The sequence below is a fragment of the Pseudomonas sp. LBUM1664 genome (assembly GCF_059695895.1).
Genome location: NZ_CP166791.1, coordinates 5,079,063 through 5,135,711, shown reverse-complemented (window position 1 = coordinate 5,135,711; position 56,649 = coordinate 5,079,063). Strand labels below are relative to the sequence as shown.

The window sequence follows — 56,649 nt, the reverse complement described above, 5'->3', positions numbered from 1 at the left end:
CACCGTCGCCCGCCCCATGTTCAGCACATTGGCCACGTAGTTGGAGGCGCTTTTACCCTTGAAGGCGCCTTCGGCGTGCAGCGCCAGCACCAGTTCGCGTTTGTGGTCACGGGTCAGCAGGTTCAGGCTCAGCTGACGTTCGCGCATCCAGGCGTGGAGAAACGTGTTGATCCGTTCCTGCCAGTCATCGCGAAACAGTGAGTCGGGCTGCGGGATCAACTTGCTCGGCGACAGGAACAGGTCCAGCGCGGCCTTGGCATTTTCAAACAGCGAAATATTCAGGTTGATGCACAGTACCGCCAGCGGGTGACCCTTGGCGTCTCGCAGTACGCTGCTGAGACTGCGAATCTTCTGCCCGTCCCAATTCAGTTTTTCATACGGCCCGATGTTACGTTCACTGACGTCTTCGCTGAGCATGTCCTCCAGCGACGAATCATCGCCAATCTCGCGCTTGGACAGGTTATTGGCGATGTAATCGACTTTCTGCGTGCGCAGGTCGTGCAGCACCACTTCGGCGTGGGGGTAGAACAGCGTGGCGATGGCGTCGGCGATGGTGCGGAAATTTTCCAGCGCCGGATCGGGTTGCGAGGCGTTCATGACAGGGCTCCAGGCAGCGTCAGCGCCCCGTGAAGCAGGGGCGCGGGGGAGTGTGCCGCAATCGTGGCGATGCGTCACCTGAGTCGCTTCAACCCAGGCGTGCCGGGGACAGCATTGCACTGCTCAGGCCGAAACGGGCCAGGGCCTCGGGCAGCGGTTCGCCGCGCACCAGGGCGGCGCTGGCCTGGCCCATGGCCGGTGAGGTCTGGATGCCATAGCCGCCTTGGGCCGCGACCCAGAACAGCCCCGGTACCAGCGGGTCGAAACCGGACAGCAGATCGCCGTCGTGCACGAAGCTGCGCAGCCCCGCCCAGGTGCGGGTCGGGCGGCGGATGCTTAGGGTGGTGGCCTCTTCGATTTGGTAGATACCCGTGGCGATGTCCAGTTCTTCAGGCTGTACGTCGTGAGGTTCTACCGGATCGGCGTTGGCCGGGGAGCCGAGAAACATGCCGGCGTCGGGCTTCATGTAGAAGGATTCGTCGAGGCTCACCAGCATCGGCCAGTCATGAATGTCTACCCCCTCGGGCCCGGCGAAGATGAATGCTGCACGCCGCTTGGGTTGCAGGCCCAGCTTTTTGGCGCCGGCCATCTGCCCAACCTGGTCGGCCCAGGCACCGGCCGCGTTGATCAGCACCGGCGCGCTGAAGGTCTGGCTGGCAGTCTTCACTTGCCACAGCCCTTGGTCGTCACGGCTCAGACCCAGTACTTCGCTGTCGGTGTGCACTTCGCCGCTGTTGCGGCGAATACCGCGCAGGTAGCCCTGGTGCAGCGCATCGGTGTCGATGTCGCAGGCCGTGGGGTCGTAGATCGCACCGTGAACCTTGTCCCGCCGCAGGATCGGCAGCCGCACACACGCCTCTTCGGCGCTGAGCAATTGCATCTGCGGCACCGTGGCCTTGGCGCTGAGGTATTGGTTGTTCAGCTCGGTCGGATCACCCGTGAAATCCACGGTCATTTCGCCCCGCGGGGTGAGCAGGGGGTGTTCGCAAAAAACACTTGGCGGGGCGTCGAAAAAGTCACGACTGGCCTGGGTCAATGCCCGCACCTGCGGGGTGCCATAGGCGGCGCTGTACAGCGCCGCCGAACGACCGGTGGAGTGGTAGGCCGGATGGGGTTCGCGTTCGAGCACAATGACCCGGCCGTGGGGCGCCAGCCAGTAACCGGTGGAAGCACCGGCGATACCGCCGCCGATGATGATGAAATCTGCTGAGGTCATGAAGCTCTCCTCTGGAGCGCGGTGCTGGGAGTTTCCGAGAACCCTGTGGGAGCGAGCCTGCTCGCTCCCACAAGGGAACTGGTCGTGTCAGTTCTTAAGTTGATAAAGCGCATTCGCCAGCGCCACGTCTTCGAGCCCCAGGCCGATGGAACGGAAGAACACATGGCGTTCGTAGCTCGGGCGTGGGACCTGTTCGCTGAGCAGCTCAGGTAAGTCGCCGACGATGCGCGAAGCTTCCCAGCCGTGCTGCTCACCGGCAATCAGCATTTCACCGGCCGAGCCCGGAGTGGTCTGACGATAGTCGCAGAACACGTCCATGTCGTTGAGGCTCTGGGGCGGTACTTCGTGGGCGCGGGGGGCATTGGTGCTGATGGAGGTGATCAGTGCCGGTTTGCTCAGGGTCTGCGGGTCGAGCACCGCTTTGGCAGATGAAGTGCAGAGCATCACCACGTCGGCGTCGTGCAGCGCGGCTTCAAGGCTGTCGGCGATCTGCAGGCGCGGGTCCAGGCCGGTGAATAAGGCACGCGTCTGCGCCGGTTTGTTCTTCAGGCTCGGCGAGTAGAGACTGATGTTTTGCCAGTCCCGCAAGTCCTTGACGTACTGCACGTGCGCCCGCGCCACCGCGCCGCTGCCGATGACCGCCAGGCGCCTGGCCTCGCGCGGGGCGAGGGCATCGACAGCGACGGCGGTAGTGGCGGCGGTGCGGGCGGTCGTCAGCTCGGCGGCATCACACAGCAGCAGGGGCTGGCCGGTCTGCATCGACATCAGCAAGGTCCAGGCGGTCACCAGCGGGCCTTGCTCACGCACGATATAGGGCGAGGTCTTGACCCCGTAGACCTGATCTTCAGCCAGCACACCCAGGTAGTTGATGAAGTCCCCGGCGCCCTGGGGAAACACCACCCGTTGCTGGTCCGGTTGCACCGCCTGCCCGGCGGCGAGGTCGCGAAACAGCTTGCGCAGGATTTGCGGCACATCGACTTGCCCAAGCAGTGCTCGGGCCTGGGCTTGGGTCATCACATAAGGCGTGCTGGACATCGGGACTCCGGAGCGCTTTTTTATAAACTAATTTGTCCATTATGGACTTTTAGTTTATTCGAGCAATATCCCGGACGAAAAAAAAGCGCAGCCCTTTGCGGCTGCGCTGTTCAGTATCTTAATGGACGCGGAGCGTCCCTGGCTGCATTCCCACGCGGAGCGTGGGAACGATCATCTTCCGCCGTTAAGGGCGTTTACGCTCAACCGGCCGCAGCAGATGGGTCGGCGGGGTTTCGCAACTGATCTTTTTCCCCAACAGCGCCTCGATGGACGGCAGCTGATACGAGTCATCTTCCCCAGCGAAGCTGATGGACACGCCTTCGGCCCCAGCGCGACCAGTACGCCCAATACGGTGCACATAATCATCCGGCACTTCCGGCAACGTGAAGTTGATCACATGGCTGATCCCGTCGATGTGGATGCCTCGACCGGCCACGTCGGTGGCCACCAGCACGCGGATCTTGCCTTCGCGAAAACCTTCGAGCGTCTTGATGCGCTTGTGCTGCGGCACATCGCCGGACAACTGCGCGGCGTTGACGCCATCGCGCACCAGGCGCTCTTCGATGCGTCGCACTTCGTCCTTGCGGTTGGCAAACACCATCACCCGCTCCCAACCGTTGTCGTTGATCAGGTTGTAGAGCAGCTTGTACTTGTCGGCACCGGCCACGGCGTAGATGTGCTGTTCGACGTTTTCGCTGGCGACGTTCAGCGCCTCGATCTCGACGATGGACGGGTCAGTGGTCCATTGCTTGGCCAGGTTCATCACGTCTTCGGTGAAGGTGGCGGAGAACAGCAGGGTCTGGCGTTCGTTTTTCGGCGGGGTCTGGCGAATGATCTGACGCACTTGTGGGATGAAACCCATGTCGAGCATGCGGTCGGCTTCGTCCAGGACCATCACTTCGACCATGTCCAGGTGCACGTCGCCGCGCTGGTTGAAGTCCAGCAGACGGCCCGGCGTTGCCACCAGAATGTCGCAGTGGCGGGCTTCGAGGTGCTTGAGCTGCTTGTCGAAGTCCATACCACCGACGAATGTCATGACGTTCAGGCCGGTGTACTTGGTCAGGTCGGCGGCGTCCTTGGCGATCTGCACCACCAGCTCGCGGGTCGGTGCGATGATCAGCGCCCGCGGCTCGCCCATGTAGCGCTCTTTGGGCGGTGGGGTCTGCAACAACTGGGTGATGATGGAAATCAGGAACGCGGCGGTCTTGCCGGTGCCGGTCTGGGCGCGGCCGATGGCGTCTTTGCCGGCGAGGGTGAAACCCAGCACCTGCGCCTGGATCGGCGTGCAATACGGGAAGCCCAGGTCCTGGATGGCGTGCATCAGTTCAGGGGCGAGTTTGAAATCGTGGAAGCGGGTCTTGCCTTCCTGGGGTTCTACAACGAAGTCCTCGAGCTTCCAGGCGACGACTGGCGGCTTTGGCGCGCGTTCGCGGCGTGGCTTGGGGGCTTCGTTGCGTGGTGTTTCCAGCGTTGGGGCAGCGACAGGCTGGGCGGCGGGTGGGGTCACCGGCTCTTTTTTGGCCTGTACAACAGGTGCAGCCCGGCGCGGTTGCTGCGCATCGGTACGGCTCGGGCCGTGGGCAGGCGCACTGGAGCCAGGCGCGAGCTGCTCGGCCTCGCTTTTACCGAACATCTTTTTGAGTGCTTTGAGCACGGTCATCTCATCGATTGGTTAAGGAATGTACGCCGGCCAGTGTAATGCAAGAAACGGGCGCGGCGTAGTGTGAACATCAAAGGGGCTGAGGTGGCGATATGCCCCTTAGCGCAACTGATCGGTCAGCCAGGTGCCGATGTCATGGATCTCTTCGGGTAACACTTCGTGCCCCATTGGGTATTCCTGCCATATCACGGTGACACCATGCTGCTTCAAATACTCTTTTGCGGTGCGCCCCATCGGGTTGAGCACCACTTCGTCGTATTGCCCGTGCAGCGCCAGTACCGGAATGCGTTGCTGGCTGGCTGACAAGTGCAGTTCATCACTGAAAGTCGGTGCATAAGTGGACAGCGCAATCACGCCCCCCAGCGGCCCCTGCCATTTCACGAATGCCGTGTGATAGACCACCGCGCCGCCTTGGGAAAAGCCCGCCAGGAAAATCCGCGAAGCGTCTATTCCACTGGCTCGCTGGGTTTCGATCAGGTCGATGACCCGTTGCGCCGACGCTTCCAGTTGTCGCTCATCGATGGCCCGCGCCGGGCTCAAGGCACGGATGTCGTACCAACTGGGCATGGCGTAGCCACCGTTGATCGTTACTGGCTGGGTCGGTGCCTGGGGTAGAACGAAACGTGTGGTGAGCAGGCTTTGCTGCAACATTTCGGCTACCGGCAAAAAATCATAACGATCGGCGCCCAGGCCGTGGAGCCAAATAACACAAGCATCGGCGGTGCCGCTGGGCTCGAGAATCAAGGGGTCGGTCATGGTGTGCTCCAAATTTGTGCGGGCGCGCTCAATCAGTGCGTGATTACAGTGCGTGCCCGGTGTCTCAGTTAATTAGATGTCGCATAGCTGCAAGTTTTTGTCTTGACGTGTTCTACAAGGGCTAAGCGCAGCGGTGTGGTACGGGCTTTGCTATGAGGAAGCCTGAGTGATGATTCTTACGCTGCGCGGTAACACTATCAACACTACGCGCCGCATGGGATATCAGAAATCCGGTGATGGATGTTCGCCAATGGCCGATATGGGGCTTCGCGAACGTGAAGGGCTACAGCCCGTTCGGCCGATTGGTGAGAGGTGGGTTTGACCACTGATTGTGGACGTTCTCATTAATAGACTCATAGCAAAGGTCCAAAACGTCGGTCGACCCTAAAAAAAGCCAACAAGGGTCGGCAATGCCTCAAAAGGGTGCGATAGGGCTCGAGCTCCGACACAACAAGAGCAAAACTGGAGGTTTGAATGAAGTTACTGAAATCCACCCTGGCGGTCGTGACTGCAGCTGCAGTGCTTGGCGTCAGCGGGTTCGCTCAGGCGGGTGCAACCCTGGATGCCGTACAAAAGAAAGGCTTTGTGCAGTGCGGTGTGAGTGATGGCCTGCCGGGTTTCTCGGTGCCTGATTCGACCGGCAAGATCGTTGGCATCGACGCTGACTTCTGCCGTGCCGTGGCCGCTGCGGTATTGGGCGATGCGACCAAGGTCAAATTCAGCCAGTTGAACGCCAAGGAGCGCTTCACCGCGCTGCAATCGGGCGAAATCGATCTGCTCTCGCGCAACTCCACCATGACCAGCTCCCGTGACGCGGGCATGGGCCTGAAGTTTCCAGGTTTCATCACCTACTACGACGGCATTGGCTTCCTGGCTAACAACAAGCTGGGCGTCAAGAGTGCCAAGGAACTGGACGGTGCTACCGTCTGCATCCAGGCCGGTACCACCACCGAGCTGAACGTGTCCGACTACTTCCGCGCCAACGGCCTGAAGTACACCCCGATCACTTTCGACACCTCCGATGAAAGCGCCAAGTCGCTGGAATCCGGTCGTTGCGACGTGCTGACCTCCGACAAGTCCCAGCTGTTCGCCCAGCGCAGCAAGCTGGCTTCGCCGAAGGACTACGTGGTTCTGCCGGAAACCATTTCCAAGGAACCACTGGGCCCGGTCGTGCGTAATGGCGACGACGAGTGGCTGGCTATCGTGCGCTGGACTGGCTACGCCATGCTCAACGCTGAAGAAGCCGGTGTAACTTCGAAAAACGTCGAAGCTGAAGCCAAGTCCACCAAGAACCCGGACGTCGCTCGTATGCTGGGCGCTGACGGTGAATACGGTAAGGACCTGAAACTGCCGAAAGACTGGGTCGTGCAGATCGTCAAGCAAGTCGGCAACTACGGTGAAGTGTTCGAGCGCAACCTCGGCAAAGGCACTCCACTGGAAATCGATCGCGGCTTGAACGCGCTGTGGAACGCTGGCGGCATTCAATACGCACCACCAGTGCGCTGATGGTTCTATCACCCGGTGGGCCAACCACCGGGTGATGTTCTGTTCCATTCTTTGCGGGGCACTTCATGCAAAATTCAATCGGCGCACCTAAGCAGAGGCTCAGCCTCAGCGATCCACGAGTGCGTGCGTGGGTATTTCAGATCGTCACCGTCGTGGCGGTTATCGCGCTGGGCTGGTTTCTGTTCGATAACACACAGACTAACCTTGAGCACCGGGGCATCACCTCCGGTTTCGGCTTCCTGGAGCGCAGTGCCGGGTTCGGCATCGCCCAACACCTGATCGACTACACCGAAGCGGACAGCTATGCCCGCGTCTTTGTCATCGGGTTGCTTAACACGCTGCTGGTGACCGTCATCGGCGTGATCCTGGCGACCATCCTGGGGTTCATCGTCGGCGTGGCACGGTTGTCGCCGAACTGGATCATCGCCAAGCTGGCGACCGTTTATGTGGAGGTTTTCCGTAACATTCCGCCGCTGCTGCAAATCCTGTTCTGGTACTTCGCGGTGTTCCTGAGCATGCCGGGGCCGCGTGCCGCTCACAACTTTGGCGACACCTTCTTTGTCAGCAGCCGGGGCCTGAATATGCCTGCCGCGCTGGTGGCCGACGGGTTCTGGCCGTTCGTGATCAGCGTCGTGCTGGCCATCACCGCCATCGCACTGATGACCCGCTGGGCCAACAAGCGTTTTGAAGCGACTGGCGTGCCGTTTCATAAGTTCTGGGTGGGCCTGGCGCTGCTTCTGGTGATCCCGGCCTTGTGCGCGCTGCTGTTTGGTGCACCGCTGCGTTGGGAGATGCCGGAGCTCAAGGGCTTCAACTTCGTCGGTGGCTGGGTGCTGATCCCGGAACTGCTGGCCTTGACCCTGGCCTTGACCGTGTACACCGCGGCGTTTATCGCCGAGATCGTGCGCTCGGGCATCAAGTCGGTGAGCCACGGCCAGACCGAAGCGGCCCGTTCCCTGGGGCTGCGCAACGGTCCGACCCTGCGCAAGGTGATCATCCCGCAGGCCCTGCGCGTGATCATTCCGCCGTTGACCAGCCAATACCTGAACCTGGCGAAAAACTCCTCCCTGGCGGCCGGTATCGGTTACCCGGAAATGGTTTCGCTGTTTGCCGGCACGGTGTTGAACCAGACCGGCCAGGCCATTGAGGTGATTGCTATCACCATGAGCGTGTACCTGGCGATCAGTATCAGCATTTCCTTGCTGATGAACTGGTACAACAAGCGCATTGCGCTGATCGAGCGGTGAGGAAACGCGCATGACGACTCATACTTTCAAACCTGACATGCCCCCGCCGGGGAGCAGCATCGGCGTGGTGGCGTGGATGCGCGCCAACATGTTCTCCAGCTGGCTAAACACGCTGTTGACGCTGTTCGCGTTTTATATGATCTATCTGATAGTCCCACCGCTCCTGCAGTGGGCGATTCTCGACGCCAACTGGGTCGGCACCACCCGCGCCGACTGCACCCAGTCAGGCGCCTGCTGGGTGTTCATCCAGCAGCGTTTTGGTCAGTTCATGTACGGCTACTACCCGGTGGACCTGCGCTGGCGCGTAGACCTGACGGTATGGCTGGCAGTGATCGGTGTGGCGCCGCTGTTTATCTCGCGCTTCCCACGCAAGGCGATCTACGGCCTGAGCTTCCTGGTGCTGTATCCGATCATTGCCTGGTGCCTGCTGCATGGTGGTGTGTTCGGCCTGGACGCCGTGGCGACCAGCCAATGGGGCGGCCTGATGCTGACCCTGGTGATTGCCACCGTCGGTATCGTCGGCGCACTGCCGCTGGGCATCGTCCTGGCCCTGGGCCGCCGCTCGAACATGCCGGCGATCCGCGTGGTCTGCGTGACCTTCATCGAGTTCTGGCGCGGTGTGCCGTTGATCACGGTGCTGTTCATGTCATCGGTGATGCTGCCGCTGTTCTTGCCCGAAGGCATGAACTTCGACAAGCTGCTGCGGGCGCTGATCGGGGTGATCCTGTTCCAGTCGGCCTATGTGGCCGAAGTGGTGCGCGGCGGTCTGCAAGCCATTCCCAAGGGCCAGTACGAAGCGGCTGCGGCGATGGGTCTGGGCTACTGGCGCAGCATGGGCCTGGTCATTTTGCCGCAAGCTCTGAAGCTGGTGATCCCGGGCATCGTCAACACCTTCATTGCGTTGTTCAAGGACACAAGCCTGGTGATCATCATCGGCCTGTTCGACTTGCTCAACAGCGTGAAACAAGCTGCCGCCGACCCGAAATGGCTGGGCATGGCCACCGAAGGCTATGTATTCGCCGCCCTGGTGTTCTGGATTTTCTGTTTTGGTATGTCCCGCTATTCCATGCATTTGGAACGCAAGCTGGACACTGGCCACAAGCGTTAGGAGTTGACTCATGAGTGAAGCGATCAAACAGCCTGTGAGCCCTGAAGGCATTATTCAGATGCAGGGCGTGAACAAGTGGTACGGCCAGTTCCACGTGTTGAAAGACATCAACCTGAACGTCAAGCAGGGCGAGCGTATCGTGCTGTGTGGCCCGTCGGGTTCCGGCAAGTCCACCACTATCCGCTGCCTCAACCGCCTGGAAGAACACCAGCAGGGCCGCATTGTGGTCGATGGTGTGGAACTGACCAACGACCTCAAGCAGATCGAAGCGATCCGCCGTGAAGTCGGCATGGTGTTCCAGCACTTCAACCTGTTTCCGCACCTGACCATCCTGCAGAACTGCACCCTGGCGCCGATGTGGGTACGCAAGTTGCCCAAGCGCAAGGCCGAAGAAATCGCCATGCATTACCTGGAGCGCGTTCGCATTCCAGAGCAGGCGCACAAGTATCCGGGCCAGCTCTCCGGCGGTCAGCAGCAGCGTGTGGCCATCGCCCGCGCCCTGTGCATGAAGCCGAAAATCATGCTGTTCGACGAGCCGACCTCGGCCCTCGACCCAGAAATGGTGAAAGAAGTACTGGACACCATGATCGGCCTGGCCGAAGACGGCATGACCATGCTGTGCGTGACCCACGAGATGGGCTTCGCCCGCACCGTGGCCAACCGCGTGATCTTCATGGACAAGGGTGAAATCGTCGAACAGGCTGCGCCGAACGACTTCTTCGACAACCCGCAGAACGACCGCACCAAACTGTTCCTGAGCCAGATCCTGCATTGATCCGGCGTTAGGCAGTGAAATAAACCCGGACTGTGTTCCGGGTTTATTTTTTGTGCGTCGAGTGCTTAGGAAGCCGTGAGGGTTTCATGCTCTTTGTGCACCGTCGTCTTGAATTGCCTCAGGTCCGTGTCTTCAGCCAGGACCTGTGCATCGGCAAGCAAATGCGGGTAGCGGTCAAGCAGGCGCATCAGCAGCATCAATGCCTTCGGTGGCAATATCTCGCCGCGCTCATAGCGGGAAAACGCGTTGTGTCCACCCCCTGACAAAAACAGCACCGCTTCTTTTTGTGATAAATGCAGTTTGCGACGGATGCGCTTCATTTCCTCGCCGACCAGCCGCCTGGCGGCGATGACCAGCTCATCACCAGCGTCTGTATAGCGATCCGAGCAACCGGGATCAAGCTCGACCTCCCCGCACATCTGGCATTCCCGGCCAGACAAATTATCAACCCGGCGCTCCATGCCTTTGATGCTCAAGGTTTCGCCGCGACCTTCGAAATGCAACATGCCCTCCGGGGCGCCGCAGCTGAAACACTGCTGGTTTTTCATGGTTTTTTCTCCTTGAAGGAAATCACCGGTGGGCCGCCGCTTGGGCGGTATGTCACCTTGATGTAGATCTCCAAACCGTGTGAATGGGTGTGATAGACGTCATGCCAGAGTCGGTGATCGTCATAGGTGGTCATCGATTTGTAGAACTGCTTGCGCTGAAGTTCGCCAATGACCTCCTGCATGTCCGAAACGCTTAAGCCAAGAGTCCAGGCTGTTCTCCTGGCACTGGTGGTGAGCGCGTTCCCGTTAAGCCGTCTGACATCCGCCTGTATCGCCACCAAGTCGTAATGGGGTGTGCTCTTTTCCATAAGAACTGTGTGCCCTGTTCGTAAAATTACCCTTAAAGGGTAATTTTGACTAATCGAAAATCTCGTTTCTTTTGCCTCCCTTTGACCGTAGGCGGTTGCCGTCCTACGCGAAGCTGACTAACCTGTCAGAAAATTCAACCCGTGATGACAACCCCGCGCTCAGCGAACGCTATCGCTACTTTTCCAGTGTTATCGGCGTGTAATTACGCCAGAGCCTCAACATCGTCTCCCGTCATCAACCTGTTTTCGACCTGCACATCGAAATCCTCGAAGCCGTCGAACAACAGGACTCGCAACGGGCCAAGGCCCTTTGTCGACAGTTGATCAATGAACCCTGAACCAGAGCTTTCCATGTCCCTTCACCCGCTTGACCGTACCGCCTCGACGCCGCCCAAACGCTCCGCACAACTTGAAGAACTGTTGATCGACGCTGAAGCCGATGACGAGCAGGCCCAGCTGAGCCATCTTCTGGTGCGCCGGCCCTGGTTGTTGCTGCTCGGGTTGATCCTGGTGGCGCTGAACCTGCGTCCGGCGCTGTCGAGCTTGGCCCCGCTGCTCAGCGAAGTGTCGAAAAGCCTGGGCCTGTCGGCTGCCCAGGCCGGTTTGCTGACCACGTTGCCAATACTTTGCCTGGGCCTGTTCGCGCCGCTGGCGCCGGTGCTGGCGCGGCGCTTCGGTGCCGAGCGCGTGGTGCTGGGGATCTTGTTGATGCTGGCCGGTGGGATCATTTTGCGCAGCTCGTTCGGCCAGGTCGGCCTGTTCGCCGGCAGCATCCTGGCCGGTGCGAGTATCGGGGTGATCGGCGTGCTGTTGCCGGGCATCGTCAAGCGCGACTTTGCCAAACAGGCCGGCACCATGACCGGCGTCTACACCATGGCGTTGTGCCTGGGCGCGGCGATGGCGGCCGGGGCGACGGTGCCGTTGAGCGAGCACCTGGACCACAGCTGGTCCCTGGGCCTGGGTTTCTGGGTGGTCCCGGCGCTGCTGGCCGCGATATTCTGGCTGCCGCAAGTGGGCCCCAGACACGGTGCCCATCAGGTGGCGTATCGGGTCCGTGGGTTGCTGCGCGATCCCCTGGCCTGGCAAGTGACGTTGTACATGGGGCTGCAATCGTCCCTGGCCTACATCGTGTTTGGTTGGCTGCCCTCGATCCTCATCGGCCGTGGCCTGACCCCGACCCAGGCCGGGCTGGTGTTGTCTGGCTCGGTCATCGTCCAACTGATCAGTTCCCTGGCGGCACCCTGGCTGGCGACCCGTGGCAAGGATCAGCGCCTGGCCATCGTGATCGTCATGATCATGGCCCTCGGCGGGTTGTTCGGCTGCCTCTACGCGCCGATCAGCGGCTTGTGGGGCTGGGCGATCCTGCTGGGCCTGGGGCAAGGCGCGACGTTCAGTCTGGCGCTCACGCTGATCGTGCTGCGCTCGCGGGACGCTCATGTGGCCGCGAACCTCTCCAGCATGGCTCAGGGCTTTGGCTATACGCTGGCGTCGCTGGGACCGTTCGCCGTGGGCGTGGTTCACGACGTGACCGGCGGCTGGGATGCCCTGGGCTGGATCTTCGGCCTGATTGGCCTGGGCGCAATCATCGCTGGCATCGGCGCAGGTCGGGCGTTGTACGTCGGGGTCAGCAGCGAAAAAGTTACAAACCTTAGCTGATGTCATTTTCATGGCGAATGACGATAGTGTTCCCCGCCGTGGCAGATTATCGTGCGAGTTTACTGAAATGATTTTCGGAGTCCGTCCATGAGTGATGCCCACAACGCCCTGATCACCCGGTTTTATCAGGCCTTTCAGCGCCTGGATGCCGATGCCATGAGCGCCTGCTACACCGACGACGTGGTGTTCAGCGACCCGGCGTTCGGCGAACTGCGTGGGCGCGATGCCGGCGACATGTGGCGCATGCTCACCACCCGGGCCAAGGACTTTTCCCTGACCTTCGATAACGTGCACAGCGATGAGCGTACCGGCGGTGCTCATTGGGTGGCCACTTACTTGTTCAGCGCGACCGGCAATACCGTGGTCAATGATATTCAGGCACGCTTCGTTTTTCGCGACGGCAAGATTTGTGAGCACCATGACCGTTTTGATCTGTGGCGCTGGTCCCGTCAGGCGCTGGGAACCAAAGGGCTGTTGCTGGGTTGGACACCGCTGGTGCGCAACGCCGTCAGGGCTCAGGCGCTCAAGGGGCTGCGGGCGTTCCAGGCCGGTCGCTGATAAGATCGCGGCTTGTTTCCTTCGTGCCTGTTGAACATTTCGTGACGACCGCCAACCCATCTTCCGACCTGACCGTGCAAGCCACGGCCGAACCGGGCAAACCCTGGTTCGTCTACTTGGTGCGGGCCGCCAATGGCTCGCTGTACTGCGGTATCAGCGATGACCCGGTGCGGCGTTTCGCCAAGCACCAAAGCGGTAAAGGTGCGCGCTTCTTTCTTTCCAGCCCGGCGGTGGCGCTGGTGTATACCGAAGCCTGTCGCGACAAGGGCGAAGCCCTGCGCCAGGAGCGGCTGATCAAAAAGCTCAAGAAAAGCGCCAAGGAATGCCTGGTGGCGAGCGCATCGCTGCCTCATCAATCGCACTGATAAGTCATCATCACGTGGGTAGGCTGTCCGTCCATGGCGCGCTAAGCTGAGGGACTTCTTCCCTGCATTGGCGAATCTCATGTCAGAGCTGATCCTTCATCATTACCCGACGTCTCCCTTCGCGGAAAAAGCCCGTCTGTTGTTGGGTTTCAAGGGGCTGTCCTGGCGTTCGGTGAGCATCCCGCCGATGATGCCCAAGCCCGACCTGACGGCGCTGACGGGCGGCTACCGCAAGACTCCGGTGTTGCAGGTGGGCGCGGATGTTTATTGCGACACATCCCTGATAGCCCGTCGACTGGAGCAGGAAAAAGCCTCGCCTGCGCTGTTCCCCGAAGGCCAGGAGATGATCGCGGTGTCCTTTGCCGCGTGGGCCGATTCGGTGGTGTTCCAACATGCGGTGAGCCTGGTGTTCCAGCCTGAATCGGTGGCGGTGCGTTTCGCCAAGCTAGCGCCTGAAGCGATCAAGGCGTTCATCAGCGATCGTGCCGGGCTGTTCAGCGGCGGCACGACCACGCGCTTGTCTGCCGAGCAGGCCAAGCATCAATGGCCAACGATCATGGGCCGGCTTGAGCAACAGTTGCAGCGCGAGGAAGGGGATTTCTTGCTGGGTGATCCATCGATTGCCGACTTCGCCATGGCTCACCCACTGTGGTTCCTCAAGGGGACCCCGGTGACCTCGCCGCTGGTGGACGCTTACCCGGCGGTCTCGGCATGGTTGGCGCGGGTGTTGGGTTTTGGTCATGGTGCGCCGAGCCAGATGAGTTCCGAAGAGGCCCTGGACGTTGCTCGCAACGCTACGCCGGCAGCTTTGCCAGCAGAATCATTCGAAGAGCCGAACGGGTTCACGGTGGGGCAGCAGGTGACGATCGCCGCAACCGACTATGGCGTCGACCCGGTGGTCGGGGAGTTGCTGTTTGCCGGGCGCGAAGAACTGATCCTGCGCCGTGAAGACGAGCGGGGCGGCGTGGTGCATGTGCACTTTCCGCGGTTTGGGTTTCGTATCGAGGCGATCTGACTTTCATCAGGAGGGGTGACTGGTCCACCGCTATCGCGAGCAGGCTCGCTCCCACAGTGGAATTGTGGTGGCCACAGGATTCGTGGCCGCCGTGAATCAATGTGGGAGCGAGCCTACTCGCGATGAGGCCATCAGATCCAACATCACCGTTAGCGAACAACCCTATGTCGCGGACAACGCCTTGAGAATACTTTCCGGCTCAAATCCCCGAATCAACGTGCCGTTCACATCCAGAATCGGAATCCCCCGACCGCCCAGTACCTCATAGGCCCTGCGCGCCTCGGTATCCTTTTCTATATCGAATTCACGGTACGGCACGCCTTTTTCATCGAGAAAGCGCCGGATCTGTTTGCAGTAACCGCACCAGTCGGTTGAATACAACACAACCTGGGCATTGCTGCGAATCTGTTCCGAAACCACCTGCGACGGGTTGAATGCCCGCTCGATCTTGCCCCAGTTCTGGTACGCCACAACCACCAGCAGAATCAGCAGAAACTTCTTCAGTACCCCACCGAGCATCAGTTGCGGCGCTTGAGCTGATCAGTCAGCGAGGTCGGCAGGCCTTTGATAATCAGCGTGCCAGCTTCTTCGTCGTACTCGATCTTGGAACCCAGCAGGTGCGCTTCAAAGCTGATGGACAACCCTTCGGCACGGCCAGTGAAGCGACGGAACTGGTTGAGCGTGCGTTTATCCGCCGGGATCTCCGGCGACAGGCCGTAGTCCTTGTTGCGGATGTGATCGTAGAAGGCTTTCGGGCGTTCTTCGTCGATCAGTTCGGACAGTTCTTCCAGACCCATCGGCTCGCCGAGCTTGGCCTGACTACTGGCGTAATCGACCAAGGTCTTGGTTTTCTCCCGGGCAGCCTCTTCAGGCAAGTCTTCGCTTTCGACGAAGTCACTGAACGCCTTGAGCAGCGTGCGGGTTTCACCGGGGCCGTCGACGCCTTCCTGGCAGCCGATGAAGTCACGGAAATATTCCGAGACTTTCTTGCCGTTCTTGCCCTTGATGAAGGAAATGTACTGCTTGGATTGTTTGTTGTTCTGCCATTCCGACACGTTGATCCGCGCCGCCAGGTGCAACTGGCCCAGGTCCAGGTGACGGGACGGGGTCACGTCCAGCTCGTCGGTGACCGCCACGCCTTCGCTGTGGTGCAGCAGGGCGATTGCCAGGTAGTCGGTCATGCCTTGTTGATAATGCGCAAACAACACGTGGCCGCCCACCGACAGGTTGGACTCTTCCATCAGTTTCTGCAGGTGCTCCACCGCCACGCGACTGAACGCGGTGAAATCCTTGCCGCCGTCGAGGTACTCCTTCAGCCAGCCGCTGAATGGGTGCGCCCCGGACTCGGCATGGAAAAAGCCCCAGGCCTTGCCTTGTTTGGCGTTGTAGCTCTCATTGAGGTCGGCGAGCATGTTCTCGATGGCCGTGGACTCGCTCAATTCGGAGTCGCGGGCATGGAGCACTGCGGGTGTACCGTCGGGTTTTTTGTCGATCAGGTGGACGATGCAATGACGGATCGGCATGGGTTTCTCGGCTGATGAAAGAGAGGAGGGCACGCTCCCCCAAAAAAGGCCCAGTGTACCGCAATCACTGGTTTTGGAACCCTGCAAAGCCTCTTTCAGACCCTTGCGGCACCCCATATGCAGTTTTTTACCGTTTTAGCGCAAGAAAGCTGACCAAATGGGTAGCTAGAGGCGGATATTTCAGAGGCGTTGTGCTAGTTTTGCCCCGTCTTACGCTAAGTCACTGCGTTAAGCGTGCATTCAGCATTTGTCAGGTCGAACCAAACCCGGTTTTCGGCATCTATTATCCCGATCCGTCGTGGTGAGTGCCGAGGGTGCCTGATCCAGAGAGATCGGGCTCGATGGCTGACACTGCACTCTGCAATCCATATGAATTTGATAGGGAAGGAACACTACATGGCTCTTACTAAAGACCAACTGATCGCTGACATCGCTGAAGCTATCGACGCGCCGAAAACCACCGCTCGTAACGCTCTGGACCAACTGGGCCAAATCGTTGCCGATCAGCTGGAAAATGGCGGCGAAATCACCTTGCCAGGTATCGGCAAGCTGAAAGTCACCGAGCGTCCTGCCCGCACTGGCCGCAACCCTTCGACTGGCGCTGCCATCGAAATCGCTGCCAAGAAAGTGATCAAGCTGGTTGTGGCCAAAGGCCTGACCGACGCGGTCAACAAGTAAGATCGTTGCAAAAAAACCGTGCTGCGGAGCGATCCGGGCACGGTTTTTTGTTGCCTTGAATAAAGTGGCCTGTGGCGAGGGGATAAATCCCCTCGCCACAGCCAATTCAGTCCTTGCGGATCCAGCGCGACTGGCGCCAGGCTTGCTGCTGCGCCTCGGTCTGGAAGGTCCAGGCGACGAAGCGGCTCTGTTTCTGCCCCTGGGACATTTCCACCACCTGGCTGTGCAGCGCGCCGGCCTTTTTCAACGCGGTCTGAATCGCCGGCAGGTTCGAAGCCTTCGACACCAGCGTACTGAACCACAGCACTTGCCCAGACAATTGTGCGCTTTCGCTGATCAATTGCGTCACGAACCGGGCTTCCCCACCCTCACACCATAGCTCAGCGGCCTGGCCGCCGAAGTTCAGCACCGGCAACTTGCGTTTCGGATCGGCTTTGCCCAGCGCGCGCCATTTGCGCTGGCTGCCCTTGGTAGCTTCCTCCAGGGAGGCGTGGAACGGCGGGTTACACATTGTCAGGTCGAAGCGCTCGGTGTCCTCCAGCAAGCCCAGCAGGATCTGCTTGCGGTTGGCTTGCTGGCGCAACTGAATAGCCTTGCTCAAGCCGTTGGACTGGACAATGGCCTTGGCCGAGGCGATGGCCGTCGGGTCGATCTCCGAACCCAGGAAGTGCCAGCGGTAGTCGCTGTAGCCGATCAACGGATACACGCAGTTGGCGCCGGTGCCGATGTCCAGCACCTTGACCGCCGCCCCGCGTGGGATTTCACCCTCGTTATGACTGGCGAGCAAATCGGCGAGCAAGTGTACATAGTCCGCACGCCCGGGGACTGGAGGGCACAGGTAATCAGCCGGAATGTCCCAATGGGCGATGCCATAAAAGGATTTGAGCAGTGCCCGGTTGAACACCCGCACGGCTTCGGGGCTGGCGAAGTCGATGCTTTCCTTGCCGTACGGGTTGATGATCACGAACTTCGCCAACTCTGGCGTGGACTTGATCAGCGCCGGGAAGTCGTAGTGGCCCTGGTGGCGATTGCGTGGGTGCAGGCTGGCCTTCTCCCGCGGGGCCACGGCTTTGGCCTTGGTGGCGGGTTTGGGCTTCTGGCGTGCAGGTTTGGGGGGGCGGGGGGCGGTCATGGGCGGGTCGATTCGGGGATGGCTCAAAAAGTGGCGGGTATTGTCCCACATCCACACCTGTCCTGTGGGAGCGGGCTTGCTCGCGAAGGCGGTGTGTCAGCCAACACATACGCTATCTGATCCACCGCTTTCGCGAGCAAGCCCGCTCCCACAAGGGATCTTCATTGTTTGATAGAAAGTGCTGGGCAGAAAAAAGGAGGCCACCAGGGCCTCCTTCTTCAGTTACGAACCGCCGTTACAGGCTGGCGATCCGCGCGTGCTGCTCGGCCAGCTTGCCCAAAGCCTGTTCAGCTTCAGCCAGTTTGGCCCGTTCCTTCTCGATGACTTCGGCCGGAGCCTTGTCGACGAAGCCGGCGTTGGACAGCTTGCCACCGACCCGCTGCACTTCACCCTTGAGACGCAGGATTTCCTTGTCCAGGCGTGCCAGCTCGGCGGCCTTGTCGATCAGGCCGGCCATGGGCACCAGCACTTCCATCTCGCCGACCAGGGCGGTGGCGGACAGTGGGGCTTCTTCGCCAGCGGCCAAGATCGTCACCGATTCCAGTTTTGCCAATTTCTTGAGCAGCGCCTCGTTCTCGTGGAGACGGCGCAGATCTTCGGCGTTGGCGTTTTTCAAGAACAGGGTCAGCGGCTTGCCCGGGCCGATGTTCATTTCGGCGCGAATGTTACGCAGGCCCAGCATGAAGGTCTTGAGCCATTCGATGTCGTCTTCGGCAGCCGGATCGATGCGGGTTTCGTTGGCCACTGGCCACGGTTGCAACATGATCGTCTTGCCTTCGGCACCTGCCAGCGGTGCGACGCGCTGCCAGATTTCCTCGGTAATGAACGGCATGAATGGATGCGCCAGGCGCAGGGCCACTTCCAGTACGCGGACCAGGGTGCGGCGGGTGCCGCGCTGGCGTTCGACCGGTGCGTTTTCGTCCCACAGCACAGGCTTGGACAGTTCCAGGTACCAGTCGCAATACTGGTTCCAGATGAACTCGTACAAGGCTTGCGCCGCCAGGTCGAAACGGAACTGGTCGAGCTGGCGGGTCACTTCGGCTTCGGTGCGTTGCAACTGCGAAATGATCCAGCGATCCGCCAGGGTCAGTTCATAAGCTTCGCCGTTCTGACCGCAGTCTTCGCCTTTATCCAGCACGTAGCGCGCAGCGTTCCAGATCTTGTTGCAGAAGTTGCGATAGCCTTCGACACGGCCCATGTCGAACTTGATGTCGCGACCGGTGGAGGCCAGCGAGCAGAAGGTGAAGCGCAGGGCGTCGGTGCCATAGCTGGCGATACCCTCGGCGAATTCTTCGCGGGTGGCCTTCTCGATCTTCTTCGCCAGTTTTGGCTGCATCAGGCCGGAGGTGCGTTTTTGCACCAGGGTTTCCAGGTCGATGCCGTCGATGATGTCCAGCGGGTCCAGGACGTTGCCCTTGGACTTGGACATCTTCTGGCCCTGGCCGTCGCGCACCAGGCCATGGACATAAACGGTCTTGAACGGTACCTGCGGCGTGCCGTCCTCGTTTTTCACCAGGTGCATGGTCAGCATGATCATCCGGGCGACCCAGAAGAAAATGATGTCGAAGCCGGTGACCAGCACGTCGGTGGAGTGGAATTTCTTCAGGAACTCGGTCTGCTGCGGCCAACCCAGGGTGGAGAAGGTCCACAGGCCCGAGCTGAACCAGGTGTCGAGTACATCATTGTCCTGTTGCAGCGCCACGTCCGGGCCGAGGTTGTGCTTGGCGCGGACTTCGGCTTCGTCGCGACCGACATAGACTTTGCCCGACTCATCGTACCAGGCCGGAATGCGATGGCCCCACCACAGCTGACGGCTGATGCACCAATCCTGGATGTCGCGCATCCACGAGAAGTACATGTTTTCGTATTGCTTGGGCACGAACTGGATGCGGCCGTCTTCCACAGCGGCAATCGCCGGTTCGGCCAGCGGCTTGGTGGACACGTACCACTGGTCGGTCAGCCACGGCTCGATGATGGTGCCGGAGCGGTCGCCTTTCGGGACTTTCAGGCCGTGATCGTCGACGCTGACCAGCAGGCCGGCGGCATCGAATGCCGCAACGATCTGCTTGCGTGCTTCGAAGCGGTCGAGGCCGGCGTATTGGGCCGGGATCTGGCCGTCGATGCTTTCGTTCAGCGTGCCGTCGAGGTTGAACACCTGGGCCGCCGGCAAGACGTTGGCGTTCTTGTCGAAGATGTTCAGCAGTGGCAGGTTGTGGCGCTTGCCGACTTCGTAGTCGTTGAAATCGTGGGCCGGGGTGATTTTCACGCAACCGGTGCCGAACTCAGGGTCGCAGTAGTCATCACCGATGATCGGGATGCGACGACCGACCAGCGGCAGCTCGACGAATTGCCCGATCAGCGCTTTGTAGCGCTCATCGTTCGGGTTGACCGCCACGGCGGCGTCGCCAAGCATGGTTTCCGGGCGCGTGGTGGCGACGATCAGGTAATCCTTGCCTTCGGCCGTCTTGGCGCCGTCGGCCAGTGGGTATTTCAGGTTCCACAGGAAGCCTTTCTCGTCGTGGTTTTCCACTTCGAGGTCGGAAATGGCGGTGTGCAGCTTGGTGTCCCAGTTGACCAGGCGCTTGCCGCGGTAGATCAGGCCGTCTTCATGCAGGCGCACAAACGCTTCTTTCACCGCTTCCGAGAGGCCGTCGTCCATGGTGAAGCGCTCGCGGCTCCAGTCTACGGACGAGCCGAGGCGACGGATCTGACGGCTGATGTTGCCGCCGGACTCGTCTTTCCATTCCCAGACTTTCTCGAGGAATTTTTCGCGACCCAGGTCATGGCGACTCTGGCCTTGGGCTTCGAGGCGACGCTCCACCAGCATTTGCGTGGCGATACCGGCGTGGTCGGTGCCTGGCTGCCACAGGGTATTGCGGCCTTGCATGCGGCGGAAACGGATCAGGGCATCCATGATCGCGTTGTTGAAGCCGTGGCCCATGTGCAGGCTGCCAGTGACGTTCGGCGGCGGGATCATGATGGTGTAGGAATCGCCCGCGCCTTGCGGAGCGAAATAATTCTCGGACTCCCAGGTGTTGTACCAGGAAGTTTCAATGGCGTGCGGCTGGTAGGTCTTATCCATGCGCGGCGGGACCCTATTGGCATTTATTCAGGAAAAGCCGGGAAGTATAGCGGGAGGGGCAGATGCAAGCCACAAGCGGCAAGCGGAATACGGGCACAGTTGAACCCTGTGGGAGCGAGCCTGCTCGCGATGAGGCCATCACATTCAACAGTGATGATGACTGATAGTCCGCTATCGCGAGCAGGCTCGCTCCCACAGGATGTTCACAATGAGGCAGAGGACGTTATTCGTACTGGCTTAGCAGCCGCTCCATCCGCGCATCCAGCCGACGCTTGATCTCGGTCTCGATGTGCGGGGCGAAGTCGTCGATGACGTCTTGCAGGATCAGCTGCGCGGCAGCGCGCAGTTCGCGGTCCAGGTGCAACAGGGCATCGGAGCCTTTGGGTTCGGCCTTGGGGGCTGGCTTGGGTTCGGGCTGGCCGTTGATCGGGTCGAACAGCAGCGGGATCTGTTCGTCATGCACAGGTTCGTGCTCCACCGTATCGGTCAACAGCGGTGGTTGCAGGTTATCGTCGCCGAGCAGTTTGCGGATCGACTCGAGGTCGTCCAGCAGGTGCGGGGGCTTTTGCGGCGGTTTTGGAGTGTCCATCGTAGGCTCAGAGTCGCTGTAAACGGTGGTCTTGCAGAGGATAGCCCTGTTCGCGGTAGAAACGGAAACTCTCCCGCGCGGCTTGTCGGATGGCCGGGTCTTCGACCACCACTTCCGCCACGCGGGCGAAGCGCTGGGCAAAGGCCGGTACTTTCAGGTCGAGATTGACCAGCAGGTCCTGGTGCTGACCGCAGTCATCCCCCAGCCCCAGCACGATCAACCCCTCGGGTTCGCTTTCCGCCGGGCCGTGGGGCACGAAGCTTTCGCCCTTGAAGGCCCACAAACGTGCGTCCAGATCCTCGCGCTGGGCGGCATCGCTGCAATGCAGGTAGATGCGATGGCCCATGCGCCAGGCCTTTTCGGTGAGCTTGCAGGCAAAATCCAGCCGCGCCGACGGATCGGTGCTGGGCAGAATGTAGAAATCGACTTTGGTCATTGCAGTTCCTGAGCCGCCGATGGCGCCACCTGCAGGTGACGCCATCGACGGTCATTGGTGTCAGGCCTTGGCGCGGTCCAACAGGTACTGGGTCAGCAGGGGAACCGGACGCCCGGTGGCGCCCTTGTCCTTGCCGCCGCTGGTCCAGGCTGTGCCGGCAATGTCCAGGTGCGCCCAGTTCAGGTTCTTGGTGAAGCGCGACAGGAAGCACGCCGCCGTGATGGTCCCGGCTTTCGGGCCACCGATGTTGGCGATGTCGGCGAACGGGCTATCCAGTTGCTCCTGGTACTCATCGAACAGCGGCAATTGCCAGGCGCGGTCGTCGGCTTGCTGGCCGGCGCTGAGCAGTTGGCTGATCAGTTCGTCGTTGTTGCCCAAGAGGCCCGAAGTATGGGCGCCCAGGGCGACGACGCAGGCGCCGGTCAGGGTCGCGATGTCGATCACTGCTTGAGGCTTGAAGCGCTCGGAATAGGTGAGGGCGTCACACAGCACCAGGCGGCCTTCGGCGTCGGTGTTGAGGATTTCCACGGTCTGGCCGCTCATGGTGGTGACGATGTCACCCGGGCGCGAAGCTGTGCCGCTGGGCATGTTCTCGGCGCAGGCCAGGATGCACACCAGGTTGATCGGCAGTTGCAGTTCGAGCACGGCGCGCAGGGTGCCGAACACGCTGGCGGCGCCGCCCATGTCGTACTTCATCTCATCCATGCCGGCGCCGGGCTTGAGACTGATGCCGCCGGTGTCGAAAGTGATGCCTTTGCCCACCAGCGCGTAAGGCTTCTCGGACTTCTTGCCGCCGTTGTACTGCATGACGATCAGGCGCGGCGGCTGGGCGCTGCCCTGGCCGACGGAGTAGAACGAACCCATGCCCAGGTCTTTGATTTTCTTTTCGTCGAAGACTTCGACCTTCAGGCCCTTGAATTCCTTGCCCAGCGCCTTGGCCTGTTCGCCGAGGAAAGTCGGGTGGCAGATGTTTGGCGGCAGGTTGCCCAGGTCGCGGGTGAAGGCCATGCCGTTGGCAATCGCCGTGGCGTGGGTCACGGCGCGATGGACTTCGGCCTGTGCGGCCTTGATGGTCAGCAGGGTGACTTTTTTCAGGGCGCGGGGTTCGGCTTTCTGGCTCTTGAACTGGTCGAACTGGTATTCGCCGTCCACCAGGGTCTCGGCCAGCAGGCGGTTCTTGCCATAGCTGTCGCGGCCCTTGACCACCAACTCGTCCAGCGCCAGAGCAGCGTCGCCACCGCCCAGGCCTTTGAGGGTGCCCAGTACGCCGGCGATGATTTTACGGAACGGACGGTCGCCCAGTTCGGCTTCCTTGCCCACGCCCACCAGCAGCAAGCGTTCGGCCTTGAGGTTGGGCAGGCTGTGCAGCAACAGGCTCTGGCCGACTTTGCCTGCCAGGTCGCCGCGCTTGAGCACGGCACTGATAGCGCCGCCGCACAGGGCGTCGAGTTGGGTGGCGACGACGCCGAGCTGGCGGTTTTCACCGACGGCAACCACCAGCGTGGCGGTTTTCAACGTTTCTGGGCTGACGCTTTTTACAACCAGTTCCATGTGCGGATCCCTGAGTGAATGGTCAAGATGCCAGGCGCCGACACATTGGCGCGCTGAGCGAGCTTCTTCTATATAAAAGAAGCGCCGGTGCTTGCCGGCAACAAAGGCCGCAGTTTGAACCTCGGCGCCGGAGCCTGACAACCCTCGCCGACGTTAACTTTGCGGCTTTAAGCGCCGGTTTAAAGCGTGTGCAGTGACAGGCGCCTCCAATCACAGGATAATGCGGCTCTTTTTTCGGCGGTTCGCTTTGGCGGGCCGGCTCGATACGTTTGCTTGTTTGGCCGCCTTAGGGTTTGTATGAAAAGTCGCCGAGCGGCGATCAGGCAAGGCGAAAACAGGCGAGGAGGCGGAGTTGACTGGTTGTCAATGAGCATTGCGAGCCTGTTTTCAACGCAGCATGATCGTCGCGCAGGCACTTTTCGTACAAAGCCTAGCCTGACAGCCCTGGAGTGTTTGGTGTGATCGTCTTCCGTTATCTATCCCGCGAAGTCCTGCTGACCCTGAGCGCCGTCAGCGCCGTGCTGCTGGTCATCATCATGAGCGGGCGCTTCATCAAATATCTCGCCCAGGCGGCCTCCGGTGCCCTGGATCCAGGCTCCCTGTTTCTGATCATGGGGTTTCGCCTGCCCGGTTTCCTGCAACTGATCCTGCCGCTGGGGTTGTTCCTTGGCATCCTGCTGGCCTACGGTCGTTTGTACCTGGACAGCGAAATGACCGTGCTGTCGGCCACTGGCATGAGCCAGCAGCGCCTGTTTCGCATCACGCTTTTCCCGGCAACGCTGGTGGCGTTGCTGGTGGCTTGGCTGAGCCTGAGCCTGTCCCCCCAGGGCGCCAACCAGTTCCAGCTGCTGATCAACAAGCAGGACGCCATGACCGAATTCGACACCCTGGTGCCGGGTCGCTTCCAGGCTCTGCGCGACGGTACGCGGGTCACCTATACCGAGCAGCTCTCGGACGACCGGATCAACCTGGGTGGCGTTTTCATCACGCAAAAGAACCTGTCTTCCGACAGTAAAAAGGATCGTGGCATTTCCGTGCTGGTGGCCGAGAAAGGTCGCCAGGAAATCAACCCCGACGGCAACCGCTACCTGATCCTGAACAACGGCTATCGCTACGACGGCAATCCAGGGCAGGCCGATTACCGAGCCATCAAGTACGACACCTACGGTGTGCTGCTGCCCAAGCCCGATGTCAGCAACGAAGTCACCGACCGCGATGCAATGTCTACCGCCAGCCTGCTGGGCAGCGATGACATTCGCGCACGCACCGAGCTGCAATGGCGCCTGTCGCTGCCACTGCTGGTGTTCATCGTCACCCTCATGGCGGTGCCGCTGTCGCGGGTCAACCCGCGCCAGGGCCGTTTCCTCAAGCTGCTGCCGGCGATTCTTTTGTATATGGCTTACCTGACCATCCTGATTTCCGCCCGCAGTGCCCTGGAAAAAGGCAAGATCCCGCCGACCCTGGGGCTGTGGTGGGTGCATTCGATTTTCCTGGTCATCGGCCTGGGGCTGCTTTACTGGGAGCCGCTGCGCCTGAAACTGGCCAGTCGCCGCAGCGTGCTGGAGGTGGCCCGTGGTTAAACTCGACCGCTACATCGGCAGCAGCGTGTTCATGGCGATCATCGCGGTGCTGGGGATTATTCTTGGCCTGGCGACCCTGTTTGCCTTCATCGATGAAATGAGTGACGTCAGCGACACCTATACCCTGACGGACGTCCTGAGCTACGTGCTGCTGACCGCGCCGCGGCGTCTGTACGACATGCTGCCGATGGCCGCGCTGATCGGTTGCCTGATCGGCCTGGGCAGCCTGGCCAGTAACAGCGAGCTGACCATCATGCGCGCCGCTGGCGTGTCCATTGGTCGGATCGTCTGGGCGGTGATGAAACCGATGCTGGTACTGATGCTGGTGGGTGTACTGATCGGCGAATACATCGCCCCGGCCACGGAAAACACCGCCCAGGCCAACCGTTCCCTCGCCCAGGGCGGCGGCGATGCGCAAAGTGCCAAGCACGGTCTGTGGCACCGTCAAGGCGATGAGTTCATCCACATCAACTCGGTCCAGCCCAAGGGCATTCTGTATGGCGTGACCCGTTATCGCTTCGACGAACAGCGTCACATGCTGTCGGCGAGCTTCGCCAAGCGCGCTCAATTTGCCGAAGATCACTGGCAGCTGAGCGATGTCACCACCACGTTGTTCCATGACAAGCGCACCGAGGTGGTCACCGCCCCGCAGGAGCGCTGGGACGTGGCGCTGAGCCCGCAACTGCTCAGTACCGTGGTGATGGAGCCGGAGTCCCTGTCGATTACCGGTTTGTGGGGGTATGTCCACTACCTGGCGGACCAGGGCCTGAATAACGGCCGCTACTGGCTGGCTTTTTGGGTCAAGGTGTTGCAGCCGCTGGTCACTGCCGCCCTGGTGCTGATGGCGATCTCCTTCATCTTTGGCCCGCTGCGTTCGGTGACCCTCGGCCAGCGGGTGTTTACCGGCGTGCTGGTGGGCTTCACCTTCCGTATTGCCCAGGATTTGCTGGGGCCATCGAGCCTGGTGTTCGGTTTCTCGCCGCTGTTTGCGGTGCTGGTGCCCGCCGGTGTCTGTGCGGTGGCCGGGCTTTGGCTGCTGCGCCGAGCCGGTTGATCGCGCATCTGTAGCGAGGGGGCTGTGGGAGCAAGGCCGTGTGGGAGCAAGCTTTGCTCCCACTTGTGCGGTGTATCAGGTACAATTCCCGGCTATTTTTCGGCGGGCTATGCCTGCAGCCTTTTTGAGTGTTGATCCGTGAGTGATTTGAGTCATATCCGCAATTTCTCCATCATCGCCCACATTGACCATGGCAAGTCGACGCTGGCTGATCGCTTCATCCAGATGTGCGGCGGTCTGGCCGAGCGCGAAATGGAAGCCCAGGTCCTGGACTCCATGGACCTTGAGCGTGAGCGCGGGATCACCATCAAGGCCCACAGCGTTACCCTCTATTACAAAGCCAAAGACGGCATCACTTACCAGCTGAACTTCATCGATACCCCGGGCCACGTCGACTTCACCTATGAAGTCAGCCGCTCGCTGGCGGCCTGTGAAGGTGCATTGCTGGTGGTCGATGCCGGCCAGGGCGTCGAAGCCCAGTCGGTTGCCAACTGCTACACGGCCATCGAGCAGGGCCTGGAAGTCATGCCGGTGCTGAACAAGATCGACCTGCCCCAGGCCGATCCGGACCGCGTGAAGGAAGAAATCGAGAAAATCATCGGCATCGACGCCACCGACGCGGTCACCTGCAGCGCCAAGACCGGCCAGGGCGTGGACGAAGTGCTCGAACGCCTGGTGCACACCATTCCCGCGCCGACCGGCAACATCGAAGATCCGCTGCAAGCGTTGATCATCGACTCCTGGTTCGACAACTACCTGGGCGTGGTCTCCCTGGTTCGCGTGCGCCATGGCCGCGTGAGGAAGGGCGACAAGATCCTGGTCAAATCCACCGGCAAGATCCACTTGGTGGACAGCGTCGGTGTATTCAACCCGAAACACACCGCCACCGTCGATCTCAAGGCCGGCGAAGTGGGTTTCATCATCGCCGGCATCAAGGACATCCACGGTGCACCGGTCGGTGACACCCTGACCCTGAGTTCCACCCCCGACGTCGATGTGCTGCCCGGTTTCAAACGTATCCAGCCCCAGGTCTATGCCGGTCTGTTTCCGGTCAGCTCCGACGACTTCGAAGATTTCCGCGAAGCCCTGCAAAAGCTGACGCTGAACGACTCGTCGCTGCAATACACCCCGGAAAGCTCCGATGCCCTGGGCTTCGGCTTCCGTTGCGGGTTCCTGGGCATGCTGCACATGGAAATCATCCAGGAGCGCCTGGAGCGCGAATACGACCTGGACCTGATCACCACGGCGCCGACGGTTATTTTCGAGCTGTTGCTCAAGACTGGCGAAACCATCTACGTCGATAACCCGTCCAAACTTCCGGACCTGTCGTTGATCGAAGACATGCGTGAGCCGATTGTGCGCGCCAACATCCTTGTGCCTCAGGAGCACCTGGGTAACGTCATTACGCTGTGCATCGAGAAGCGTGGCGTGCAGCACGACATGTTGTTCCTCGGCACGCAGGTCCAGGTGACCTACGACCTGCCGATGAACGAAGTGGTGCTGGACTTCTTCGATCGTCTGAAATCGACCAGTCGCGGCTATGCTTCGCTGGATTATCATTTCGATCGTTACCAATCGGCTAATCTGGTGAAGCTGGATGTGCTGATCAACGGTGAGAAAGTCGATGCCCTGGCATTGATCGTTCATCGTGACAACGCGCACTACAAAGGTCGTGCATTGACCGAGAAGATGAAGGAACTGATTCCGCGGCAGATGTTCGACGTGGCAATCCAGGCCGCCATTGGCGGGCAGATTGTGGCGCGTACAACCGTCAAGGCGCTCAGAAAGAACGTATTGGCCAAATGCTACGGCGGCGACGTCAGCCGCAAGCGCAAGCTGTTGGAAAAGCAGAAGGCCGGTAAGAAACGCATGAAGCAGGTCGGTAACGTGGAAATTCCACAGGAAGCCTTCCTTGCAGTGCTCAGGTTGGATAGTTAGGTCCTATGTCGCTAAATTTCCCGCTGTTGCTGGTTATCGCCGTGTTCGTCTGCGGTCTTTTGGGGTTGCTTGATCTGTTGTTCCTGGCGCCACGGCGCCGGGCTGCCATCGCCTCGTATCAGGGCAGCGTCAGCCAGCCTGATGGTGTGGTGGTAGAAAAACTCAACAAGGAACCGCTGCTGGTCGAATACGGCAAGTCGTTCTTCCCGGTGTTGTTTATCGTGCTGGTGCTGCGTTCGTTCCTGGTGGAACCGTTCCAGATCCCGTCCGGCTCGATGAAGCCGACCCTGGATGTGGGCGATTTCATCCTGGTGAACAAGTTTTCCTACGGGATCCGCCTGCCGGTGATCGACAAGAAAGTCATCGAGGTCGGTGACCCGCAGCGTGGCGATGTGATGGTGTTCCGCTTCCCGAGCGACCCGAACGTCAACTACATCAAGCGTGTAGTCGGCCTGCCGGGCGACACCATTCGCTACACCGCCGACAAGCGGCTGTTCGTCAACGGTGAATCGGTGGCTGAACAGCTGATCGGCTCCGAGCCGGGCACGTTGGGCAGTGCCGAGCTCTATAAGGAAAAACTCGGCGAGGCCGAGCACCTGATCCGCAAGGAAATGAGCCGCTACCGCGCCACGCCGGACCATTCGTGGACCGTGCCGGCGGAGCACTATTTCATGATGGGCGACAACCGCGACAACTCCAACGACAGCCGTTACTGGGATGATCCGAACATTCCCAAGGACATGCTGGGCATGGTCCCCGACCGGAATATCGTCGGCAAGGCCTTTGCGGTCTGGATGAGCTGGCCGGAACCCAAACTCAGTCACCTGCCGAACTTCTCGCGGGTTGGCCTGATCAAGTAATCACACACGGCGCTGTTGAACACAGCGCCGAATGCATTTCTGGAGCCTGTACAAGGCTGCCCGAAGGCATGAAGCCACCGATAGTCAGGACGTCATTTTTGAACACAGCGTTAATTGTCCCAAGCCAACGGCGCCTTACCGCCGTGGCGGTGGAATCCAGCCACGAACTCAGCGTGGGTAAACCGTGAGCGTTTCTCTAAGCCGTCTCGAGCGTCAGCTCGGCTACACCTTCAAGGACCAGGACCTGATGCTCCTGGCCCTCACTCACCGCAGTTTTGCCGGGCGCAACAACGAACGCCTGGAATTCCTCGGTGACGCTATCCTCAACTTCGTGGCTGGCGAGGCGCTGTTCGAGCGTTTTCCCTTGGCCCGCGAAGGCCAGTTGTCGCGTCTGCGCGCACGGCTGGTAAAAGGTGAGACCCTGGCTGTACTGGCTCGTGGTTTTGACTTGGGCGAATACCTGCGCCTGGGCTCCGGTGAGTTGAAGAGCGGTGGTTTCCGTCGTGAGTCGATTCTGGCCGACGCCCTGGAAGCGTTGATCGGCGCGATCTACCTGGACGCCGGCATGGAAATGGCGCGTGAGCGCGTGCTGGCCTGGCTGACTTCCGAGATCGACAGCCTGACGCTGGTGGACACCAACAAGGATCCGAAAACCCGTTTGCAGGAATTCCTGCAATCACGCGGTTGCGAGCTGCCGCGCTACGACGTAGTGGACATCCAGGGCGAGCCGCATTGCCGAACCTTCTTCGTCGAATGCGAAGTGGTCTTATTGAATGAAAAAAGCCGGGGTCAGGGTGTGAGTCGTCGTATTGCCGAACAGGTAGCGGCCGCCGCAGCACTGATTGCCCTGGGCGTGGAGAATGGCAATGACTGATACAACCGTCACCCGCTGCGGCTATGTCGCCATTGTCGGCCGGCCGAACGTGGGCAAGTCCACGCTGCTGAACCACATCCTGGGCCAGAAGCTGGCGATCACCTCGCGCAAGCCTCAGACCACCCGCCACAACATGCTGGGTATCAAGACCGAAGGCGCCGTGCAGGCGATCTACGTCGATACCCCGGGCATGCACAAGGGCGGCGAAAAGGCCTTGAACCGCTACATGAACAAGACCGCTTCGGCGGCGTTGAAAGACGTCGATGTGGTGATCTTCGTGGTCGACCGCACCAAGTGGACCGAAGAAGACCAAATGGTCCTCGAGCGCGTCCAGTACGTGACCGGCCCCTTGATCGTGGCGTTGAACAAGACCGACCGTATCGAAGACAAGTCGGAATTGATGCCGCACCTGACCTGGTTGCAGGAACAGCTGCCGAACGCCCAGATCATCCCGATTTCTGCCCAGCACGGCCATAACCTCGACGCGCTGGAGCGGGTAATCGCCGAGCACCTGCCGGAAAACGATCACTTCTTCCCCGAAGACCAGATCACTGACCGCAGCAGCCGTTTCCTGGCGGCGGAACTGGTGCGCGAAAAAATCATGCGCCAGATGGGCGCCGAGCTGCCGTACCAGATCACGGTCGAGATTGAAGAGTTCAAGCAACAGGGCAAGACCCTGCACATCCATGCCTTGATCCTCGTTGAGCGTGACGGCCAGAAGAAAATCATCATTGGCGACAAGGGCGAGCGCATCAAGCGCATCGGCACCGAGGCGCGCAAGGACATGGAGCTGCTGTTCGACTCCAAGATCATGCTCAACCTGTGGGTCAAGGTGAAGGGCGGCTGGTCCGACGACGAGCGGGCGTTGCGTTCGCTGGGTTACGGCGACCTGTAACCCTGTTCTGGACGCATAAATTCCACTGTGGGAGCGAGCCTGCTCGCGATAGCGGTCTGTCAGTCAACATCCATGTTGAATATCAGTCCCTCATCGCGAGCAGGCTCGCTCCCACAGTGGTTTGGGGTTGTCAGTAAAACTGCGTTTACTCATTGAGAACTGCGATTCCCATGTCCGCCACCCAACCCATCGCCCAACCCGCCTACGTCCTGCATTCGCGCGCCTATCGCGAAAGCAGCGCGTTGGTGGATTTCCTCACGCCGCAAGGTCGGCTGCGGGCGGTGTTGCGTGGGGCGCGGGGCAAGGCCGGGACATTGGCGCGGCCGTTCGTGCCGCTGGAAGTCGAATTCCGTGGGCGGGGCGAGTTGAAGAATGTCGGGCGCATGGAAAGCAATGGCGTTGCCACGTGGCTCAACGGCGAGGCGTTGTTCAGCGGTTTGTACCTCAATGAATTGCTGATCCGCCTGCTGCCTGCCGAAGACCCCCATCCCGCCGTCTTCGACCACTACGCCGCCACGCTGTCGGCCCTGGCCGAAGGCCGTCCGCTGGAGCCGCTGCTGCGTTCCTTCGAGTGGCGGCTGCTGGACGACCTGGGCTACGGTTTCGCCCTGAACACTGACCTGCATGGCGAGCCCATCGCAGCTAACGGTCTGTACCGCTTGCAGGTGGATGCCGGCCTGGAGCAGGTCTACCTGCTGCAACCGGGGCTGTTCAACGGTGCCGATCTTCTGGCCATGGCCAAGGCCGACTGGAGTGCGCCGGGCGCTTTGTCGGCGGCCAAGCGTCTGATGCGCCAAGCCCTGGCGGTTCATTTGGGTGGTCGGCCGCTGGTCAGTCGCGAGTTGTTTCGCAAGCCCTGATCAACCCGTATGCTGTGGGCCGAACATTTGTCCATTCAGGAGCCTTTACGTGAGCACCAGCAATCGCATTCTTCTCGGCGTGAACATCGACCATGTCGCCACCCTGCGCCAAGCCCGTGGTACCCGCTACCCGGACCCGGTCAAGGCCGCACTGGACGCCGAGGAAGCGGGGGCCGATGGCATCACCGTGCACCTGCGTGAAGACCGTCGCCACATCCAGGAGCGCGACGTGTTGCTGCTCAAGGATGTGCTGCAAACCCGCATGAACTTCGAAATGGGCGTGACCGAAGAAATGATGGCGTTCGCCGAGCGCATTCGCCCGGCGCACATCTGCCTGGTGCCGGAGACGCGTCAGGAGCTGACCACCGAAGGCGGTCTGGACGTGGCCGGGCAGGAGTCGCGGATCAGCTTGGCGGTGGAACGGCTGTCGAAAATCGGCGCTGAGGTGTCGCTGTTCATCGATGCCGACGAACGGCAGATCGAAGCCTCCAAGCGCGTCGGTGCCCCGGCCATTGAACTGCACACCGGCCGCTATGCCGATGCCGAAACGCCCACGGACGTGGCCGATGAACTGCAAAGGATCGCCAACGGTGTCGCGTTCGGCCTGGCCCAAGGCCTGATCGTCAACGCCGGTCATGGCCTGCACTACCACAACGTCGAAGCCGTCGCGGCCATCAAGGGCATCAACGAACTGAACATCGGCCATGCCCTGGTGGCTCATGCGTTGTTTGTCGGGTTCAAGTCGGCGGTTGCCGAGATGAAAGCGCTGATCCTGGCTGCCGCCAAATCCTGAACCCACCACCACAGCCTGTGGGAGCAAGCTTTGCTCCCACATTGCTTGTGGTATGCCTTAAAGCGGCGGGGTTTCCTGGTTCGGCTTGCTCTTGTCGACACCCGGCACGTGCAGGTTGCCCTCGGCCACTTGGTTGCCTTCGAGCTGCGGCTGTGTGACCCAGGTCAGGATGTCGTAGTAGCGACGAATGTTCGCCACGAAATGCACCGGTTCGCCGCCCCGGGCGTAGCCGTAGCGGGTCTTGCTGTACCACTGTTTCTGGGACAGGCGCGGCAGGATCTTCTTCACATCCAGCCACTTGTTCGGGTTCAGCCCTTCCTTGGCCGCCAGTTTGCGGGCGTCGTCCAGATGACCGCTGCCCACGTTGTAGGCGGCGAGGGCGAACCAGGTGCGGTCCGGCTCCTCGATGCCCTCGTCCAACTGGTCCTTCATGTAGGCCAGGTACTTGGCGCCGCCCATGATGCTCTGCTTCGGATCCAGGCGGTTGGACACGCCCATGGCCTGGGCGGTGTTCTGGGTCAGCATCATCAGGCCGCGCACGCCGGTCTTGGACGTGACAGCCGGTTGCCACAGCGATTCCTGATAGCCGATCGCGGCCAACAGGCGCCAGTCGACTTTCTCTTGCTTGGCGTAGGCCTTGAAGTGTTGTTCATATTTGGGCAGCCGTTGCTGCAAATGCTGGGCGAAGGTGGTGGCGCCCATGTAGCCGAGGACATCGACGTGCCCGTAATAACGGTCTTTGAGGCGTTGCAGCGTGCCGTTCTTCTGCACCTTGTCGAGGTAGGCGTTGATTTCGTTGAGCAGGCTGTTGTCTTCGCCGGGGGCCACCGCCCAGCTCTGGCTGCGGGCGTCGCCCAGGTCGAAGGCCACGCGCACGTTGGGGAAGTACACCTGGTTCATCGCCACTTCGTTGGAGTCCACCAGGGTCAGGTCGATCTGGCCCTCATCGACCATGCGAAGCAGATCGACTACTTCAACCGCGTCGGACTCTTCGTATTCGATGCCCGGATACTGCTGTTTCAACTGCGCCAGCTGTTCGGCGTGGGTGCTGCCTTTGAGCACCATGATCCTCTTGCCCGCCAAGGCTGCCGCGTCGGTGGGGCGTGACTGGCCGTTGCGGTAGATGACTTGCGGGGTGACTTCCAGGTACGCGTGGGAAAACCGCACCTGTTTCTTGCGTTGCTCGCTGCTGACAAGGCCTGCGGCCGCCAATACCGGGCCGTTGGGTTTGCCGATCTGGCTGAACAGGTCGTCGAGGTTGTCGGCGGTCTCGATTTTCAGCTCCACCCCCAAATCGTCGGCGAAGCGCTTCACCAGCTCGTATTCGAAGCCGGTTTCACCATTGCGATCCTCGAAGTAGGTGGCAGGGCTGTTTCGGGTAACCACCCGCAGCACGCCATCCTCCTTTACGCGCTCCAGTGTGTTGGGTTTCTCAACACAACCACTGAGCACCAGGAAGAGTCCGGTTGCGATCAGCCATTTGGCATACCGCGGACGCAAAGCCGTTGGGGAAAACATCTGCGCAGTATACGCAAACGGCTACGGCCGCCATATCTCGACAGCAAAAGGCCAGTCTGCTAGCGGTTGCAAAACATGTCCGCAACACAGGCCGGCCGGCGTGTGCTGGGGTTTTGCTCGATGAAAAATATCTCTGCGCGACCCCGGGAATGGGGGCTTGATCAAGCCGTGCGCGTAAAGACCGACATTCGGCCAGCATCGCACGTGCCGTTTCGGGTGCCGTCGCCAGCGGTTTAGGCTAGAATGCACGGCCTCAAAGCACACCCCCTTCCCGAGGCTGTCCCGAAGATGTTGATCCTGCGCGGCGCTCCTGCCCTTTCTGCCTTTCGCCACAGCAAACTCCTTGAGCAACTGAGCCGATGCGTCCCAGCTGTCAGTGGCTTGTATGCTGAATTCGCTCACTTCGCCGAAGTCACCGGCGGTTTGACCGGCGACGAACAGCAGGTGCTCGCGCGCCTTCTGAAGTACGGTCCCAGTGTTCCTGTCCAGGAGCCGACCGGTCGCCTGTTCCTGGTATTGCCGCGTTTTGGCACCATTTCGCCGTGGTCGAGCAAGGCCAGCGACATCGCCCGCAACTGCGGCCTGTCGAAAATCCAGCGCCTTGAGCGCGGCATTGCCTTTTATGTCGCCGGTGAGTTCAGCGAGGCCGAGGCCCAACTGATCGCCGACGCTTTGCATGACCGCATGACCCAGGTCGTACTGGGCAACCTGGAACAGGCCGCCGGCCTGTTCAGCCACGCCGAACCCAAGCCACTGACCGCCATCGACGTGCTGGGCGGCGGCCGCGGCGCGCTGGAAAAAGCCAACGCCGACCTGGGCTTGGCCCTGGCCGAAGACGAGATCGATTACCTGGTCGACGCCTTCCAGGGCTTGAAGCGCAACCCCCACGACATCGAACTGATGATGTTCGCCCAGGCCAACTCCGAGCATTGCCGTCACAAGATCTTCAACGCCAGTTGGGACATTGACGGCCAGAGCCAGGAAAAAAGCCTGTTCGGCATGATCAAGAACACCTATCAGATGCACAACGAAGGTGTGCTGTCGGCCTACAAAGACAACGCCGCGGTGATCGTCGGCAACGTCGCCGGTCGCTTCTACCCGAACCCTGAGACCCGCCAGTACGGTGCGGTCCAGGAGCCGGTGCACATCCTGATGAAGGTCGAGACCCACAACCACCCGACCGCGATTGCCCCGTTCCCGGGCGCGTCCACCGGTTCCGGTGGTGAGATCCGCGACGAAGGCGCCACCGGTCGTGGTGCCAAGCCCAAGGCTGGCCTGACCGGCTTCACCGTGTCGAACCTGCAAATCCCGGGCTTCGAACAGCCCTGGGAAAAGCCGTACGGCAAGCCTGAGCGCATCGTCAACGCCTTGGACATCATGATCGAAGGCCCCCTGGGTGGCGCGGCGTTCAACAACGAATTCGGCCGTCCGGCCCTGACCGGCTACTTCCGTACCTTCGAACAGTCCATCACCACCCCCCGTGGTGAAGAAGTTCGTGGTTACCACAAGCCGATCATGCTCGCGGGCGGCATGGGTAACATCCGCGCCGAACACGTACAGAAAGGCGAAATCCTGGTCGGTTCCAAGCTGATCGTCCTCGGCGGCCCGGCCATGCTGATCGGCCTGGGCGGCGGCGCTGCTTCCTCCATGGCCACCGGCACCAGCTCGGCGGACCTGGACTTCGCCTCGGTCCAGCGGGAAAACCCGGAAATGGAACGCCGCTGCCAGGAAGTCATCGACCGTTGCTGGCAGTTGGGCGAGCACAACCCCATCAGCTTCATCCACGACGTCGGCGCAGGCGGCCTGTCCAACGCCTTCCCGGAACTGGTCAACGACGGTGGCCGTGGTGGCCGCTTCGAACTGCGCAACATTCCGAACGACGAGCCGGGCATGGCCCCGCACGAAATCTGGAGTAACGAATCCCAGGAGCGTTATGTCCTGGCGGTCGGCCCGGCCGACTTCGAGCGTTTCCAAGCCATTTGCGAGCGCGAGCGCTGCCCATTCGCCGTCGTCGGCGAAGCCACCGCCGAGCCGCAACTGACCGTCACCGACAGCCACTTCGGCAACAGCCCGGTGGACATGCCGCTGGAAGTGCTGCTGGGCAAAGCCCCGCGCATGCACCGTTCGGCCGTTCGCGAAGCCGAGCTGGGCGACGACTTCGACCCGTCGACCCTCGACGTCGCCGATTGCATCGAGCGCGTGCTGCATCACCCGGCCGTGGCGAGCAAAAGTTTCCTGATCACCATTGGCGACCGCACCATCACCGGCCTCGTGGCCCGTGACCAGATGGTTGGCCCGTGGCAGGTGCCGGTGGCCGATGTTGCCGTGACCGCCACCAGCTTCGACGTCTACACCGGCGAAGCCATGGCCATGGGTGAGCGCACCCCGCTGGCGCTGCTGGACGCTCCGGCGTCGGGCCGCATGGCGATTGGTGAGACCCTGACCAACATTGTGGCCTCGCGCATCGGCAAGATTTCCGACATCAAGCTGTCGGCCAACTGGATGTCCGCCGCCGGTCACCCGGGTGAAGACGCACGCCTGTACGACACCGTCAAGGCTGTCGGCATGGAGCTGTGCCCGGAGCTGGGCATTACCATTCCGGTGGGCAAGGACTCCATGTCCATGGCCACGCGCTGGAACGACGACGGCGTAGACAAGAGCGTGACCTCGCCGCTGTCGCTGATCGTGACCGGTTTCGCCCCCGTCACCGACATTCGCCAGACCCTGACCCCGCAACTGCGCATGGACAAGGGCACCACCGACCTGATCATGATCGACCTGGGCCGTGGCCAGAACCGCATGGGCGCCTCGATTCTGGCCCAGGTGCATGGCAAGCTCGGCTCGCAAGCGCCGGACGTCGATGATGCCGAAGACCTGAAAGCGTTCTTCGCCGTCATCCAGGGCCTCAACGCCGACGGTCACCTGCTGGCCTACCACGACCGTTCCGACGGTGGCTTGCTGACCACCGTGGTGGAAATGGCCTTCGCCGGCCACTGCGGCCTGAACCTGACCCTCGACAGCGTTGCCGAGTCTGCCGCCGAAATCCCGGCCATCCTGTTCAACGAAGAACTGGGTGCGGTGATCCAGGTTCGCCAGGACGCCACCCCGGACATCCTCGCCCAGTTCAGCGCGGCGGGCCTTGCCGACTGCGTCTCGGTGATCGGCCAACCGATCAACAACGCCCACATCAACATCACCTTCAATGGCGACACCGTGTTTGAAGGTCAGCGCCGCCTGTTGCAGCGCCAGTGGGCTGAAACCAGCTACCAGATCCAGCGCCTGCGGGACAACGTCGAGTGCGCCGAGCAAGAATTCGACGCCCTGCTGGAAGAAGACAACCCGGGCCTGAGCGCCAAGCTCAGCTACGACGTCAACCAGGACGTGGCCGCGCCCTACATCAAGAAAGGCATTCGCCCACAAGTGGCGGTGCTGCGCGAGCAGGGCGTCAACGGTCAGGTGGAAATGGCGGCGGCGTTCGACCGCGCCGGTTTCAACGCGATCGACGTGCACATGAGCGACATCCTGGCCGGCCGTGTCGACCTGAACGACTTCAAAGGCATGGTCGCTTGTGGCGGTTTCTCCTACGGCGACGTGCTGGGGGCCGGTGAAGGCTGGGCCAAGTCGGCGCTGTTCAACAGCCGCGCCCGCGACGCGTTCCAAGGCTTCTTCGAGCGCACCGACAGCTTCACCCTCGGTGTGTGCAACGGTTGCCAGATGATGTCCAACTTGCACGAACTGATCCCGGGCAGCGAGTTCTGGCCGCACTTCGTACGTAACCGTTCCGAGCAGTTCGAAGCCCGCGTGGCGATGGTTCAGGTGCAGGAGTCGAACTCGATTTTCCTGCAGGGCATGGCCGGTTCGCGCATGCCAATCGCCATCGCCCACGGTGAAGGCCACGCGGAATTCGAAAGCGAAGAAGCACTGCTTGAAGCCGACCTGTCCGGTTGCGTGTCGCTGCGTTTCGTCGACAACCACGGCAAGGTCACTGAAACCTACCCGGCCAACCCGAACGGTTCGCCGCGCGGGATCACCGGCCTGACCAGCCGCGACGGCCGCGTCACGATCATGATGCCGCACCCGGAGCGGGTGTTCCGCGCGGTGCAGAACTCGTGGCGTTCAGACGACTGGAACGAAGACGCACCGTGGATGCGTATGTTCCGTAACGCTCGCGTCTGGGTGAACTAAGGCCGTGTACAAGCTCTGCTTCTTCGTCCCGGCCAGCCATGTGGACGTGGTCAAAAGCGCCGTATTCGCTGCCGGTGGTGGGCGAATCGGCGACTATGAGCACTGCGCCTGGCAAGTGCTGGGCCTGGGCCAGTTTCGACCGTTGGACGGCAGCCAGCCGTTCATTGGCGAAGCGGGCCAGGTCGAGCAGGTCGAGGAATGGAAAGTGGAGCTTGTCGTCGCCGATGAGCTGATTCGTCCGGTGGTGGAGGCGCTGAAACAGAGCCATCCCTACGAGACGCCGGCTTATGAAGTGTGGCGGTTGGAGGATTTTTGATCCTGCGCCCGTTGAAATGAAAAACCCGCTGATTGGATCAGCGGGTTTTTTATTGGGTGGGATTCCTGTGTACACGAATCCCCGCAGCAACGGATATACACACCAATCCAAAAACCGCCTGTAAAAATAGACGGTCTGTCAGACGCATCGAAGTTTCCGACAAGTTTTTAAGGTTGTCCCTCGGAAGCGGGGGCTCTAGCCTTTGGGTGTCGCTGCCAATTTAGCGACCGGGTTTGACCGTCCGAAAAAACAAGGGCAATAGGCCCGGACGATTGTCCTGGGCTCCATGAGATCAAGGAGCTTCCCTTTGAAAAATAATTCTGACATTCCCAACCCGCATCCACCTTCCCCTACGGCGATTACGCCCCCGAAAAGCTGCAAGAGGCCGCTGATCGTGCGCTGGATTTCTACCTCAAGCCTGACGACAGCGAGTCAGAACCCAAACCTCCGGCACAGCTGTTCACCGTGGTGGACACTGTCGATACCGAAGTCCTGCTAGCCAACCTCAGCGAAACCCTGGCCTCGGCCAATGCGATGCTCAGCGACCTTGCCTTCGATCTGGATGGCTCGCGGCGGCATGTGGCGTTGGGGGTGGCGCAGATGATTGAGTTGGGGGCGTTGTTGGCGAACAAGGCCTTGGACCGGGTAGAGCTTCGGACTTGATGCAATAAGTGCCGGCCTCATCGCGAGTAGGCTCGCTCCCACAGTGGATTTGTGTTGCTTGTAAAGCTTGTGATCGACACCAGACCCTGTGGCGAGGGAGCTTGCTCGCGCTGGGGCGCGAAGCGGCCCTGAAACCAGGCAACCCGGTGTGTCAGGCAGATTGAGCTGATAGCTTGGGGCTGCTGCGCAGCCCAGCGCGAGCAAGCTCCCTCGCCACAGAAGCGTCTCGCCGCAAGAGAGTGGGGTTACGGACGAATCTCGATCATCGTGCCATCGGGCACCAGGTTCCAGACTTCGCGCATGTCGACGTTGCGCATGGCGATGCAGCCGTCGGTCCAGTCCAGGGTGTGGAACAGCTGTTCGGGGGTTTCTTCGCTGTCCGGGGTGCCGTGGATCATGATCATGCCCCCCGGTTCCACGCCTTCGCGTCGAGCACGGGCGGAGTCGCTGATGTTGGGGTAGGAAATGTGCATCGACAGATAGTAGCTGTCACTGGTCTTGCGCCAGTCCAGCCAATAGAAGCCTTCGGGGGTGCGTTTGTCGCCTTCTATCAGCTTGGGGCCTTTTTTGGCGCTTTTGCCCAGTGAAATACGGTAGGTCTTGAGCGGTTTGCCGTCATTGATCAATTGCAATTGATGGGCGGACTTGAGCACCAGCACTTTTTCGATGGTCTTGCCGTTGTAGGTTCCCATCGCAGAGGCCTGGGACACAGCGGTGAACGACAAGCAGAACAGGACAAGCAACCAGCGCATTGAAACGGTATCCCTAGAGGTGTCGCGGCTTATTGGATTTTTATGTATTGGCAGGCTGAGCCAGCGGCGGAATCGATTCGGATCGCACAGGGTAATCCTCGGTTCGTCGGTCTGCGTAGAAATACTCCAGGGTACGGCCCACTGTGCGGAAGGCCAGCTCGTCCCAGGGAATGTCCGCTTCTTCGAACAGTTTCACTTCCAGGCTTTCGGGCCCGGCGGCGAAATTTTCGTCCACCAACTCGGCGCGGAAGAATACATGCACCTGGCTGATGTGTGGTACATCGATCAGCGTATAGAGGCTTAAATTTCGCACGCGAGCGCAGGCTTCCTCGGCGGTTTCGCGCACGGCGGCCTGTTCGACGGTTTCGCCGTTCTCCATGAAACCCGCCGGCAGCGTCCAGTAGCCGAGCCGTGGCTCGATGGCACGCCGACACAGCAACACCTTGCTGCCCCAGGTCGGTACGCAACCGGCCACGATGTTGGGGTTCTGGTAATGGATGGTTTGGCAGGTGTCGCAGACAAAGCGCAGGCGCGAGTCGCCCTCGGGTATGCGCTGGGTCACTGGGTTACCGCACTGACTGCAGAATTTCATGCTTGGGTTCCTGAATGCTGCGCCTATCTTGGCGTGCGCAGGCGGGTGTCGGCAAGTTGTCGTTTCGCGACACGTCGTGGTCCGGGGCTTGGGCCGCCTGCATGATTGGTGCATGATGCAAGGTAGCTAATAAATCGAGAAGTCTCATGCTGGACGAGCTACTGCATCGAGTAAGCAACCATACCCCGCGTACCCTGGAGACCGACCGACGTTTCCCTGAAGCGGCGGTGTTGGTGCCAATTACCCGCAGTGACGAACCGGAACTGGTATTGACCCTGCGCGCCAGCGGGCTTTCGACCCATGGCGGCGAAGTGGCGTTCCCTGGCGGGCGCCGCGACCCGGAAGACCCTGACCTGATCTTCACCGCCCTGCGCGAAGCCGAGGAAGAAATCGGCCTGCCCCCCGGCCTGGTGGAAGTGATCGGCCCCCTCAGCCCGCTGATTTCGCTGCACGGTATCAAGGTCACGCCTTATGTCGGAGTGATCCCGGACTATGTCGAGTACCTGGCCAACGATGCGGAGATCGCTGCGGTGTTCAGCGTGCCGTTGGAGTTTTTCCGCAAGGATCCTCGCGAACACACGCACCGTATCGATTACCAGGGTCGCAGTTGGTATGTGCCCAGCTATCGCTTTGGCGAATACAAGATCTGGGGCCTGACGGCGATCATGGTCGTCGAACTGGTCAACCTGCTGTTCGATGCTGACATCGACCTGCACAAACCGCCCAGAACCTTCATCAATACCTAAAGCCCCGAGGAACCTCATGAAATACCGTCTGGGCGATGCCCGTGTCGAAACCCACCCACAGAGCTGGGTAGCACCCAACGCTACGCTGGTAGGCAAGGTCCGTCTCGAAGAGGGCGCCAATGTCTGGTTCAACGCCGTGCTGCGCGGCGATAACGAACTGATCCTGATCGGCAAGAACAGCAATGTGCAGGACGGCACGGTGATGCACACCGACATGGGCTACCCGCTGACCATCGGCACCGGCGTGACCATCGGCCACAACGCCATGCTCCACGGTTGTACGGTGGGGGACTACAGCCTCATCGGCATCAATGCGGTGATTCTCAACGGCGCGAAGATCGGCAAAAACTGCATCATTGGCGCCAACTCGCTGATCGGCGAAGGCAAGGAAATCCCCGACGGCTCGCTGGTGATGGGCTCTCCCGGCAAGGTCGTGCGGGAATTGACCGAAGCCCAGAAGAAAATGCTCGAAGCCAGTGCGGCGCACTACGTTCACAACGCGCAGCGCTACGCGCGCGACTTGGCCGAGCAAGAACAATGAACACGCCCGAACGCCCGGTTCGCTCGCCCTGCGTGAACATCTGCGCGCTGGACGATGACGATATCTGCACCGGTTGCCAGCGCACCGTGTCGGAAATTACCCGTTGGAGCCAGATGGACAACGATGAACGGCGTAGCGTCCTGGCGTTGTGTCATGAACGGGCGAAGTCCAGCGGGTTGGTGTGGAGGGTGCCTGCACGGCCCTGATTGTGAATACAAACCCCTGTGGGAGCCAAATCTGTGGGAGCAAGGCTTTTATTTCAGCCCCAACCACCGATCCAACCCCAGCACCCCCAGCGCAATCCCGACAAACCCCGCCAATATCCCTCCGGCATTGATGAACGCCTGTGGATAACCCAGGTTCGTCACGTCAATAAAGGGGTAGGGGTAAGCGGCCAATAAATCCCCCCGCAACAAGACATAGGCGAAATACATCACGGGGTAGATCACCCAAAGCCCCATGTGGCCCAGACGCAAAGTGCCTTTGGGCACGTACAGCCACCAATAGGTGATGTACAGCAACGGCATCACATCGTGCAGCAACTCGTCGGCCACGAACTGCCAGCCCTCGGGTTGCCACAGGTGCCGCAGCAGCAGGTTATAGGCCAGGCCGACCAGGGCGATGCTCACGGCGATGCCGCTGCTTGCCCCAGGTTGCAGGAACCAGCGCCGGACCGCTGATTCGCGAGTCGTCAGTTCCCAGGTCAGCACCACGGCCACCAGGGTATTGGTCAACACCGTGAAGAAACTGAAGAAGTTCACCAGGCCACCCAGCAGGCTCGCCCCCAGTTCCCAGCGCCCCAACAGAATCAGGTACAGCTGGATGCTCAACCCCAGCCAGCCGAGCAGTGCCGCCACGGACACGAAACGCTGTCGACACGTGAGGCGAAGACTGACATCAATGCCCACGGCTCAGGTCGGCCGTTTGGTGCGCATCAACTTGATGTACAGGCGCTCGACTTTTTCCCGTGCCCAAGGGGTTTTGCGCAGGAAGGTCAGGCTCGACTTGATGCTCGGGTCGCTCTTGAAGCAACGGATATCGATGCGCTCGGCCAGGCCCGACCATTCGTAGTGTTGCACCAGGGCGTTGAGGATCTGCTCCAGCGTCACGCCGTGCAGCGGGTTGTTGTTCGGTTCGGTCATGGGGAGGCCTTTGCGCGAAAAGGTGTAAAGCCGCGCACCTTAGCCGAGGTGCCGTTGTGGTGGAAGCATAGTCTTACCCTCCCGGCACACTGTTACCCAATCCGAAATGATCCATGGCAACAAAAGCGCTTTCTCTATTGAGAACAGGACATTATCCTTGCGCCGCCTGCTCAAGCGCTTCTTGCGCCGTGCCAGAGCCTCTGCGTTGCGCTCACTCCCGATAAAAGATCAAAGAACACTTTCTTTATGCTCGATGCACAGACTCTGAAAGACAGCGCTGTCTTGCCCCTCGAAAGTTCGATGCGCAGTCTGGCGCAATCAAGATTTGGCGCCTTTCTAATTCATGCAACAAAACCTGTGGGAGCGAGCCTGCTCCCACAAGTTATTCGCAATAACTGGATACCTTTTTACTGAACCATGCCCCCTCAAGATCGTCATCTACAGTGACTACTTGCGCGGGACTCCTTAAAACGTCACGGAGAATCACACTATGAGCACTGAAGGTGCTTTGGGTCGAAGCCGTCTGCTACCGAGCCTGCTCGGCATTCTGCTTCTATTGATGGGCCTGGCCCTGTTGGCCGGAGGGGTCAAGCTGAGCACGCTTGGCGGCTCGCTGTATTACCTGCTGGCCGGTATTGGCCTGGCGCTGACCGGCGTGCTGCTGATCATGGCCCGTCGCGCGGCCCTGGGTCTGTACGCGTTGGTGCTGTTCGCCAGCACCGTGTGGGCGCTGTGGGAAGTGGGCCTGGATTGGTGGCAGTTGGTGCCACGCCTGGCGATGCTGTTTGCCCTGGGCATTGTCATGCTGCTGCCGTGGTTCCGCCGCCCATTGTTGACCGTCGACGCCTCGCCCATGGGGACCCGCGCATTGGGCGCCGCCGTGGTCATCGCCGGTATCGCCGCGCTCGCCAGCCAGTTCACCAACCCGGGTGAAATCAAGGGCCAATTGGATCGCGACAGCGTGCCAGGCATGACCAACACCGCACCGGCGATGCCGGACGGAGACTGGAACTCCTACGGCCGCAGTGCCCATGGCGACCGTTACTCGCCGCTGGCGCAGATCACCCCCGAGAACGTCAGCAAACTGGTGCCGGCCTGGACCTATCGCACCGGCGACCTACCAGGGCCGAACGACCCGGGCGAGACGACGGCTGAAAACACCCCGCTGAAGGTCAACGGCATGCTTTACGTGTGCACACCTCACAGCCAGGTGATTGCACTGGAGCCTGAAACCGGTAAGGAAATCTGGCGTTTCGATCCGAAGCTTTCCACGCAAAAAGCGGAAAACTTCAAGGGTTGGGCCCACATGACCTGCCGTGGCGTGACCTATCACGATGACGCCGTGTACGCTTCTGCCGAGCAGAGCCCGACCGGCGCCGCCAGCACCACGCCGGCCAGCACCTCGTGCCCGCGCCGGATTTTCCTGCCGACCGCCGACACCCGTCTGATCGCCCTCAACGCTGACACCGGCAAGATGTGCGAAGACTTCGGCGACAAAGGTCAGGTCGACCTGACCGCCAACATCGGCGGCTTCACGGCCGGCGGTTACTATTCCACCTCGCCACCGGCGGTCACCCAGAACCTGGTGGTGATCGGCGGCCATGTCACCGACAACGTCTCCACCGACGAGCCAAGCGGTGTCATCCGCGCCTACGACGTGCACACCGGCAAGCTGGTGTGGAACTGGGACAGCGGCAAACCGGACGACACCACGCCGATTGCCGAAGGCCAGACCTACACCCGTAACTCGCCGAACATGTGGTCCATGTTCAGCGTCGATGAAAAACTCGGCATGCTCTACCTGCCGATGGGCAACCAGACCCCCGACCAGTTCGGCGGCTTGCGCACGCCAGAATCGGAAAAATATTCCGCCGGCCTGACCGCGCTGGACATCGCCACCGGCAAGGTGCGCTGGTACTTCCAGTTCACCCACCACGACCTGTGGGACATGGATGTTGGCGGTCAACCGACCCTGATGGACATGAAAACCGCCGAGGGCGTGAAACCGGCCGTGCTGGCTTCGACCAAGCAGGGCAGCATTTACGTGCTGGACCGCAGCAACGGTCAGCCGATCATACCGATCAAGGAAGTCCCGGTGCCGCAAGGCGCGGTGGAGGGCGACCACACTTCGCCGACCCAACCGATGTCTGACCTGAACTTCGTGCCGCCGGTCCTTAAGGAGCGCGACATGTGGGGCGTGACCCCGTTCGATCAGATGCTGTGCCGGATCGACTTCAAGTCGCTGCGCTATGACGGCATGTTCACGCCGCCGTCGTTGCAAGGCTCGATCGTGTACCCAGGTAACTTCGGTGTGTTCGACTGGGGCGGCATTTCGGTCGACCCGGTGCGTCAGATCGCTTTCGTCAACCCGAACTACATGGCGTTCAAGTCGAAACTGGTGTCGGCGGCAGACGTGGCCGGCGGTCCGGGTCGCAAGAGCGAAACCGAAGGCGTGCAGCCGAACAAGGGCGCGCCGTATGGCGTGATCCTTGAAGCGTTGCTCTCGCCAATGGGCTTGCCATGCCAGGCGCCGGCCTGGGGTTATGTGGCGGCAGTGGACCTGACCACCAACAAAACCCTGTGGATGCATAAGAACGGCACCGTGCGTGACAGCTCACCGGTCCCGATCCCGCTGACCATGGGTGTACCGAGCCTGGGGGGGCCCTTCACCACGGCCAGCGGCCTGGCGTTCCTGAGCGGTACCCTTGACCAGTACCTGCGCGCCTATGACGTGAAAAACGGCAAGCAACTGTGGGAAGGTCGCCTGCCAGCCGGCGCCCAGACCACGCCGATGACCTACACCGGCAAGGACGGCAAGCAATACGTGCTGGTCGTCGCCGGCGGCCACGGTTCCCTGGGCACCAAGCAAGGTGACTATGTGATCGCGTACAAACTGCCGGATTAAGCAACCTCGGCGCCCATGAAAAAGGCGACACCCTTGCGGGTGCCGCCTTTTTTATTGCGCTGTGCTTTTGTGGCGAGGGAGCTTGCTCCCGCTGGGCTGCGAAGCAGCCCCTGTATTTCAGCCATCACATCGCAGGGGACGCTGGCGCGTCCAGCGGGAGCAAGCTCCCTCGCCACAGGGCGTTTGGGTAGCGTCGCCAGACTTACAACTCGATCTTCACCGCCTGCGAAGACCGGGTCGCCTTGGCGCGGGCGGCTTCGATGGATTCGTCCCGGGCCAGGGCCACGCCCAGGCGGCGTTGGCCGTTGACTTCCGGTTTGCCGAACAGGCGCAGCGCGGTGTCCGGTTCGCTCAGGGCGGCGCCAAGGTTGGCGAAGGCGGTCTGGGTCGACTGACCCTCCACCAGGATCACCGCCGAAGCCGATGGGCCGAACTGACGGATCTGCGGGATCGGCAGGCCGAGGATGGCGCGCGCGTGCAGGGCGAACTGCGACAGGTCCTGGGAAATCAGCGTCACCAGACCGGTGTCGTGTGGGCGCGGCGAGACTTCGCTGAACCACACTTGATCACCCTTGATGAACAGCTCGACGCCAAACAGGCCGCGACCACCCAGGGCCTCGGTCACTGCCTTGGCTACGCGCTCGGATTCGGCCAGGGCCGCCGGGCTCATGGCCTGGGGCTGCCAGGATTCCTGATAGTCGCCCTTTTCCTGACGGTGACCGACTGGTGCGCAGAAGGTGGTACCGCCGACATGACGCACGGTGAGCAAAGTGATTTCGTAGTCGAAGTCGATAAAGCCTTCAATGATGACCCGACCCTTGCCGGCACGGCCGCCTTCCTGGGCGTAGTCCCAGGCTGTCTGCACGTCGTCAGTGCTGCGCAACAGGCTCTGGCCCTTGCCCGAGGAACTCATGACCGGCTTGACCACACAGGGGAAACCCAGGGTTTCAACGGCCTTGCGGTAGTCTTCCACGGTGTCGGCGAAGAAGTACGGCGAGGTCGGCAGGCCCAGCTCTTCTGCGGCCAGGCGACGAATGCCTTCACGGTTCATGGTCAGCTGCGCGGCGCGGGCGGTGGGGATCACGGTGAAGCCTTCGGCTTCCAGTTCCACCAGGGTGGCGGTGGCGATGGCTTCGATTTCCGGCACGATGAAGTGCGGTTTCTCGGCCTCGATCACCGCACGCAACGCGGCGCCGTCGAGCATGTTGATGACATGGCTGCGGTGGGCCACTTGCATGGCCGGCGCGTTGGCGTAGCGATCCACCGCAATCACTTCAACGCCCAGGCGCTGCAGTTCGATTACCACTTCCTTGCCCAGCTCACCGCTGCCACACAACAAAACGCGGGTCGCGGTGGGCGACAATGGGGTTCCGATACGGGTCATCTGAAGGTCCTCAAACAGGAGCGGATCATCGAGGGTTGCGCGCCAGGCGAGCTTCCCGTGGGGAGAAAGCGCGGCATTTTACATGAACCGCAGGGTTTGGCTTCAGCCGGCGACGGCCTGTTTGCGTAAACGCCAGGCCATGATCAGCCAGACTGCCGTGACGCCGGCGAACTTCGAGGCCAGGGCGGTGATCACCACGCCGGGCGTCAGGGCGTCGATCAGGCCGAAGAAGATAAAGGTGTCCAGGGGAATGCTCAGGGCCGAACTGATCCACAACCGATCATGCAGCGGGCGTTTGGTGATGGTGAAGACCAGCCAGTCAATGCATTCGGACGCGGCAAACGCCGTGGCGCTGGCCAGGGCGATGGTCGGGTCGGATGTGACATAAGACAACACCAGTGCCGCCAGCATTGCCACGATGGCGCCATGGCCGAAGCGGGTCTGCACCATGTCCCGCAGGATAAACACCAAGCCGCCCCAGGCCGACCAGATGATGTCCAGGTGCGGCGCAGCGGAAAACGCGTAGTTGATCAGCACGACGCTGCTGATGTAGGCGATCAGGAAAAACATGGATCGGGGTACCTGGTGGGGTTTTGATCAAGCACTCAAGAATAACGATAGCCCTGTGGGAGCAAAGTTTGCTCGCGAAGCAGGCGCCTCGATTCTGAAAGACCGCATCGCCTTCATCGCGGGCGAGCCTTGCTCCCACGTGGGTGCAGGGTACTTCAGCCAGCGGGGCAGGGGCCAGCAGACCGCGCCTTATTCTTCGTCGCTACCGTCCGCCTTCCAGTAACCCGCCGCCTTCACAAAGTCCTGGTCCAGGCCTTTCTCCTCCAGCAACACCTTGCGAATCTGCCGCGACACTTTACTTTCGGTGGCGACCCAGGCGTACAGCTTGCCGGCGGGTACTTCCAGCTGTTGCACGGTGCTCAGCAGGTTGTTCTGGCTACCTTCGCGCAGCACCCATATCACGTGTACCTGCGCCGGGCTGTGGAGCATCTGCTGCTCGGCACCGTTTTCCACTTCCACCACCACCAGCGCACGCCGGTTGGGCGCCAGGCCTTCGAGGCGGCGGGCGATGGCGGGCAGGGCGGTTTCGTCGCCGATCAGCAGGTAGCTGTCGAAAATGTCCGGCACGATCATCGAGCCCCGTGGCCCACCGATATTGAGGTATTGCCCAGGTGTCGCCTGGGCTGCCCAGGACGCGGCAGGGCCGTCGCCGTGGAGCACGAAATCGATGTCCATCTCGAGGGTGTCCAGGTCGTAGCGGCGCGGGGTGTAGTCGCGCATCTCGGGCATCGGGCCCTGGGCCTTGCCAGCACTGGGGTTGAGGTTTTCCAGGGCTGCTCGTTCCTCGGCGTTCTGCGGGAAAAACAGCTTCACGTGGTCATCCGTGCCCAAGCTGACGAACCCGGCCAATTCCGGCCCGCCGACGGTGATGCGGCGCATGCGGGGAGTCAGGTCCTCCACCCGCAGCACTTGCAGGCAACGGCGTTTGATCTCGTGGTTGACACGGTGAATGGTGTTTGGATCGACTTCAGTCATTGCTTGACTCCGAAACAGATAGACGGTCGGGGCCGTCGATGATGGCTTTGGCGGTGTCGTTGAGCAGGTCGCGTACCCGCTTGATTTCTTCCGGGTTCCAGCGGCCATGATGCTTTTGCAAAGCATGCCGCAGGTTATACACCGCTTCGTGGATTTCCGGGGGCCGGTCATGGCCATGCAACGAGCGCTTGCTCACTTCAATGCGCATTCGCACACCCTCCATCGCCTCGGCCTGGTCTTCAAGGAATAGACGTCCGGCGTCGGTCACGCTGTAGCGTTTTTTTCCACCTTCAGCGTCGCCGGTGATCATTGCGCCCATTTCAAGGAAGGTCAGGGTCGGGTAGATCACGCCGGGGCTGGGGCTGTAGGCACCGTTGAAGATGTTTTCGATCTGGCGGATCAGGTCATAGCCGTGGCAAGGCTGTTCGGCAATCAACGCCAGCAACAGCAATTTCAGGTCACCGGAGGCGAAGACCCGGGGGCCACGGCTGCCGCGTTCGCGGCCTGCCGGGCGCCGCTCGAAGTCGTCGTGGTTGGGAGGGGAATGAGGCGGTTGCATCTACCTGTTCTCCGTTCTGCATTAAATAGAACTGAGATATACCTTGCACTTAAAGATATATCTTAAGTCGGTGCGTGATATTTGGATTAAGAGCAGACCTTACCTCAATACCCTATGTATGCGGTGCGACAGGTTCGAACCTTCAGTGTTTGCTGGGATAAGTAACGCGGGTGGTAATGAAGTGTGGGTTGTTTCTTACAGTCAAACTTCGATTTTATATAAAGATGTGTTTTTTTCTTTATTTCGTATGCCCGATTTACTACGCGTCTGTGGGAATGTGCCTGCTTATTTTTAAATAAAAAGAACCGATCATTCCCCGGCGTTGAAGATTCACGCCAGGCCGTGGTTGGTATGGAACTTCAAGCCTTCTCTTTTTATTGCTATGAACAGGTGTTAAACAATGCTCAAACAAATCGTATCCAGCACTGCACTGGTCGCCGCCGCCCTGAGTTCTTCGCTGGCGTTCGCTGCCGACGATGCGCGCTCCTCCATCCATATCAGCGCGACGATCCCCTCCAAGCAGTTCCATGCCATGCCACGGGATCCGGAGTTCGGTAAGGATGAAACCATGAGTTACAACCTGGTGAGCGGCACCTTGACTTCGTTGCGCCAGACCTATGACGTGAAGAACACCGAAGGTTCGATCAATGCCTACATTGAAGGTGGCCCGGCTTCGCTGTTCAACGGTACGGACGCCATTCCGCTGACCACCACGTTCAACGGCGTCATCCTGACCGGGTCTTCTCAGGAAGTGGTGACCGACGCGGCGTCCACTCCAGGTACCCAGGCCGATATGGTCATCGCCGCGGCCAAGCCAAGCGATAGCCAGAACGGCCTTTATACCGCCGACCTGACCGTGGTCTTCGACGCGGTGCCTCGCCCGTAATGCCTTTCAGTGCCCGATGAGTTTCTCCTCGTCTTGCGGGCATCGGCGCAGGTCGGTCCATTGCTGACCGACCTGCACTCGGCTCTCCCGGTATCTTGTTACGCACAGGTGTTAAGTATGTTGAAACAACTCGTCTCCAGTACGGCGCTGGTCGCTGCCGCCCTGGGTTCTTCACCGGCGTTCGCGGCCGACGATGCGCGCTCCGCTATCCATATCAGTACGACTATTCCTACCCAGCAATTCCATGTCATGCCCCGGGATCCGGAGTTCGGCAAGAATGAAGTTATGAATTACAACCCGGTGAGCAACACCTTAAGTTCTTTACGTCAGACCTACGACGTGAAGAACACCGAAGGCTCGATCCATGCCTACCTCGAGGATGGCTATCCGAATCTGACCGGCGGTGCGAGCCCGGCGGACTACATCCCTCTGCTCGTTTTTTTCAACGATGTCATCCTCAGACCAACCCCCCAGGAAGTGGTGAGCGACGCAGCGTCCACGCCAGGTACCCACGTCGAGTTGAAGGTCATGACCATGAACCCCGTTGTTGGTGGGCGGGAGGGCCTATATACCGCTGATATCACGATGATCTTCGACGCGGTACCTCGCATAACCCCGTAATGCCGTTCGATGGATCGACCTGTCGGTCTGTACCGCCCGGCCTGCACCCGAAACGTCCCGATAGTTTGCTGATATGAGAATCCCTTGATGTTTCCGATGACACCCATCGCGGGTGCGCTCGCGCTGTTGCTGTGCGCGAATGCAATGGCCGCGGCAACCGCTCCCGGTACTACGCCAAGAAGTCTGATGTCTCAGGCCGCGGGCCTGCCGGCGGAGTTTGAAGCCCACTTTTTCGACGTGCCTCTGGCGGTTCATGTAGAACTCGATCAACAGTACCTCGGTGAAGCCATGGTGGTGTTGACCCGCGACGATCGCATTACGCTGCTTGAGTTCACCGACACCCAGGACAGCCCGATCAAGGCCGCCGACCGCGATCAATGGGAACAACTGCTCAAACAGGGGCGCGCACTTGGCGCGTGCGAAGCGGCCTGTACGTCGGGGCTGCTGGCGGTGCATTACAGCCTTGAAAACTCCCTGGTATCGATCCTCACCCAAAACGTGGAGCGCGGTAGCGAACAAAAGCGTTATTACGATCTGCCGCAAGCGGGCAGCCACGGCCTGATCTTCAATAACCAGCTCAACCTCAACGGTGGCCAGGAACAGGACACGGGCGGGCGTTATGGTCTCAATGCCAGTTCCAGCCTGGGCAATTGGACCCAGGCGTTCGACATGCAGCTGTCGCGCCTGGGCGGGCCGGACGACAAGCTTTATCACGCGGTCCATGAGCTCTACACCCAGCGCGAAATGGAAGGCACTTTTTTCCGCCTGGGTTATTTCATGCCGGGCTCCGATGGCCTGAACCGCCAGATCCGTTCGTTCGGTGCCAACCCGGACACCGCGCTGGGCGTGATGTATGGCAGTTCCGACAGCCTGGTCATCAACAACCCCAAGCCCAGCGTGTACCCGATTTACGTCACCGCCAGCCGCCAGGCCTCGGTGGAGATCTACCGCAACGGCCTGTTGATCCACACCCAGGCGGTCAGCGCCGGGTTGCAGAGCCTGGACACCCGGCCATTGCCCGGTGGCATTTATGAAGTGGAAGTGCGGCTGGTCGAAGACGGCCAAACTACCGCCACCACCCAGGAACTGGTCTACAAGCCCAACAATTGGGGCAATTTTGAGGACCGTTGGCGCTACAACCTGTTCGCCGGGCGCGAAACCAAACTGTGGAGCAATTGGGAAGAGCAACCGTCGGGTTTCACCACCGCCGGGGTCGGCCTCAACTACCTGCTGCACCCCCGGGTGGTGCTGGGGCTTTCCACGCGCCAGGTTCAGGACAAGTTGCAGTACGGCACCTCGGTGGACTGGACGCTGGCCAATAACACCAGCCTCTACGCCAACGTCTACCAGACCGAGCAATACGGCACCGGCATGGACCTGCAAGGGCTGTACAGCTACGGCCATGGCAGCGTGGTGGTCAGCCACAACCGCAGTTGGCTGGACACCCGCAACACCTACGAAACCCTGGCCGACGGCACCCGTATCCGCCAACGCGACGTGTTCGTCGGCCAGACCAGCAATTCGTCGCTGTCGGTCAACCATCGGTTGAGCAACACCTCGTCGATCAACGGGCGGCTGGCCTACAGCGAAGGCAATGTCCAGGGCACGGGCCTGGACCTGGGCTGGTCCCAGCGCGGCAAACTGCGCGGCAGCGATGCCAACTGGCGGCTTTCGGTGTTCGACCGTCCGGGCACTTCGAGTACCGCCGATAAGCGCAATCGCGGCGTGGACCTCAGCGTCAGCGTGGCCTTGGGCGGGCCGGGCGAGTATTGGTCGGGCAGCATCGGCACCCGCACGTCCCGGGAAGGTACGCGCGACAACAATGCCTCCGTGAGCTATCGCCGCACGCTTGAGGATCACGTGCTGCAAAGCGTGTCCGCAACGGCACTGACCGACACCTATGGCGTGGGCTTGTCCGGCATGGCCAGTTTCGACACCGATTCGCTGTATGGCGACGGCTTCGTTCAGCGCTCTTCCTACAACGGCAACCTCACCGGTGGCTTGAACCTGAGCAGCACGGTGGCCGTGGGCGGCCAGAAAGTCGCCTTCACCGGCCTGCCCCAGGGGCGCGGTGCGGGCATGATCATCGATGTGGAAACCGACCTGGACGATATCACCCTGCGCGCCGACGACCTGACCGGTGGCAATACCACCTTGCGTCCGGGCCGCAACTTCGTGCCCATCACCGCCTACCAGAACAGCATGGTGACCTTCGATTTTGAAGGCCTTTATCCGCCGGCGGCCAGCATTGAGCCGGCGCGCACTCGCTACCACCTGAACAAGGGCGGCGTGGACTATCGCAAGATCAGTGTGATGAAAACCGTGACGGTGCTCGGCCGCCTGCTGGACGAGCAAGGCCAACCGCTCAAGGGCCATCACGTAATCAACCACGCCAGCCGCGGGGTTAGCGAGGTGGATGGGTTCTTCTCCATGGAAATGAACGCCAGCTCGCCGACGCTGGAGGTGCGTTACGGCAGCGAATTGCTCTGCCAATTCCGCCTCGACCCGGACAACGCCGGCCGTGAGGGCGATGTGCTGATGATCGGTGACTTGCGCTGTACGCCGGACACGTTGGCCGACAGCGGCATCAAGGTCGAGACGGCGGGTTGAACCTGATCCTGGCGCTAGGGCCATGGTGCTTGGCCACTCGACGTTCAATAAAAATGTTCCGTGAAGCGGTCGTCATCGGCCACCTTCAATACATGAGGTTTGGGTAATGAAACGCTTATTGGTTCTATGTGGTTTTTCGTTGTTTTCCATGATGGCCCAGGCCGGGCCGCAGATCAGCGTCGGGGTGGTCTACGACTACCTCGAAGGCGACAAGAGCACCTACATGAAGCGGGTCTTCAATGGCGGGACGTCCACGGCGTTCGTCAAGGTCAACATCCTGGAGATCATCTACGACGCAGACGGTAGCTACCGTGAAGTGCCGTTGCAAAACCAGGAAGGACCCATGGTCAAGGATGGCCTGATGGCAAGCCCCGCGCGCCTGATCATACCGGCCAACGCTACCCAGGGCTCGCGACTGGTGTTTATGGGCAATCGCGACAAGGAGCGGTATTTCCGGGTGCGCTTCGTGCCGGTGGTGCCGGAGGTGGAGGACGAGTTCGCCGTCAGCGCCGAGGAGCGCGAGGAATACAAGAAGGAGCGCCTGGCGGCCGGGGTCAAGGTATTGGCCGGTTACGGCACGGTGTTTTTCGTACGGCCCAAGGACAGCCGCTTCGAGACCGCCATCGATAACAGCGCCGGTCGCTACCAGCTGCGCAACAACGGCAACACCGTGGTGGTGATCGAGGAGTTCAAGGATTGCTCGGCGAAAAAAGAGAACGATTGCAGGCCGACCACCAAGCACCACGTCATGGCCGGTCGCACCTTTTCGTTCGACAAGGAGCCTGGGCGTGAATACCGCTTCACCCTGGTCGAAGGCAGCCAAGAGAAAACCGTCGAGATCAAAGGCTGACGGTTTTCCCGTCGCTGAACCGCTGTTGGGGCACAGGTAAACATGATGATCAAGCCACTTCTATACACCCTTATATTCAACATTCTGATGCTTTCGGGCATGGCGGCCTGGGGGGAGGTGCAACGGGAAACCTTCGAAGTCTCCGTCTCCATCCCGACCGCCGATTTCTACGTGTTGCCGATCGACCCGCAACTGGTCCAGCGCGAACAGCGCCTGCCTTTCAATACCGTGACCTCCCAGCTCAGCCCGCTGCGGGCGTTTTTTGATGTGAAGAACGCCAACGGTGCCATTGGCGCCCGCCTGGGTGAGGAAGCGTACCTGTCCAATGGCAGTGATCGCATTGACCTGCGGGTGACGTTCAACAAGGTCGAGCTGACCCTGGATTCCGCCCAGGTGGTGTCGGCCGCCCAGGCCCTGCCCGGCCAGCGCGTGGGCCTGGAAATCGCCGCCATCAAGCCGGACGACGATTACCAACCCGGTGAGTACTTGGGCACGGTGCACATGGTGTTCGATGCTATTGCGCCGTAGGGCCCTGGCCGTTTATTGGAGTGGAACCAAATGAGTCGTTCAAACATTTTCGAACGCGGGTGTTCGTGGTACCGCGTGGCCACGGTTTTTGCCTTGTTGTTGGTGGGCATGTCGACGGCCAGTGCCGCGACCCGGAACATCACTGCGACTTTCCGACCGGACCCCTCAAACCCCACGCATAACATATTCACCAATACCACGCCTCCGGGTGGGTATTGCTTCGTCTACTCGGCGCAATGTGCCGCCTTGGGGATATCCAGTTTTTTCTTTCTCCTCCATGTCACTGGGTCCGGACCCATTCAGCCCAATCATCCGGATACCCGGCAAGGTGCAATGTTCAAGGTGCCCGCCGATTGGCGTGCGCTACAAGTCATTAATTCAAACACGGGTGAAAGTGAAATTGTAGAAGTACGAATCTCCGGCATTGGTGGGCAATATCGAACCTCTGACGTCGTTCATCTGGTGGGGACGGGGCCTGCGAATATCGCTCATGGCCTGTTATGGGGCTCCAACTGGGCGCAGGCGCCTTCACCCTGCCGCAGTTCTGGTCTTGGGACCTATTCCAACGTGACTTATTATTTTTTCTGGCATTTTCCCCAAGAGGGCCTGTGTACTAAACAGGCCAAATACTTGGTCCCATGGATGAACTATTACGACACGAGCTTTGCCTACGAACTGCGCACCCCTAACCCCCTGACGATGTCGTCCGGTCGCTACACGGGCTCGTTGAGCTATGGCGTTGGACCGGGGCAGGACTTTGACTTCGGCGATGTCATGGTCGCGGACGACTCGGTGCTCACGCTGAATTTCAATCTTGAGGTCGATCATCCACTCAAAATCGAAGTTCCCCCTGGCGGGAACAAAGTGGTACTCGAACCGCAGGGCGGCTGGCAGGCCTGGTTGAACCAGGGGCGCAAACCGACGCGGCTGTATCGGGACCAGACGTTCCATATTTCGACTTCGTCGCGTTTCAAGATGAACCTCGAATGCCAATACGCCACCGGCGGGAACACCTGCTCGCTGTGGGATGCCGACACCGGTCATCTCGTACCGGTGGAGATCAGCGTCACCTTGCCCCCTGGCTTGACGGATGGTTCGGGCCAATCGGTCAACCGCCGCCGGTTATACCGCGGCGGCAGCGGGACCGAGCTGTTCGAGCCAAACCAGTATTTGGAACGCAAGCCGGGCACCCTGCATTTCGAGATTGTCCGGGAGCAAGTGGAAGAGATGCTGCAGGGCGAGGGCGCCAGGACCTACACCGGCAATGTCACGGTGATCTGGGATTCGGAAATCTAGACATCAATCCCCTGTGGGAGCCGAGCTTGCTCGCGATGGCGGTGGGTCTGGTTGCATTGATGTTGAATGTACCGCCGTTATCGCGAGCAAGCTTTGCTCCCACCTTTCGTTGCCATCGAGCCCTGGTCCGTCGCCGTTTATCAGAGTGGAACAATATGAGTGGTTCAAAAATCTTCAAGCGCGGTTTTTCGTTGTATCGCGTGGTGGCGGGGTTTGCCTTGCTGACGGGCATTCCAACGGCCAATGCCTTGACCCAGGACATCAATGCGATTTTCCGGCCCGACGCTGCTAAACCCATGGAAAACACCTTCACCAATACCACGCCTGCCAGTGGGTATTGCGCCCAATTCCCCGCGGAATGCACCGCTAATCGAATGTTCAGTATTCGATTGCCCATTCGCTTTGATTCGTCCGGGCCCATTCAGCCTAATCACTCAAATGATCGGCAAGGGGCTATGTTCAAGGCGCCCGCCAATTGGCGTACGGCACAGGTCATTAATTCAAGCACTGGCGAAAGTGAAGTTGTAGAAATACGAGTGTCCGGTATCGGGTCGCGATATGAACTCAGCGACACTGCCGCCAGCCTGGTGGGGGGCGGCGTGAGTGCCATTACGGGTCACACCATGCTTTGGGGCAGCACTTGGGTGTACGCACCCCCGCCGTGCACTTATAGCGGTGTGGGGGCGTATGGCGATTCTACCTACACTTTTTTCTGGAAGACGCCACAAGAAAGTGTTTGTGCTAAACAGGCTCAGTACCTGATACCCGGGATGACGCTTCAATACTTGGATTTTGCCTACGAATTGCGCACACCC

Annotated in this window: 54 protein-coding genes and 1 pseudogene (2 of these 55 running past the window's edge); 32 read left to right on the top strand and 23 right to left on the bottom strand. The window is 60.6% G+C overall.

What is annotated here, in order from left to right; genetic code table 11:
- The 5 genes from ACA047_RS24005 to ACA047_RS23985 form a co-directional block, all read right to left on the bottom strand.
- Positions 1 to 597: the 5' portion of a helix-turn-helix transcriptional regulator gene (locus ACA047_RS24005; RefSeq protein ID WP_497353618.1), read on the bottom strand. It extends 30 nt beyond the left edge of the window; the window shows 597 of its 627 coding nt (coding positions 1-597); the start codon lies at positions 595 to 597; the stop codon falls past the left edge of the window.
- An 88-nt stretch (positions 598 to 685) separates the two neighbouring features.
- Positions 686 to 1,813, bottom strand: a complete 1,128-nt coding sequence (locus ACA047_RS24000) for an NAD(P)/FAD-dependent oxidoreductase (RefSeq protein WP_497353616.1) — start codon at positions 1,811 to 1,813, stop codon at positions 686 to 688.
- A gap of 87 nt (positions 1,814 to 1,900) precedes the next feature.
- Entirely contained in the window at positions 1,901 to 2,848 is a 948-nt protein-coding gene (locus ACA047_RS23995; protein WP_497353614.1) for an ornithine cyclodeaminase family protein, read from the bottom strand.
- A 184-nt stretch (positions 2,849 to 3,032) separates the two neighbouring features.
- On the bottom strand, positions 3,033 to 4,508 hold the full coding sequence (gene rhlB / locus ACA047_RS23990; RefSeq protein ID WP_497353612.1) for an ATP-dependent RNA helicase RhlB: 1,476 nt from the start codon (positions 4,506 to 4,508) through the stop codon (positions 3,033 to 3,035).
- Between the two features lie 99 nt (positions 4,509 to 4,607).
- Entirely contained in the window at positions 4,608 to 5,264 is a 657-nt protein-coding gene (locus ACA047_RS23985) for an alpha/beta hydrolase (RefSeq protein ID WP_497353610.1), read from the bottom strand.
- A gap of 474 nt (positions 5,265 to 5,738) precedes the next feature.
- On the opposite strand from ACA047_RS23985, the gene ACA047_RS23980 reads away from it, so the two are divergent.
- From ACA047_RS23980 to ACA047_RS23965, 4 genes are all read left to right on the top strand, one after another.
- Positions 5,739 to 6,770, top strand: coding sequence for an amino acid ABC transporter substrate-binding protein (locus ACA047_RS23980; RefSeq protein ID WP_497353608.1), 1,032 nt, complete (start codon positions 5,739 to 5,741; stop codon positions 6,768 to 6,770).
- Positions 6,771 to 6,835: 65 nt separating this feature from the next.
- On the top strand, positions 6,836 to 8,017 hold the full coding sequence (locus ACA047_RS23975) for an amino acid ABC transporter permease (RefSeq protein WP_497353606.1): 1,182 nt from the start codon (positions 6,836 to 6,838) through the stop codon (positions 8,015 to 8,017).
- 10 nt (positions 8,018 to 8,027) lie between these two features.
- On the top strand, positions 8,028 to 9,125 hold the full coding sequence (locus ACA047_RS23970) for an amino acid ABC transporter permease (RefSeq protein WP_497353604.1): 1,098 nt from the start codon (positions 8,028 to 8,030) through the stop codon (positions 9,123 to 9,125).
- 10 nt (positions 9,126 to 9,135) lie between these two features.
- Positions 9,136 to 9,900, top strand: coding sequence for an amino acid ABC transporter ATP-binding protein (locus ACA047_RS23965; RefSeq protein WP_497353602.1), 765 nt, complete (start codon positions 9,136 to 9,138; stop codon positions 9,898 to 9,900).
- Positions 9,901 to 9,965: 65 nt separating this feature from the next.
- Here ACA047_RS23965 and ACA047_RS23960 read toward each other — a convergent pair whose 3' ends face one another.
- Both ACA047_RS23960 and ACA047_RS23955 read right to left on the bottom strand, forming a co-directional pair.
- Positions 9,966 to 10,448: a type II TA system antitoxin MqsA family protein gene (locus tag ACA047_RS23960; RefSeq protein WP_497353600.1), complete on the bottom strand. Its 483-nt coding sequence runs from the start codon at positions 10,446 to 10,448 to the stop codon at positions 9,966 to 9,968.
- A complete protein-coding gene (locus ACA047_RS23955) occupies positions 10,445 to 10,756 on the bottom strand; it encodes a type II toxin-antitoxin system MqsR family toxin (protein WP_497353599.1) in 312 nt (103 codons plus the stop codon). The genes ACA047_RS23960 and ACA047_RS23955 overlap by 4 nt, the downstream gene beginning before the upstream one ends.
- Positions 10,757 to 10,905: 149 nt before the next feature.
- On the opposite strand from ACA047_RS23955, the pseudogene ACA047_RS23950 reads away from it, so the two are divergent.
- From ACA047_RS23950 to ACA047_RS23930, 5 genes and pseudogenes are all read left to right on the top strand, one after another.
- A pseudogene (locus tag ACA047_RS23950) lies at positions 10,906 to 11,094 on the top strand (FCD domain-containing protein); the annotation flags it as partial.
- Positions 11,084 to 12,412 carry a CynX/NimT family MFS transporter gene (locus ACA047_RS23945; RefSeq protein ID WP_497353597.1) on the top strand — a complete coding sequence of 443 codons (1,329 nt, stop codon included), beginning with the start codon at positions 11,084 to 11,086 and terminating at the stop codon, positions 12,410 to 12,412. The pseudogene ACA047_RS23950 and the gene ACA047_RS23945, both read left to right, overlap by 11 nt.
- Positions 12,413 to 12,499: 87 nt before the next feature.
- Entirely contained in the window at positions 12,500 to 12,970 is a 471-nt protein-coding gene (locus ACA047_RS23940) for a nuclear transport factor 2 family protein (RefSeq protein WP_497353595.1), read from the top strand.
- A gap of 41 nt (positions 12,971 to 13,011) precedes the next feature.
- Complete coding sequence (locus ACA047_RS23935) at positions 13,012 to 13,335, top strand: GIY-YIG nuclease family protein (RefSeq protein WP_497353593.1); 324 nt, start codon at positions 13,012 to 13,014, stop codon at positions 13,333 to 13,335.
- Between the two features lie 79 nt (positions 13,336 to 13,414).
- Positions 13,415 to 14,350 carry a glutathione S-transferase family protein gene (locus tag ACA047_RS23930; protein ID WP_497353591.1) on the top strand — a complete coding sequence of 312 codons (936 nt, stop codon included), beginning with the start codon at positions 13,415 to 13,417 and terminating at the stop codon, positions 14,348 to 14,350.
- A gap of 162 nt (positions 14,351 to 14,512) precedes the next feature.
- On the opposite strand, the gene ACA047_RS23925 is transcribed toward ACA047_RS23930, so the two are convergent.
- Both ACA047_RS23925 and yejK read right to left on the bottom strand, forming a co-directional pair.
- Entirely contained in the window at positions 14,513 to 14,869 is a 357-nt protein-coding gene (locus ACA047_RS23925; protein WP_497353589.1) for a glutaredoxin domain-containing protein, read from the bottom strand.
- Positions 14,869 to 15,873 (bottom strand): nucleoid-associated protein YejK, encoded by a 1,005-nt coding sequence (yejK, locus tag ACA047_RS23920; protein ID WP_497353587.1) that lies wholly within the window; start codon positions 15,871 to 15,873, stop codon positions 14,869 to 14,871. Before yejK ends, ACA047_RS23925 begins: the two co-directional genes overlap by 1 nt.
- A gap of 396 nt (positions 15,874 to 16,269) precedes the next feature.
- Here yejK and ACA047_RS23915 point away from each other — a divergent pair, with 396 nt between their 5' ends.
- A complete protein-coding gene (locus tag ACA047_RS23915; RefSeq protein ID WP_007905514.1) occupies positions 16,270 to 16,551 on the top strand; it encodes an HU family DNA-binding protein in 282 nt (93 codons plus the stop codon).
- 106 nt (positions 16,552 to 16,657) lie between these two features.
- Here the strand turns inward: ACA047_RS23915 and rlmF are convergent, their stop codons facing one another.
- The 5 genes from rlmF to ACA047_RS23890 all read right to left on the bottom strand — a co-directional run bounded on the left by rlmF (position 16,658) and on the right by ACA047_RS23890 (position 23,341).
- Positions 16,658 to 17,683 (bottom strand): 23S rRNA (adenine(1618)-N(6))-methyltransferase RlmF, encoded by a 1,026-nt coding sequence (gene rlmF, locus ACA047_RS23910; RefSeq protein ID WP_497353585.1) that lies wholly within the window; start codon positions 17,681 to 17,683, stop codon positions 16,658 to 16,660.
- 235 nt (positions 17,684 to 17,918) lie between these two features.
- A complete protein-coding gene (locus tag ACA047_RS23905; protein WP_497353583.1) occupies positions 17,919 to 20,765 on the bottom strand; it encodes a valine--tRNA ligase in 2,847 nt (948 codons plus the stop codon).
- Positions 20,766 to 20,988: 223 nt separating this feature from the next.
- On the bottom strand, positions 20,989 to 21,354 hold the full coding sequence (locus ACA047_RS23900; protein ID WP_497353581.1) for a DNA polymerase III subunit chi: 366 nt from the start codon (positions 21,352 to 21,354) through the stop codon (positions 20,989 to 20,991).
- Positions 21,355 to 21,361: 7 nt separating this feature from the next.
- Positions 21,362 to 21,790, bottom strand: a complete 429-nt coding sequence (locus tag ACA047_RS23895; protein WP_497353579.1) for a DNA polymerase III subunit chi — start codon at positions 21,788 to 21,790, stop codon at positions 21,362 to 21,364.
- A 60-nt stretch (positions 21,791 to 21,850) separates the two neighbouring features.
- Positions 21,851 to 23,341: a leucyl aminopeptidase gene (locus tag ACA047_RS23890; RefSeq protein ID WP_497353577.1), complete on the bottom strand. Its 1,491-nt coding sequence runs from the start codon at positions 23,339 to 23,341 to the stop codon at positions 21,851 to 21,853.
- Positions 23,342 to 23,799: 458 nt separating this feature from the next.
- Between ACA047_RS23890 and lptF the strand changes: the two genes are divergently transcribed.
- The 8 genes from lptF (at position 23,800) to pdxJ (ending at position 32,195) form a co-directional block, all read left to right on the top strand.
- Positions 23,800 to 24,921 carry an LPS export ABC transporter permease LptF gene (lptF, locus tag ACA047_RS23885; RefSeq protein WP_497353575.1) on the top strand — a complete coding sequence of 374 codons (1,122 nt, stop codon included), beginning with the start codon at positions 23,800 to 23,802 and terminating at the stop codon, positions 24,919 to 24,921.
- Complete coding sequence (lptG, locus tag ACA047_RS23880; protein ID WP_497353573.1) at positions 24,914 to 25,975, top strand: LPS export ABC transporter permease LptG; 1,062 nt, start codon at positions 24,914 to 24,916, stop codon at positions 25,973 to 25,975. The genes lptF and lptG overlap by 8 nt, the downstream gene beginning before the upstream one ends.
- A gap of 138 nt (positions 25,976 to 26,113) precedes the next feature.
- On the top strand, positions 26,114 to 27,913 hold the full coding sequence (gene lepA, locus ACA047_RS23875) for a translation elongation factor 4 (protein ID WP_497353571.1): 1,800 nt from the start codon (positions 26,114 to 26,116) through the stop codon (positions 27,911 to 27,913).
- A 5-nt stretch (positions 27,914 to 27,918) separates the two neighbouring features.
- Positions 27,919 to 28,773 (top strand): signal peptidase I, encoded by an 855-nt coding sequence (gene lepB / locus ACA047_RS23870; protein WP_497353569.1) that lies wholly within the window; start codon positions 27,919 to 27,921, stop codon positions 28,771 to 28,773.
- A 184-nt stretch (positions 28,774 to 28,957) separates the two neighbouring features.
- Entirely contained in the window at positions 28,958 to 29,647 is a 690-nt protein-coding gene (rnc, locus tag ACA047_RS23865; RefSeq protein WP_497353567.1) for a ribonuclease III, read from the top strand.
- Entirely contained in the window at positions 29,640 to 30,542 is a 903-nt protein-coding gene (gene era / locus ACA047_RS23860; protein ID WP_497353565.1) for a GTPase Era, read from the top strand. Before rnc ends, era begins: the two co-directional genes overlap by 8 nt.
- 170 nt (positions 30,543 to 30,712) lie before the next feature.
- Positions 30,713 to 31,402 (top strand): DNA repair protein RecO, encoded by a 690-nt coding sequence (recO, locus tag ACA047_RS23855; RefSeq protein WP_497353563.1) that lies wholly within the window; start codon positions 30,713 to 30,715, stop codon positions 31,400 to 31,402.
- Between the two features lie 49 nt (positions 31,403 to 31,451).
- Positions 31,452 to 32,195, top strand: a complete 744-nt coding sequence (gene pdxJ / locus ACA047_RS23850; RefSeq protein ID WP_497353561.1) for a pyridoxine 5'-phosphate synthase — start codon at positions 31,452 to 31,454, stop codon at positions 32,193 to 32,195.
- A gap of 57 nt (positions 32,196 to 32,252) precedes the next feature.
- On the opposite strand, the gene mltF is transcribed toward pdxJ, so the two are convergent.
- Positions 32,253 to 33,713 carry a membrane-bound lytic murein transglycosylase MltF gene (mltF, locus tag ACA047_RS23845; protein WP_497353559.1) on the bottom strand — a complete coding sequence of 487 codons (1,461 nt, stop codon included), beginning with the start codon at positions 33,711 to 33,713 and terminating at the stop codon, positions 32,253 to 32,255.
- A 288-nt stretch (positions 33,714 to 34,001) separates the two neighbouring features.
- Here mltF and purL point away from each other — a divergent pair, with 288 nt between their 5' ends.
- The 3 genes from purL (at position 34,002) to ACA047_RS23830 (ending at position 38,877) form a co-directional block, all read left to right on the top strand.
- Entirely contained in the window at positions 34,002 to 37,898 is a 3,897-nt protein-coding gene (gene purL, locus ACA047_RS23840; RefSeq protein WP_497353557.1) for a phosphoribosylformylglycinamidine synthase, read from the top strand.
- Between the two features lie 4 nt (positions 37,899 to 37,902).
- Positions 37,903 to 38,214, top strand: coding sequence for an NGG1p interacting factor NIF3 (locus tag ACA047_RS23835; RefSeq protein ID WP_497353555.1), 312 nt, complete (start codon positions 37,903 to 37,905; stop codon positions 38,212 to 38,214).
- A 375-nt stretch (positions 38,215 to 38,589) separates the two neighbouring features.
- On the top strand, positions 38,590 to 38,877 hold the full coding sequence (locus ACA047_RS23830) for a DUF6124 family protein (protein WP_497360516.1): 288 nt from the start codon (positions 38,590 to 38,592) through the stop codon (positions 38,875 to 38,877).
- A gap of 245 nt (positions 38,878 to 39,122) precedes the next feature.
- On the opposite strand, the gene ACA047_RS23825 is transcribed toward ACA047_RS23830, so the two are convergent.
- Positions 39,123 to 39,629, bottom strand: coding sequence for a L,D-transpeptidase family protein (locus ACA047_RS23825; RefSeq protein WP_497353553.1), 507 nt, complete (start codon positions 39,627 to 39,629; stop codon positions 39,123 to 39,125).
- Positions 39,630 to 39,669: 40 nt separating this feature from the next.
- Positions 39,670 to 40,221 (bottom strand): NUDIX hydrolase, encoded by a 552-nt coding sequence (locus ACA047_RS23820; protein WP_497353551.1) that lies wholly within the window; start codon positions 40,219 to 40,221, stop codon positions 39,670 to 39,672.
- Between the two features lie 146 nt (positions 40,222 to 40,367).
- On the opposite strand from ACA047_RS23820, the gene ACA047_RS23815 reads away from it, so the two are divergent.
- From ACA047_RS23815 to ACA047_RS23805, 3 genes are read left to right on the top strand one after another with little or no spacing between them, the layout of a single operon-like run.
- Complete coding sequence (locus ACA047_RS23815) at positions 40,368 to 40,967, top strand: CoA pyrophosphatase (RefSeq protein ID WP_497353549.1); 600 nt, start codon at positions 40,368 to 40,370, stop codon at positions 40,965 to 40,967.
- A gap of 16 nt (positions 40,968 to 40,983) precedes the next feature.
- Positions 40,984 to 41,508, top strand: coding sequence for a gamma carbonic anhydrase family protein (locus tag ACA047_RS23810; protein ID WP_116833376.1), 525 nt, complete (start codon positions 40,984 to 40,986; stop codon positions 41,506 to 41,508).
- The gene (locus tag ACA047_RS23805) at positions 41,505 to 41,714 is read left to right on the top strand and encodes a DUF1289 domain-containing protein (protein WP_497353547.1); all 210 of its coding nucleotides are present in this window, start codon (positions 41,505 to 41,507) and stop codon (positions 41,712 to 41,714) included. Before ACA047_RS23810 ends, ACA047_RS23805 begins: the two co-directional genes overlap by 4 nt.
- A 48-nt stretch (positions 41,715 to 41,762) precedes the next feature.
- Here the strand turns inward: ACA047_RS23805 and ACA047_RS23800 are convergent, their stop codons facing one another.
- Positions 41,763 to 42,371: a Pr6Pr family membrane protein gene (locus ACA047_RS23800; protein WP_497353545.1), complete on the bottom strand. Its 609-nt coding sequence runs from the start codon at positions 42,369 to 42,371 to the stop codon at positions 41,763 to 41,765.
- Between the two features lie 48 nt (positions 42,372 to 42,419).
- Positions 42,420 to 42,650, bottom strand: coding sequence for a VF530 family protein (locus tag ACA047_RS23795; protein WP_497353543.1), 231 nt, complete (start codon positions 42,648 to 42,650; stop codon positions 42,420 to 42,422).
- 490 nt (positions 42,651 to 43,140) lie between these two features.
- Between ACA047_RS23795 and ACA047_RS23790 the strand changes: the two genes are divergently transcribed.
- On the top strand, positions 43,141 to 45,555 hold the full coding sequence (locus tag ACA047_RS23790) for a glucose/quinate/shikimate family membrane-bound PQQ-dependent dehydrogenase (protein WP_497353541.1): 2,415 nt from the start codon (positions 43,141 to 43,143) through the stop codon (positions 45,553 to 45,555).
- Positions 45,556 to 45,757: 202 nt separating this feature from the next.
- On the opposite strand, the gene purT is transcribed toward ACA047_RS23790, so the two are convergent.
- The 4 genes from purT to ACA047_RS23770 form a co-directional block, all read right to left on the bottom strand.
- Entirely contained in the window at positions 45,758 to 46,939 is a 1,182-nt protein-coding gene (gene purT / locus ACA047_RS23785) for a formate-dependent phosphoribosylglycinamide formyltransferase (RefSeq protein ID WP_497353539.1), read from the bottom strand.
- 102 nt (positions 46,940 to 47,041) lie between these two features.
- Complete coding sequence (locus tag ACA047_RS23780) at positions 47,042 to 47,509, bottom strand: preQ0 transporter (RefSeq protein ID WP_497353537.1); 468 nt, start codon at positions 47,507 to 47,509, stop codon at positions 47,042 to 47,044.
- Positions 47,510 to 47,698: 189 nt separating this feature from the next.
- Entirely contained in the window at positions 47,699 to 48,484 is a 786-nt protein-coding gene (locus ACA047_RS23775; protein WP_497353535.1) for a siderophore-interacting protein, read from the bottom strand.
- Entirely contained in the window at positions 48,477 to 49,043 is a 567-nt protein-coding gene (locus tag ACA047_RS23770) for a PadR family transcriptional regulator (RefSeq protein ID WP_497353533.1), read from the bottom strand. Before ACA047_RS23770 ends, ACA047_RS23775 begins: the two co-directional genes overlap by 8 nt.
- A 400-nt stretch (positions 49,044 to 49,443) precedes the next feature.
- Between ACA047_RS23770 and ACA047_RS23765 the strand changes: the two genes are divergently transcribed.
- From ACA047_RS23765 to ACA047_RS23735, 7 genes are all read left to right on the top strand, one after another.
- Positions 49,444 to 49,929, top strand: a complete 486-nt coding sequence (locus ACA047_RS23765) for a CS1 type fimbrial major subunit (RefSeq protein WP_497353531.1) — start codon at positions 49,444 to 49,446, stop codon at positions 49,927 to 49,929.
- 117 nt (positions 49,930 to 50,046) lie between these two features.
- Complete coding sequence (locus ACA047_RS23760; RefSeq protein WP_497353529.1) at positions 50,047 to 50,550, top strand: CS1 type fimbrial major subunit; 504 nt, start codon at positions 50,047 to 50,049, stop codon at positions 50,548 to 50,550.
- A gap of 87 nt (positions 50,551 to 50,637) precedes the next feature.
- Complete coding sequence (locus ACA047_RS23755; protein ID WP_497353527.1) at positions 50,638 to 53,160, top strand: CS1-pili formation C-terminal domain-containing protein; 2,523 nt, start codon at positions 50,638 to 50,640, stop codon at positions 53,158 to 53,160.
- A 106-nt stretch (positions 53,161 to 53,266) separates the two neighbouring features.
- Complete coding sequence (locus tag ACA047_RS23750; protein ID WP_497353525.1) at positions 53,267 to 54,010, top strand: molecular chaperone; 744 nt, start codon at positions 53,267 to 53,269, stop codon at positions 54,008 to 54,010.
- A gap of 87 nt (positions 54,011 to 54,097) precedes the next feature.
- Positions 54,098 to 54,538, top strand: a complete 441-nt coding sequence (locus tag ACA047_RS23745; protein WP_497360514.1) for a CS1 type fimbrial major subunit — start codon at positions 54,098 to 54,100, stop codon at positions 54,536 to 54,538.
- A gap of 108 nt (positions 54,539 to 54,646) precedes the next feature.
- On the top strand, positions 54,647 to 55,834 hold the full coding sequence (locus tag ACA047_RS23740; RefSeq protein WP_497360512.1) for a hypothetical protein: 1,188 nt from the start codon (positions 54,647 to 54,649) through the stop codon (positions 55,832 to 55,834).
- Positions 55,835 to 55,860: 26 nt separating this feature from the next.
- On the top strand, positions 55,861 to 56,649 hold the 5' portion of the coding sequence (locus ACA047_RS23735; RefSeq protein WP_497353523.1) for a hypothetical protein. The gene runs 609 nt beyond the window's last position; only the first 789 of its 1,398 coding nucleotides appear in the window; it begins with the start codon at positions 55,861 to 55,863; its stop codon lies beyond the right edge, outside the window.

Excerpts from the sequence above, each read along its gene's own strand:
- era (WP_497353565.1), top strand. The coding sequence starts at position 29,640 with ATGACTGATACAACCGTCACCCGCTGCGGCTATGTCGCCATTGTCGGC.
- ACA047_RS23745 (WP_497360514.1), top strand. The coding sequence starts at position 54,098 with ATGCTTTCGGGCATGGCGGCCTGGGGGGAGGTGCAACGGGAAACCTTC.
- ACA047_RS23765 (WP_497353531.1), top strand. The coding sequence starts at position 49,444 with ATGCTCAAACAAATCGTATCCAGCACTGCACTGGTCGCCGCCGCCCTG.
- ACA047_RS23925 (WP_497353589.1), bottom strand. The coding sequence starts at position 14,869 with ATGCTCGGTGGGGTACTGAAGAAGTTTCTGCTGATTCTGCTGGTGGTT.
- ACA047_RS23975 (WP_497353606.1), top strand. The coding sequence starts at position 6,836 with ATGCAAAATTCAATCGGCGCACCTAAGCAGAGGCTCAGCCTCAGCGAT.
- ACA047_RS23930 (WP_497353591.1), top strand. The coding sequence starts at position 13,415 with ATGTCAGAGCTGATCCTTCATCATTACCCGACGTCTCCCTTCGCGGAA.
- ACA047_RS23890 (WP_497353577.1), bottom strand. The coding sequence starts at position 23,341 with ATGGAACTGGTTGTAAAAAGCGTCAGCCCAGAAACGTTGAAAACCGCC.
- ACA047_RS23945 (WP_497353597.1), top strand. The coding sequence starts at position 11,084 with ATGAACCCTGAACCAGAGCTTTCCATGTCCCTTCACCCGCTTGACCGT.
- ACA047_RS23815 (WP_497353549.1), top strand. The coding sequence starts at position 40,368 with ATGCTGGACGAGCTACTGCATCGAGTAAGCAACCATACCCCGCGTACC.
- ACA047_RS23820 (WP_497353551.1), bottom strand. The coding sequence starts at position 40,221 with ATGAAATTCTGCAGTCAGTGCGGTAACCCAGTGACCCAGCGCATACCC.
- yejK (WP_497353587.1), bottom strand. The coding sequence starts at position 15,873 with ATGCCGATCCGTCATTGCATCGTCCACCTGATCGACAAAAAACCCGAC.
- recO (WP_497353563.1), top strand. The coding sequence starts at position 30,713 with ATGTCCGCCACCCAACCCATCGCCCAACCCGCCTACGTCCTGCATTCG.
- ACA047_RS23940 (WP_497353595.1), top strand. The coding sequence starts at position 12,500 with ATGAGTGATGCCCACAACGCCCTGATCACCCGGTTTTATCAGGCCTTT.
- ACA047_RS23985 (WP_497353610.1), bottom strand. The coding sequence starts at position 5,264 with ATGACCGACCCCTTGATTCTCGAGCCCAGCGGCACCGCCGATGCTTGT.
- ACA047_RS23795 (WP_497353543.1), bottom strand. The coding sequence starts at position 42,650 with ATGACCGAACCGAACAACAACCCGCTGCACGGCGTGACGCTGGAGCAG.
- ACA047_RS23970 (WP_497353604.1), top strand. The coding sequence starts at position 8,028 with ATGACGACTCATACTTTCAAACCTGACATGCCCCCGCCGGGGAGCAGC.
- ACA047_RS23905 (WP_497353583.1), bottom strand. The coding sequence starts at position 20,765 with ATGGATAAGACCTACCAGCCGCACGCCATTGAAACTTCCTGGTACAAC.
- ACA047_RS23770 (WP_497353533.1), bottom strand. The coding sequence starts at position 49,043 with ATGCAACCGCCTCATTCCCCTCCCAACCACGACGACTTCGAGCGGCGC.
- ACA047_RS23740 (WP_497360512.1), top strand. The coding sequence starts at position 54,647 with ATGTCGACGGCCAGTGCCGCGACCCGGAACATCACTGCGACTTTCCGA.
- ACA047_RS23895 (WP_497353579.1), bottom strand. The coding sequence starts at position 21,790 with ATGACCAAAGTCGATTTCTACATTCTGCCCAGCACCGATCCGTCGGCG.
- ACA047_RS23825 (WP_497353553.1), bottom strand. The coding sequence starts at position 39,629 with ATGCGCTGGTTGCTTGTCCTGTTCTGCTTGTCGTTCACCGCTGTGTCC.
- rlmF (WP_497353585.1), bottom strand. The coding sequence starts at position 17,683 with ATGACCGCCCCCCGCCCCCCCAAACCTGCACGCCAGAAGCCCAAACCC.
- ACA047_RS23995 (WP_497353614.1), bottom strand. The coding sequence starts at position 2,848 with ATGTCCAGCACGCCTTATGTGATGACCCAAGCCCAGGCCCGAGCACTG.
- ACA047_RS23915 (WP_007905514.1), top strand. The coding sequence starts at position 16,270 with ATGGCTCTTACTAAAGACCAACTGATCGCTGACATCGCTGAAGCTATC.
- ACA047_RS23965 (WP_497353602.1), top strand. The coding sequence starts at position 9,136 with ATGAGTGAAGCGATCAAACAGCCTGTGAGCCCTGAAGGCATTATTCAG.
- ACA047_RS23805 (WP_497353547.1), top strand. The coding sequence starts at position 41,505 with ATGAACACGCCCGAACGCCCGGTTCGCTCGCCCTGCGTGAACATCTGC.
- ACA047_RS23955 (WP_497353599.1), bottom strand. The coding sequence starts at position 10,756 with ATGGAAAAGAGCACACCCCATTACGACTTGGTGGCGATACAGGCGGAT.
- ACA047_RS23775 (WP_497353535.1), bottom strand. The coding sequence starts at position 48,484 with ATGACTGAAGTCGATCCAAACACCATTCACCGTGTCAACCACGAGATC.
- mltF (WP_497353559.1), bottom strand. The coding sequence starts at position 33,713 with ATGTTTTCCCCAACGGCTTTGCGTCCGCGGTATGCCAAATGGCTGATC.
- ACA047_RS23760 (WP_497353529.1), top strand. The coding sequence starts at position 50,047 with ATGTTGAAACAACTCGTCTCCAGTACGGCGCTGGTCGCTGCCGCCCTG.
- ACA047_RS23790 (WP_497353541.1), top strand. The coding sequence starts at position 43,141 with ATGAGCACTGAAGGTGCTTTGGGTCGAAGCCGTCTGCTACCGAGCCTG.
- ACA047_RS23750 (WP_497353525.1), top strand. The coding sequence starts at position 53,267 with ATGAAACGCTTATTGGTTCTATGTGGTTTTTCGTTGTTTTCCATGATG.
- ACA047_RS23755 (WP_497353527.1), top strand. The coding sequence starts at position 50,638 with ATGTTTCCGATGACACCCATCGCGGGTGCGCTCGCGCTGTTGCTGTGC.
- lepB (WP_497353569.1), top strand. The coding sequence starts at position 27,919 with ATGTCGCTAAATTTCCCGCTGTTGCTGGTTATCGCCGTGTTCGTCTGC.
- ACA047_RS23810 (WP_116833376.1), top strand. The coding sequence starts at position 40,984 with ATGAAATACCGTCTGGGCGATGCCCGTGTCGAAACCCACCCACAGAGC.
- purT (WP_497353539.1), bottom strand. The coding sequence starts at position 46,939 with ATGACCCGTATCGGAACCCCATTGTCGCCCACCGCGACCCGCGTTTTG.
- ACA047_RS23960 (WP_497353600.1), bottom strand. The coding sequence starts at position 10,448 with ATGAAAAACCAGCAGTGTTTCAGCTGCGGCGCCCCGGAGGGCATGTTG.
- ACA047_RS23900 (WP_497353581.1), bottom strand. The coding sequence starts at position 21,354 with ATGGACACTCCAAAACCGCCGCAAAAGCCCCCGCACCTGCTGGACGAC.
- ACA047_RS23780 (WP_497353537.1), bottom strand. The coding sequence starts at position 47,509 with ATGTTTTTCCTGATCGCCTACATCAGCAGCGTCGTGCTGATCAACTAC.
- rhlB (WP_497353612.1), bottom strand. The coding sequence starts at position 4,508 with ATGACCGTGCTCAAAGCACTCAAAAAGATGTTCGGTAAAAGCGAGGCC.
- ACA047_RS24000 (WP_497353616.1), bottom strand. The coding sequence starts at position 1,813 with ATGACCTCAGCAGATTTCATCATCATCGGCGGCGGTATCGCCGGTGCT.
- purL (WP_497353557.1), top strand. The coding sequence starts at position 34,002 with ATGTTGATCCTGCGCGGCGCTCCTGCCCTTTCTGCCTTTCGCCACAGC.
- ACA047_RS23980 (WP_497353608.1), top strand. The coding sequence starts at position 5,739 with ATGAAGTTACTGAAATCCACCCTGGCGGTCGTGACTGCAGCTGCAGTG.